This is a genomic window from Defluviitalea raffinosedens (assembly GCF_016908775.1).
Lineage (GTDB): Bacteria > Bacillota > Clostridia > Lachnospirales > Defluviitaleaceae > Defluviitalea > Defluviitalea raffinosedens.
On the sequence record NZ_JAFBEP010000003.1, the window covers coordinates 115344 to 173014 of the forward strand.

Annotated in this window: 52 protein-coding genes and 2 pseudogenes (2 of these 54 cut by a window edge); 6 read left to right on the top strand and 48 right to left on the bottom strand. The window is 38.1% G+C overall.

All coding sequences use genetic code 11. The features are described from left to right. The 6 genes from JOD07_RS03755 to trxA form a co-directional block, all read right to left on the bottom strand. Positions 1 to 1370 carry the 5' portion of a copper amine oxidase N-terminal domain-containing protein gene (locus JOD07_RS03755; protein ID WP_204612271.1) on the bottom strand. 838 nt of this gene lie to the left of the window's left edge, so the window shows 1370 of its 2208 coding nt (coding positions 1–1370); it begins with the start codon at positions 1368 to 1370; its stop codon lies off the left edge, out of view. Positions 1371 to 1635: 265 nt separating this feature from the next. Further along, on the bottom strand, positions 1636 to 1776 hold the full coding sequence (locus tag JOD07_RS03760; protein ID WP_158739393.1) for a YvrJ family protein: 141 nt from the start codon (positions 1774 to 1776) through the stop codon (positions 1636 to 1638). A gap of 99 nt (positions 1777 to 1875) precedes the next feature. Beyond that, positions 1876 to 2097 (bottom strand): DUF2922 domain-containing protein, encoded by a 222-nt coding sequence (locus JOD07_RS03765; RefSeq protein ID WP_158739392.1) that lies wholly within the window; start codon positions 2095 to 2097, stop codon positions 1876 to 1878. 77 nt (positions 2098 to 2174) lie between these two features. Next, positions 2175 to 2369, bottom strand: a complete 195-nt coding sequence (locus JOD07_RS03770) for a DUF1659 domain-containing protein (protein ID WP_158739391.1) — start codon at positions 2367 to 2369, stop codon at positions 2175 to 2177. A 92-nt stretch (positions 2370 to 2461) separates the two neighbouring features. Further along, positions 2462 to 2872, bottom strand: coding sequence for an MYG1 family protein (locus JOD07_RS03775; RefSeq protein WP_204612273.1), 411 nt, complete (start codon positions 2870 to 2872; stop codon positions 2462 to 2464). A 97-nt stretch (positions 2873 to 2969) separates the two neighbouring features. Further along, complete coding sequence (gene trxA / locus JOD07_RS03780) at positions 2970 to 3287, bottom strand: thioredoxin (protein ID WP_204612291.1); 318 nt, start codon at positions 3285 to 3287, stop codon at positions 2970 to 2972. 171 nt (positions 3288 to 3458) lie between these two features. Here trxA and JOD07_RS03785 point away from each other — a divergent pair, with 171 nt between their 5' ends. Then, positions 3459 to 3641, top strand: a complete 183-nt coding sequence (locus tag JOD07_RS03785) for a hypothetical protein (RefSeq protein ID WP_204612293.1) — start codon at positions 3459 to 3461, stop codon at positions 3639 to 3641. On the opposite strand, the gene JOD07_RS03790 is transcribed toward JOD07_RS03785, so the two are convergent. From JOD07_RS03790 to JOD07_RS03830, 9 genes are all read right to left on the bottom strand, one after another. After that, entirely contained in the window at positions 3638 to 4873 is a 1236-nt protein-coding gene (locus JOD07_RS03790; protein WP_158739388.1) for an MFS transporter, read from the bottom strand. The genes JOD07_RS03785 and JOD07_RS03790 overlap by 4 nt on opposite strands. A gap of 63 nt (positions 4874 to 4936) precedes the next feature. After that, positions 4937 to 5674: a peptidylprolyl isomerase gene (locus JOD07_RS03795; RefSeq protein WP_243144528.1), complete on the bottom strand. Its 738-nt coding sequence runs from the start codon at positions 5672 to 5674 to the stop codon at positions 4937 to 4939. Between the two features lie 94 nt (positions 5675 to 5768). Further along, positions 5769 to 7316, bottom strand: coding sequence for a UDP-glucose--hexose-1-phosphate uridylyltransferase (locus JOD07_RS03800; protein ID WP_204612295.1), 1548 nt, complete (start codon positions 7314 to 7316; stop codon positions 5769 to 5771). A gap of 13 nt (positions 7317 to 7329) precedes the next feature. Continuing rightward, positions 7330 to 8319, bottom strand: coding sequence for a UDP-glucose 4-epimerase GalE (gene galE, locus JOD07_RS03805; protein ID WP_158739386.1), 990 nt, complete (start codon positions 8317 to 8319; stop codon positions 7330 to 7332). A 10-nt stretch (positions 8320 to 8329) separates the two neighbouring features. Then, positions 8330 to 9493 (bottom strand): galactokinase, encoded by a 1164-nt coding sequence (locus JOD07_RS03810; protein WP_158739385.1) that lies wholly within the window; start codon positions 9491 to 9493, stop codon positions 8330 to 8332. A gap of 30 nt (positions 9494 to 9523) precedes the next feature. Further along, entirely contained in the window at positions 9524 to 10552 is a 1029-nt protein-coding gene (locus JOD07_RS03815) for a LacI family DNA-binding transcriptional regulator (protein WP_243144527.1), read from the bottom strand. Positions 10553 to 10662: 110 nt separating this feature from the next. Next, entirely contained in the window at positions 10663 to 10836 is a 174-nt protein-coding gene (locus JOD07_RS03820; RefSeq protein WP_204612297.1) for a hypothetical protein, read from the bottom strand. A 231-nt stretch (positions 10837 to 11067) separates the two neighbouring features. Further along, positions 11068 to 12135, bottom strand: a complete 1068-nt coding sequence (locus tag JOD07_RS03825) for an undecaprenyldiphospho-muramoylpentapeptide beta-N-acetylglucosaminyltransferase (protein ID WP_158739382.1) — start codon at positions 12133 to 12135, stop codon at positions 11068 to 11070. Between the two features lie 34 nt (positions 12136 to 12169). Then, entirely contained in the window at positions 12170 to 13324 is a 1155-nt protein-coding gene (locus tag JOD07_RS03830; protein ID WP_204612298.1) for an NAD(P)-dependent malic enzyme, read from the bottom strand. Between the two features lie 267 nt (positions 13325 to 13591). Here JOD07_RS03830 and asnB point away from each other — a divergent pair, with 267 nt between their 5' ends. Then, entirely contained in the window at positions 13592 to 15415 is a 1824-nt protein-coding gene (asnB, locus tag JOD07_RS03835; protein WP_204612308.1) for an asparagine synthase (glutamine-hydrolyzing), read from the top strand. Positions 15416 to 15463: 48 nt separating this feature from the next. Here asnB and JOD07_RS03840 read toward each other — a convergent pair. The 4 genes and pseudogenes from JOD07_RS03840 to JOD07_RS03855 all read right to left on the bottom strand — a co-directional run bounded on the left by JOD07_RS03840 (position 15464) and on the right by JOD07_RS03855 (position 18798). Then, positions 15464 to 16641: pseudogene (locus JOD07_RS03840) on the bottom strand (ROK family transcriptional regulator). A gap of 149 nt (positions 16642 to 16790) precedes the next feature. Beyond that, the gene (locus JOD07_RS03845) at positions 16791 to 17207 is read right to left on the bottom strand and encodes an HIT family protein (protein ID WP_158739607.1); all 417 of its coding nucleotides are present in this window, start codon (positions 17205 to 17207) and stop codon (positions 16791 to 16793) included. A 46-nt stretch (positions 17208 to 17253) separates the two neighbouring features. Further along, complete coding sequence (locus JOD07_RS03850; protein WP_204612311.1) at positions 17254 to 18108, bottom strand: formate/nitrite transporter family protein; 855 nt, start codon at positions 18106 to 18108, stop codon at positions 17254 to 17256. A gap of 141 nt (positions 18109 to 18249) precedes the next feature. Continuing rightward, on the bottom strand, positions 18250 to 18798 hold the full coding sequence (locus JOD07_RS03855) for a hypothetical protein (protein WP_204612315.1): 549 nt from the start codon (positions 18796 to 18798) through the stop codon (positions 18250 to 18252). Positions 18799 to 18980: 182 nt separating this feature from the next. On the opposite strand from JOD07_RS03855, the gene JOD07_RS03860 reads away from it, so the two are divergent. Further along, positions 18981 to 19733 (top strand): CAP domain-containing protein, encoded by a 753-nt coding sequence (locus JOD07_RS03860; RefSeq protein WP_158739376.1) that lies wholly within the window; start codon positions 18981 to 18983, stop codon positions 19731 to 19733. A gap of 23 nt (positions 19734 to 19756) precedes the next feature. On the opposite strand, the gene JOD07_RS03865 is transcribed toward JOD07_RS03860, so the two are convergent. The 3 genes from JOD07_RS03865 to JOD07_RS03875 all read right to left on the bottom strand — a co-directional run bounded on the left by JOD07_RS03865 (position 19757) and on the right by JOD07_RS03875 (position 23300). Continuing rightward, positions 19757 to 20938 (bottom strand): SCP2 sterol-binding domain-containing protein, encoded by a 1182-nt coding sequence (locus JOD07_RS03865; RefSeq protein ID WP_204612323.1) that lies wholly within the window; start codon positions 20936 to 20938, stop codon positions 19757 to 19759. A 21-nt stretch (positions 20939 to 20959) separates the two neighbouring features. Continuing rightward, the gene (locus JOD07_RS03870) at positions 20960 to 22513 is read right to left on the bottom strand and encodes a M1 family metallopeptidase (protein ID WP_204612324.1); all 1554 of its coding nucleotides are present in this window, start codon (positions 22511 to 22513) and stop codon (positions 20960 to 20962) included. 94 nt (positions 22514 to 22607) lie between these two features. Beyond that, entirely contained in the window at positions 22608 to 23300 is a 693-nt protein-coding gene (locus tag JOD07_RS03875) for a hypothetical protein (RefSeq protein WP_158739373.1), read from the bottom strand. A 352-nt stretch (positions 23301 to 23652) separates the two neighbouring features. Between JOD07_RS03875 and pepF the strand changes: the two genes are divergently transcribed. Next, the gene (pepF, locus tag JOD07_RS03880; protein WP_158739372.1) at positions 23653 to 25458 is read left to right on the top strand and encodes an oligoendopeptidase F; all 1806 of its coding nucleotides are present in this window, start codon (positions 23653 to 23655) and stop codon (positions 25456 to 25458) included. 29 nt (positions 25459 to 25487) lie between these two features. Here pepF and JOD07_RS03885 read toward each other — a convergent pair whose 3' ends face one another. After that, positions 25488 to 26723 (bottom strand): LysM peptidoglycan-binding domain-containing protein, encoded by a 1236-nt coding sequence (locus tag JOD07_RS03885; RefSeq protein ID WP_158739371.1) that lies wholly within the window; start codon positions 26721 to 26723, stop codon positions 25488 to 25490. 222 nt (positions 26724 to 26945) lie between these two features. Here JOD07_RS03885 and yyaC point away from each other — a divergent pair, with 222 nt between their 5' ends. Beyond that, positions 26946 to 27533, top strand: a complete 588-nt coding sequence (yyaC, locus tag JOD07_RS03890) for a spore protease YyaC (protein WP_243144526.1) — start codon at positions 26946 to 26948, stop codon at positions 27531 to 27533. A 1-nt stretch (position 27534) separates the two neighbouring features. Here the strand turns inward: yyaC and eam are convergent, their stop codons facing one another. From eam to JOD07_RS03995, 20 genes and pseudogenes are all read right to left on the bottom strand, one after another. After that, entirely contained in the window at positions 27535 to 28758 is a 1224-nt protein-coding gene (eam, locus tag JOD07_RS03895; protein WP_330636124.1) for a glutamate 2,3-aminomutase, read from the bottom strand. Between the two features lie 147 nt (positions 28759 to 28905). Further along, a complete protein-coding gene (locus tag JOD07_RS03900; RefSeq protein WP_204612338.1) occupies positions 28906 to 29421 on the bottom strand; it encodes a transcription repressor NadR in 516 nt (171 codons plus the stop codon). A gap of 48 nt (positions 29422 to 29469) precedes the next feature. Beyond that, the gene (locus JOD07_RS03905) at positions 29470 to 30813 is read right to left on the bottom strand and encodes a glucose-6-phosphate isomerase (RefSeq protein WP_204612340.1); all 1344 of its coding nucleotides are present in this window, start codon (positions 30811 to 30813) and stop codon (positions 29470 to 29472) included. 91 nt (positions 30814 to 30904) lie between these two features. Next, a complete protein-coding gene (pdaA, locus tag JOD07_RS03910) occupies positions 30905 to 31942 on the bottom strand; it encodes a delta-lactam-biosynthetic de-N-acetylase (RefSeq protein ID WP_204612349.1) in 1038 nt (345 codons plus the stop codon). Between the two features lie 129 nt (positions 31943 to 32071). Beyond that, on the bottom strand, positions 32072 to 34318 hold the full coding sequence (locus JOD07_RS03915) for a thiamine pyrophosphate-dependent enzyme (protein ID WP_204612351.1): 2247 nt from the start codon (positions 34316 to 34318) through the stop codon (positions 32072 to 32074). A gap of 11 nt (positions 34319 to 34329) precedes the next feature. Then, a complete protein-coding gene (locus JOD07_RS03920) occupies positions 34330 to 35412 on the bottom strand; it encodes a 2-oxoacid:acceptor oxidoreductase family protein (RefSeq protein ID WP_158739365.1) in 1083 nt (360 codons plus the stop codon). 89 nt (positions 35413 to 35501) lie between these two features. Beyond that, positions 35502 to 36209 (bottom strand): hypothetical protein, encoded by a 708-nt coding sequence (locus JOD07_RS03925; protein WP_158739364.1) that lies wholly within the window; start codon positions 36207 to 36209, stop codon positions 35502 to 35504. A gap of 173 nt (positions 36210 to 36382) precedes the next feature. Next, complete coding sequence (locus JOD07_RS03930; RefSeq protein WP_158739363.1) at positions 36383 to 37081, bottom strand: 5'-methylthioadenosine/adenosylhomocysteine nucleosidase; 699 nt, start codon at positions 37079 to 37081, stop codon at positions 36383 to 36385. Between the two features lie 83 nt (positions 37082 to 37164). Then, a complete protein-coding gene (locus JOD07_RS03935) occupies positions 37165 to 38115 on the bottom strand; it encodes a hypothetical protein (protein WP_204612353.1) in 951 nt (316 codons plus the stop codon). Positions 38116 to 38225: 110 nt separating this feature from the next. Next, positions 38226 to 40030, bottom strand: a pseudogene (locus JOD07_RS15920) (acetyl-CoA carboxylase carboxyltransferase subunit alpha). Positions 40031 to 40052: 22 nt separating this feature from the next. After that, positions 40053 to 41405, bottom strand: coding sequence for an acetyl-CoA carboxylase biotin carboxylase subunit (locus JOD07_RS03950; protein ID WP_204612363.1), 1353 nt, complete (start codon positions 41403 to 41405; stop codon positions 40053 to 40055). Positions 41406 to 41423: 18 nt separating this feature from the next. Then, positions 41424 to 41846 (bottom strand): 3-hydroxyacyl-ACP dehydratase FabZ, encoded by a 423-nt coding sequence (gene fabZ, locus JOD07_RS03955; RefSeq protein WP_158739358.1) that lies wholly within the window; start codon positions 41844 to 41846, stop codon positions 41424 to 41426. Between the two features lies 1 nt (position 41847). Next, complete coding sequence (gene accB / locus JOD07_RS03960; protein WP_204612372.1) at positions 41848 to 42312, bottom strand: acetyl-CoA carboxylase biotin carboxyl carrier protein; 465 nt, start codon at positions 42310 to 42312, stop codon at positions 41848 to 41850. 11 nt (positions 42313 to 42323) lie between these two features. Next, complete coding sequence (fabF, locus tag JOD07_RS03965) at positions 42324 to 43562, bottom strand: beta-ketoacyl-ACP synthase II (protein WP_204612382.1); 1239 nt, start codon at positions 43560 to 43562, stop codon at positions 42324 to 42326. A gap of 14 nt (positions 43563 to 43576) precedes the next feature. Next, positions 43577 to 44326: a 3-oxoacyl-[acyl-carrier-protein] reductase gene (fabG, locus tag JOD07_RS03970; RefSeq protein WP_158739355.1), complete on the bottom strand. Its 750-nt coding sequence runs from the start codon at positions 44324 to 44326 to the stop codon at positions 43577 to 43579. Between the two features lie 2 nt (positions 44327 to 44328). Continuing rightward, positions 44329 to 45252, bottom strand: coding sequence for an ACP S-malonyltransferase (gene fabD, locus JOD07_RS03975; protein WP_204612384.1), 924 nt, complete (start codon positions 45250 to 45252; stop codon positions 44329 to 44331). Between the two features lie 50 nt (positions 45253 to 45302). Further along, positions 45303 to 46241 (bottom strand): enoyl-[acyl-carrier-protein] reductase FabK, encoded by a 939-nt coding sequence (gene fabK, locus JOD07_RS03980; RefSeq protein WP_204612394.1) that lies wholly within the window; start codon positions 46239 to 46241, stop codon positions 45303 to 45305. A gap of 45 nt (positions 46242 to 46286) precedes the next feature. After that, entirely contained in the window at positions 46287 to 46526 is a 240-nt protein-coding gene (gene acpP, locus JOD07_RS03985; RefSeq protein WP_204612396.1) for an acyl carrier protein, read from the bottom strand. 20 nt (positions 46527 to 46546) lie between these two features. After that, entirely contained in the window at positions 46547 to 47524 is a 978-nt protein-coding gene (locus JOD07_RS03990; protein ID WP_204612397.1) for a beta-ketoacyl-ACP synthase III, read from the bottom strand. Continuing rightward, positions 47517 to 47990 (bottom strand): MarR family winged helix-turn-helix transcriptional regulator, encoded by a 474-nt coding sequence (locus JOD07_RS03995; RefSeq protein ID WP_158739350.1) that lies wholly within the window; start codon positions 47988 to 47990, stop codon positions 47517 to 47519. Before JOD07_RS03995 ends, JOD07_RS03990 begins: the two co-directional genes overlap by 8 nt. 195 nt (positions 47991 to 48185) lie before the next feature. Between JOD07_RS03995 and JOD07_RS04000 the strand changes: the two genes are divergently transcribed. Beyond that, the gene (locus tag JOD07_RS04000) at positions 48186 to 48590 is read left to right on the top strand and encodes a hypothetical protein (RefSeq protein ID WP_243429238.1); all 405 of its coding nucleotides are present in this window, start codon (positions 48186 to 48188) and stop codon (positions 48588 to 48590) included. A 61-nt stretch (positions 48591 to 48651) separates the two neighbouring features. Here the strand turns inward: JOD07_RS04000 and JOD07_RS04005 are convergent, their stop codons facing one another. The 5 genes from JOD07_RS04005 to JOD07_RS04025 all read right to left on the bottom strand — a co-directional run. Beyond that, positions 48652 to 50796 carry an O-antigen ligase family protein gene (locus JOD07_RS04005; protein WP_204612399.1) on the bottom strand — a complete coding sequence of 715 codons (2145 nt, stop codon included), beginning with the start codon at positions 50794 to 50796 and terminating at the stop codon, positions 48652 to 48654. A 112-nt stretch (positions 50797 to 50908) separates the two neighbouring features. Continuing rightward, positions 50909 to 52519 (bottom strand): CTP synthase, encoded by a 1611-nt coding sequence (locus JOD07_RS04010; protein ID WP_158739348.1) that lies wholly within the window; start codon positions 52517 to 52519, stop codon positions 50909 to 50911. 127 nt (positions 52520 to 52646) lie between these two features. After that, a complete protein-coding gene (locus JOD07_RS04015; RefSeq protein ID WP_158739347.1) occupies positions 52647 to 54134 on the bottom strand; it encodes an S-layer homology domain-containing protein in 1488 nt (495 codons plus the stop codon). A gap of 24 nt (positions 54135 to 54158) precedes the next feature. After that, entirely contained in the window at positions 54159 to 55838 is a 1680-nt protein-coding gene (locus JOD07_RS04020; RefSeq protein ID WP_158739346.1) for a hypothetical protein, read from the bottom strand. Between the two features lie 12 nt (positions 55839 to 55850). Beyond that, positions 55851 to 57671, bottom strand: partial view of an IPT/TIG domain-containing protein gene (locus JOD07_RS04025; protein ID WP_204612408.1) — the 3' end only. The gene runs 4344 nt beyond the window's last position; only the last 1821 of its 6165 coding nucleotides appear in the window; the start codon falls outside the window, past its right edge; its stop codon occupies positions 55851 to 55853.

The window sequence follows — 57671 nt, forward strand, 5'->3', positions numbered from 1 at the left end:
TCACCTTTTACAGTTGGTAATACTTTAGCCAATGTTACTTCGTATGATTCAGGTAAAGCTTGACCAGATACTTTTGCTACAAGATCACCTTCAGCACCTGCTTCGATAGATCCCCAGATTAAAAGAACTACTTTACCTTTTTTGTCCTTCTTAGTTCCTCTATCAACTTCGATATCACTTAATGTGATAACATTTTTATCTTTGCTGATGGTAATTCTTTCTGTATCATCTTCGTTAGTCTTACCTTTGAAGTTGTTTTTGATATTGCTTGCATCATCAACTTTAACTTTTGCTACTTTGAACCATTCTGGGAATTCAATATTGGTTTTTCTTTCAGAAGCCCAAGAATCTACAACTTCTTCTTCGATTACAAGCTTTGTAAGCTTATGAGCATCATCTTCCTTAACTGTTGAACCACTAGCATCGAGTTCCCATACTCCAGAGAATAATTCTCTTGGATCTCCATCTGCTTTTACAGTAATTCCATATTCAGTATACTTTCCAACTTTAATGGTTTCTTCAGTAATATCATCTCCAGATACAGTAACTTTTACATCGCCATAATCTGCATCTTTTGTAGATTTAAGTTTAAGACCAGTGATGAGAATTTTACCATTTCCTGTGCCTCTTTCTGCACTATATTTAATCACAAGAACTTCTTCATCTATTTTGTCTTTACCATAGGTTCCGTAACTAACGTCCTTCTCTTCATCAAAAGTAATAGAATTAAATCCACCAGCTGCTGTTAATTTTGCACCTTTTACCCATTCAAATCCTGCTGGTGCAGTTAATTTGATTTCTTTTACTTTTGTGTCTACATCTTCAATTGTGCCTGGTTTTAATTCTTCGATTACGATTGTTTCTAATTCCAAAGTGTTAGAGAAGTTTTTAGTATCAGTAATAGTTGTTTTGGTTGCGCCATCTCCAACATTTGCAATTACATAGGTACCTGCAGAAATATTTGATCCCATAGAATCAATAGTTACTTTTGCTTCTCCTGCATCTTTTACCTTAACAAACATAGGAATACTATATTTATCTTTTACAGAAACAATTCTAAATTCTAATAATTTCTTTGTAATAATTTTGTAAGCATAATCTCCAACAACATATTCTTTAGTTGGGTCAAGATCATCGTCATCGATTCTCCACTCTGCATTGTCGAATGACAAAGTGAATTTGTCATTTGCTGCTAAATCATCGCCATCTTTTAAATCAATAACTAAATTTGGAATAGGTGTTAAGTCTGTGTCTTTCTTAATTGTTGGTATTCTGTCTACACGGTTATCAGAAGCCGCGAAAGATACCATTGGCAATGAAGTAAGAATCATTGCGCCAGCTAATAAAGCTGCTAACTTTCTTCTAATCATTTCTTTTCCTCCCTTTATTATGTATTATTCTTTCAGAGACCTGCCAAATCTTGCTAATCTCTGCTCTACAAAGTAGATTATATCACTGCAATTTTTACCAGTCAACTCATTTGAACCAGTTGTAACAATACTGTAATATTGTCCACATCCTGTAACAAACTCGTAAACTGGCTAAGTAAGCTTGCGAAATTTATTATAATATGGAATTATTTGCTTTGCAAGTTTTTTTTAGTTTTGTAACAAGTTCGTAATATAATCTTCCTCTTTATTTTTGAGCTATGGCGCTGCTAAGTTCATGGATGCTTTTGGTAAGCTCGTCCAGTTTGGCCTCTACCCGTACCAGAAGATAGATGGATACGATGATGGGAAAGCCCAGATTGGCCACCTGGGAGAAAAGTTCTTCCATAGAATGCCTCCTTTCGCGTAGAGCAGAGCAGCAAGATGGAGGTAAAAAATAGTTTAAAATGGGACATACCTTGTCCATTCAGGTATGTCCCATTTCTGTTTAGGCCAGGCTAAGTTCCTGAGTAGTTTGAGTAATAATCTGGGCGGACTTTTTAGCGATGGGATCGCCGGTGGAGGAAGTGAATACCCCAAGGGTTATGAGTTCTTCCATAGCACTCTTTACTTCGTTGTCGGTAAGATTGGATTTTGGGTCATTTACGGAGATGGTCATAGTACTGCCTCCCTGGGTTGTGAAAACCATTTGCAGAGTTTTCTTTTCCATTTTTAGACCTCCTTTCTTTATTAGATTTCCTTTTGGAGACACACCTCACACAATAGGTAAGGAATGTCCAAAATATTTTAGATATCTGCCAGTTCGGATTCGGTAATCCTGATGATTTTTTCTGTCGGTATGCTCTGCAGGGATGAGATGAGAGCTGCCGCCTGATACATGTTTTGATCTGAAGCGTCCTCTTTGCAGTTGGAGAAGGTTTTGGAACCTTCTTCGTACTGAATTTTTAGCTTTGCTTTTAAAAGAGTGGCTGTAACTGCCATAGTCTTGCCTCCTTTCTTATAAGTTTTTTTGAAAGCTTTCACTTAGTACATAGAAAAAGGACAGGGATTTTACCCCTGTCCATAAAAATTTTTTATTTTGTTTTTAGAACCCCTTCTATTATAACAAACCGTTCATTGACTTCTTTCTTGATTTCGTCATGGTCTCGTTCGTTTTTTCCTTCGTTCGTTAATATCACTTCTGCTATAAGTTTAATATCTTTGTACATTTGTTCTTGGATTATTTCTACTCTATTGATGGCTTTTGTATTCTCTTCTATGGCTTTTGTATTTTCTAGTACTTGTGTTTCTAGTCTATCAAATCTCTCTTCTAAACCGTCAATTCTTTTTTCTAGCCCATCAATTCTTCCTTCTAAGCCATCGATTCTTTTTTCTAAACCATCAAACCTATCTTCGAGTTTATTAAATCTGTTGTCAATATGATCGAACTTTTTAATAAACTCTCCATACATCTTTTCCATCATTGCAAACATTTTGTCTTCCATATCCCGTCACCTCCATAAACCCATTATAGTATAATTCGCAGAAAAACTAAAGGCTAAAAATAAAAACCTATCTTCTTAAAGAAGACAGGTTCTTAAGTTAGATTAATGCATTGATTTTGTCTACCAAACGGTCCTTGGGTACTGCGCCCATGATTTGGTCCACTACTTCGCCGTTTTTAAAGAACATAAGCGTTGGAACGCTCATGATGCGGTATTTTGCAGCCAAATCTCTTGCCTCATCTACGTCTATTTTGAATATTTTAACTTTGCCATTCATTTCTTCTGCAAGCTGGTCAATCACGGGAGCCATCATTTTGCATGGGCCGCACCAAGTTGCAAAGAAGTCTACCAATACCAGGTCCTTAGAATCCAATACTTCACTTTGGAATTCCTGGGGTGTAAGTTGTTTTGCCATGATTATTCTCCTTTCGGTTGCAGGGTAAAATACCCCTTTGGATTAACATTAGTATTTGAAAAAATACTGCATTTCATACAACATTATAATTTTATAATAAAATGTTATACTATATATAGTATAATAACAATCCAATGAATATGCAAGTATAAGCACAGAAAGGAGATTCTTATGAAGCCTTACGAAGACTTGGTCGCAGACATTGCAACCAAAGGCATTCCCAACAAGCCCTTTTTTACAGTAGTTCAGTTAAACAACGGCCATGTATATACCATAGAGGCGGACTCAACAGAAGAACTGTACCAAACGGTATCCAGGCTAGAAGAAGAAGCCAAGCAAAAAGGACTGCTCTAGCAGTGTACTTTCTTATGCATTGTAAGGATCATGCCTGCCGTAAGAATTGCTGCTGCCAAAAATGCCGCCTGATAACTTATACCGTCAATCAGAAGTCCCATCAGTACAGGCCCTATAGCCGACAGAGGGGTGAATAAAATAGCAGCAAGTCCAAGATAAGTAGCTCTTTTGTCTTCTCCTCCAAGGGATATGATAAAGTTTGCCTGAATCGCTGAAACAACACTTTCTCCTGCTCCATGGAGTATAAATACAAAATAGAGCATGTTCATTCCGCTGATCAGATTCATGCACAGGTAGCTGATAAGATAAATAAAGTACCCTCCCATCATGGTGATCTTATAACCTTTCTTATCCGCAACGATTCCCCAAAATATAGAGAAAAGGCTTCTGCTGATCAGCCATAATGCAGTTAAAAAGGCTACATCCTTTGGAGTGATGGGCAGGATGGTTTTGGCATAGACTATTCTAAAATTTGCCGCCGCAGTGCCTATGGTCGCAAGCCCTATAGAACAAATTGCAAAGGTAAAATTCTTATCCTCTTTAAGAATCGTCAATAAATCCTTGGCATATTCTATAAAGGGCTGCCTGTTGGCATTGCGTACGAAATCCGGCTCTTTGGTCTGCATAAGGGCAATATAGGAGATCATCATAAAGCAACCTACCAAAATGAATATTGCCCCATAATTATAAGGAAAGTCAAAGAAAGAAAGCATCAAAACACAAAGAAGAGAACCTATAAATTCCGCGCCGCTGGTTATGGCTGTCCGTATCCCAAAAAATCTTCCCCTTAACCTAATGGGAATGATTTTTGCCATCATATCATTCCAGGTAACATTGGATAAACCTGTAAATAGGGAATAGAGCCCGTAGATGACATATATACTAAAAATCATCCATCGGGAATCTTTTATTAAAAACACGGACAAACCCATAAAAAACCATGGCACGCGCTGTAACAAGCTTATCTTGCTTAAAACTTTTAAATCATTAGGCTTTGATTCTATATAATTTGCCATAAATATTTGAGGAAAATTGATTAAAACAGTGGACATGGTAGTTAAAAGTCCAATTAAGATATTATTTTGAATATAATAGCTGATAAAGTATACGATGGTAGTAGCCAGGGGTACCATTCCAGACCCAAAACAAAAGGTCACTCCATCCAGCGTTGACAAGATCATATTTTTCTTTAGATGTTTTTCTACGAATTCTTGGTTTTCCCTAATATCCATAATATAATCCCCTGTTAAAGTTAAAGTTAAGGGCAAACCAAAAATGGTTTACCCTTTTAAGATTTACCCTTCATAAGGTACAATTTCAATTTTTTCAATGATCACTGCTTCTTTTGGTTTGCTGTGTTCGTCGGTTTCTACAGCTGCAATGGCGTCCACTACATCCATTCCTTCAAATACTTGCCCAAATACAGTATGTACACCATCAAGCCAAGGCGTTCCTCCCTTTTCCTCATAAAGTTTAACCACTGCTTCCGGATATCCGGACTTGCTTAAGTCTTTTAACATTTGTTCTTCTACAGTCTTTTTCTGCACGATGAAGAATTGGCTTCCATTGGTATTGGGACCGCTGTTTGCCATAGCAAGAGCACCTCTAAAATTAAGGGCATATGGATGGAATTCATCTTCAAAAGGTTTTCCCCATATGCTTTCTCCACCTTTTCCGGTTCCTTCAGGATCTCCTCCCTGGATCATAAAATCGTTGATCACCCTGTGGAAAGTGAGTCCGTCATAGTATCCGTTCTTTGCATGAGTGGTGAAGTTTTCCACCGCCTTTGGCGCATATTCCGGGAAAAGACGAATTTTGATTACACCTTTATTGGTAGTCATCACTGCGATTTCTTCTCCCGGTTCCGGCAGGTCAAACTGAGGGGTATCATATATAATCTCTTCTGGTTCATCCAAATCTTGTTGGGCAATTTCTGGTTCTTTTTTCAGGCTTTCCGCCATATTCTTTTGTGCAGCTGTACATCCTGTCAGGATTAAGCTTAAAGTACATACTAAAAATAGTATTTTTTTCAATGTAATTCTTCCCTTCTTTTTGTTTGTACTTTTTTGTCGTTTTATTACATCACATCATTATAGCACAAACAAAAAATTTGGGTAGTGTATTTTTTTAGAAAAAGTTCATATGATTCATGAACCTAAAGAAAGCTTCTATACCTTCTTTGGTTTGCTTATAAACCCCTGCATGTTCTAAAACCGTTTTAAATTTAACGCCTACTTCTTTTTGGATAACTTCTTTGGCTTTTTCTTCACTTAAAGTGATGCCGTAGGAAGATATGAGTTCGTTAATCCAATGAACATGCTGGCTAAGATCTGGATATATTTTAAGTTGTTCTTCCAAAGATCTTGTACCCTTTAAAATTTCTTTTATTTGTTCCAGTTGTTCATTAAGCCTTCCCGGCAGCACTGCCAGCCCCATTACTTCTATTAAACCTATATTTTCTTTTTTAATATGATGTACTTCTTCATGAGGATGGAATATGCCATAAGGATGTTCTTCACTGGTTCTGTTATTCCTTAAAACCAAGTCTATTTCCCACTCCCCTTCTTTGTTTTTGCGGACGATGGGGGTTACGGTATTGTGAGGAATTAGACCATCATCGGTTTTTGTAAAGGCCAAAATGCCAGCTTCTTCATCACTGTACTTTCTCCATTCTTCTAAAATAGCAAAGGACAGGCTTTCTAAGTCTTTCCTGTTTTGTCCTCTTAGTCGTATAGCGGACATAGGCCATTTGACGATGCCGATTTTTACATCTTTATAATCCTTATGGGTAAAGGAATAAAGCTCTTTGGCTTCTTCCATGGGGAATGTATGTCTTCCCCCCTGATAATGGTCGTGGCTTAAAATGGAACCTCCAACTATAGGAAGATCTGCATTGGAACCTACAAAATAGTGGGGGAACCGTTCTACAAAATCAAACATTCTTTCAAAGCTTTTTTGGGTTAATTTCATTGGGGTGTGCTGGCCATTCAGGACAATACAGTGTTCATTATAGTAAATATATGGAGAGTATTGGAAATACCATGCTTCTCCAGAAAGATTCAAAGGAATAATTCTATGGTTTTGCCTTGCCGGGTGATTGAGCCTTCCGGCGTACCCCACATTTTCTACACATAAAAGACATTTTGGATAGCCGCTTTGAGGCGCATTTTTAGCAGCTGCTATTTCTCTCGGGTCTTTTTCCGGCTTTGAGAGATTCACCGTAATCTCTAGATCACCATATTCCGTATGGGTTCTCCAGTATAGGTTTTTTTCTATTCTGTTCATACGAATATAAGTAGTATTCTGGGAGAAATCATAAAAATAATCTGTAGCTGCCTTGATTCCTTCTTTTTGCTCCAGCTCTTCAAAGGTTCTTACCACTTCTCCCTGTCTCGGAGTTAAAAGCCCCATGATTTTGGTGTCGAATAAATCTCTGTGGGTATTGGTATTTTCTTTTAAGATTCCTTTCTCATAAGCGTAATCTAAAAGGTGATCCAGTACATCATAAATATTGATATCTGCATCATCTATAGTGCCTTCATAGGGTTCCTGAACTTCCAGTAACTCCATTAAAGCATTTCTTGAAGGGATTACATCGTACTGTGTAATGAGTTTTTGATCCAGGGCGTAACGTATAAGACGCTCTATTTCTTTTTGAGGGCAGATTTTATCCATTGGTCTCTCCTTCCTAGTCCTGATATCCGTCCGGATGAGTTCTGTGCCAATCCCATGCACTTTGTATGATTTCTTCCAAAGAAGTATACTTAGGATTCCAGCCTAACTCTTTGATGATTTTATCTGAAGATGCGATGAGAACTGCCGGGTCTCCTGCACGTCTTGGAGCAACTTCGGCAGGAATTTCATGTCCTGTTACTTTCCTTGCTACTTCTATAACTTCTTTTACAGAAAATCCTTTTCCGTTACCCAGATTATAAATCGCTGACGTATTATCTTTTCTCAGCTTTTCCACGGCTAAAATATGGGCATCTGCAAGATCTGTTACGTGGATATAGTCTCTTATGCAGCTGCCGTCTTCTGTTGGATAATCATCACCAAAAATCATGATTTTATCTCTTTTTCCCAAAGCCACTTGAAGGATAATTGGAATAAGGTGGCTCTCAGGCTTGTGGTCTTCACCAATTTTTCCGCTTTTATGGGCTCCGGCAGCATTGAAATAACGAAGGACTACATACTTAATACCGTAGGCATTGTCACACCATTTCAGCATTTTCTCTACGGCGAGCTTAGTATCCCCGTAAGGGTTTGTTGGAAGCGTTTTGTCGCTTTCTAATATTGGAATATTTTCCGGCTCGCCGTAAGTTGCTGCAGTGGATGAAAATACAATTTTCTTCACGTTATATTCATGCATTTTCTTAAGCAAAGTAACTGTTCCATATACGTTATTATGGTAATACTTTAAGGGATCTATAACGCTCTCTCCAACTAAGGATTCTGCTGCAAAATCTATAACTGCTTCTATAGTATTTTCTTTAAATACCTGGTCTAAAAAGGCTTCGTCCCTGATGTCTCCCACATATAGTTTTGCCTTTGGGTTTACTGCCCCTTTATGTCCTTTTTGAAGATTATCTACTACGATCACTTCTTCTCCCTTTGCAATGAGTTCTTCTACAGTATGGCTTCCTATATAGCCTGCACCGCCACATATTAAAATTGGCATAATTTCCCTCCTAGTCTAATTTTCTAGCTCCGTCTCCTATATTGGCAATGTAAAAATCAGCTTTTAAGCCGGTTTTCTTTTCGTAATTTTCTCCTACCTGCCTCATAAATCTGTTCACTGCTTCTTCTTTTACAATAGAGATCGTACAGCCTCCAAATCCTGCTCCGGTCATACGGGCACCCAAAACACCGTCTATTTTCCATGCTTCTTCTACTAAAGTATCTAATTCAAAGCCAGTTACTTCATATAAATCTCTTAAGGATTTATGGGATTCATTCAAGAGTTTTCCGAAAGCTATAATATCTCCTTGTTTAAGCTTTGCAACTGCTTCTTTTACCCGGGCATTTTCATACACTGCATGTTCTGCTCTTTTTCTTACAGTTTCAAAGGTAATAAGGTGTTTGTTTTCTTCCCAAACTTCGGGAGTAAGATCTGCCAAATAATCGATATCCAGACGGGTTTGAAGGGCTGCAACCGCCATATCGCATTCTCTTCTTCTTTCGTTGTATTTTGAATCTTCTAATCCTCTTCTTTTATTGGTATTGGCGATGATTAATTTCATACCTTGAAGATTTACCGGAACATATTCATATTCTAAAGTATCGCAGTTTAAGTAAATGGCTCTGTCTTTTTTGCCCATGCCTACGGCAAATTGGTCCATGATGCCGCAATTAACGCCCACAAATTCATTTTCTACCTTTTGAGAAAGTTTTACCATTTCCAGTTGATCGATCTCACAATTAAAGAAATCTTTTAATAAAACACAAGTAACCAGTTCAATGGATGCTGAAGAGGAAAGCCCTGCTCCATTGGGAATAGCGCCATAGTATAAAACTTCAAAACCTCCCAGAGCAAAACCTTTTTTAAGAAACTGGTCCACAACGCCTTTCGGATAATTTGTCCAGCCGTCTTTTTTATCATATGCAATATTATTTACATCCACTTCTACAAGGATGTCAGGGAAATTAACTGATGCAAATTTTATTTTGCTGTCATTTCTTTTTCGTGCAGCAGCAGTGGTTCCAAAGTCCAGAGCGCAGGGAAAAACATTACCGCCGTTATAGTCAATATGTTCTCCTATCAAATTAATTCTTCCTGGTGCAAAGAAAAGACTTGGTTCTTCGCCCTGACCATAAAGTTCTGTAAAGCGACTTTTAAGTTCTTGATTATTCATTATGATTACCTCCTTTTATATTTTTTAAAATTATTTTTTAGGGCTTGTGCAGGATTCTCTGATCATCAGATTGGTGTCCAGGATGATTTTTTGAAAGCCATGCCCTGGGTGTTTTATGATGTCCAGCAAAAGTCTTGCTGATGTTTTTCCTAGAGCATACATATTCTGATCTACGGTTGTAAGTTTTGGTTCGCTGATTTCTGAAATGACTATGTTGTCATATCCTATCACGGATAAATCCTCTGGGATAGATATTCCCAACCTTTTGGCTGCCTGCATCACACCTACCCCCATCCAATCATTGCAGGCAAAAATTGCAGTTGGGGGTTCTTCTTGCTCCAGTCTTTTTTGAACTACCTGGATAGCAAGCTCCACGGTTTCTAATCCGTTCCCGTTTTCTATGACCAAAATGTTCTCTTTCCTTATAGGGATTTGATGCTTTTTTAAGGTTTCATAATAAACTTGTTCTTTTATGTCATAAGAGTAGCTGTTTTTGGCTCTTAAAAAGGCAATATCCCTATGCCCCAGCTTAATGAGATACTCCATTGCCTGCAGGGTACCCATTTCCTGGTCATTCAGGACAAAATTGCAGCGCACTCCTCTATGATAGCCATTGATCAGTACCAAAGGGATTTTCTTGGCACATTCTTCATAGAAACCGTTTTCTATATTTTCATACCTGGGGTCTATAACTAAAATGCCATCCACTTGCTTTTCCAAAAGATTTTGGATCTGAGTTCTTTCGGATTCTTCTTTTCCGTCGGTATCACATAAAAAAAGAGAAAAAGTTTTTTGACTGCACACTTTCTCTATGCCCTTTACCACAACAGGAAAGAATAGGTTGGTAATACTCGGGACAACCACTCCTATGGTGTGGGTACTTTTTCCGATTAGGCTTCTGGCAAGATAATTCGGTTTAAAATTTAATGCGTTTATGGCCTCTTCAACTTTTTGTCTGGTTTCTTCTTTTACGGGGTAATTATTATTGATCACTCTGGATACGGTGGTAATCGATACGCCTGCGTACTTTGCCACGTCTGCTATGGTCGGCTTTTCCAATGACCCACCTCCTTTATAGAAAAGGTTTTCTATAAATTGAGCATAGCACATTTGATTTATATTTTCAAGAGAAAATATCGTAAATCAAAAATACCATACGTATTTTCCATTTAAATAATATTATTTAAATAATGGGGTGGACGACTCTTTTCTTTTGCTTTGATTTCCATGGTTAATCCTAAGACTCTGATCCTTCTTAATTTAAAGTTAGATACAAATATGTCTTTTCTCGTTAAGTATATTCCTAAGCCTATGGCTATGGTAACCATTAACAAATCTATCATAGCACCTCCTTTCGGCTTATGATGCAGACTTCACTGTTTCATAGCCCTCCGGAGGATAACATACAACCCCCACGGACCTTATCCGTGGCTTTTTATTTTAATTAGGAATTATATCATAAAATTGATTTAAAAACATTACTTGCTTTTTATTGAATGAGAAAGTGATTCATTACTTTTGGATTAGTCGATGTCGTAAACTTCACAACACAAAAAAGTAAGGAAGCTAGTTCCTTACTTTTTTGCGTTGGTTCTGATTAAGTCCATGACTGTATCGATGCCATTAGCACCTTGGCTTTTTTGCATGGCTTCAATATAGATATGTCGATTCCGATAAGTATCTTTAACCATTTCTATTAAGGTTTCTTCTGTCAAGTTTTCTTCTTCCAGTACCTGACTAAAGCCCTGGTTCTTAAAAGAACGAGCATTTAAAATCTGATCCCCTCTGCTGGCCCTGGCTGACAGGGGGATTAATATATTGGGTTTTTTAAGGCTTAAGATTTCTGCTATGGAGTTGGCCCCTGCCCTGGAAATAAAAATGTCAGCCGCTGCAAACAGGTGGGGCAGTTCTTCTTTAACGTATTCGAATTGTTTATAGCCTTTAGTATTTTCTAAGGACTCGTCCTTATTGTTTTTTCCGCAGATATGGATCACATTAAAGAACGGAAGCAATGAAGGAAGAGCTTTTCTTAATACATTATTGATGGTAACAGAACCAAGACTTCCTCCCATCATCATCAGAATTGGTTTTGTATCGCTAAAGCCGCACAATTTTAGCCCTTTTGTTGCCTTCCCCTGAAAGAGTTCTTCCCTAATAGGTGTCCCTGTTAAAATACCTTTTTCCTTTGGGATATGATTTAGGGTTTCAGGGAAGTTGACACAAATCTTTTTTGCAAAGGGAAATGCCAATTTATTGGCAAGCCCCGGGGTGATATCGGATTCATGGATGATCACAGGAACTCGTCTAAGCCATCCTGCGGCAACCACAGGAACCGTTACATATCCCCCTTTTGAGAATATAATATTGGGTTTTAACTTTCCAATCAAAGCCAGGGCTTCAGCTCCCCCTGCCAACACTTTAAAAGGATCTGTTAAGTTTTTTATGTCCTTATATCTTCTAAGTTTTCCCGAGGAAATGCCGTAGTAAGGAATGTTCTGTTCTTCAATCAGTTCTTTTTCAATTCCGGTTTTGCTTCCTATGTATCTGACGTCCCAGCCTTCTTTCTGCAACTTTGGAATAAGGGCTAAATTGGGCGTTACATGCCCTGCAGTACCTCCCCCGGTGAGAATGATTCTTTTCAAGCGATCACCACCTCTATATTTAAAATATGCTTATTTATTTTTTATATACATCGATCACCGCCTGGGCAACTTTGTCAGCTACTCCTTCGTCAAAGGGTTTGGGAAGAATATTTTCTTCGTTTAATGCTTCCTTAGGAATCATGCCTGCAATAGCATGAGCCGCTGCCAGTTTCATTTCCTCTGTGATTTGGGTTGCTCTTGCCGCTAAAGCACCTTTAAAAATTCCGGGGAAAACCAATACATTATTAACCTGGTTGGGGAAATCAGAACGGCCTGTACCCACGATTCTGGCCCCTGCTTCTTTTGCAAGATCAGGCATAATTTCAGGAACTGGATTCGCCATGGCAAATATAATGGCATCTTTATTCATAGACGCAACCATTTCTTTTGTAACGATTCCAGGTGCTGAAACCCCTATAAAAAGATCTGCTCCCTTAAGGGCATCTTTTAAATCGCCTTTTAGATTTTCCTTATTGGTTACTTTAGTCATTTCTTTTTGTGCCCAGTTCATTCCTTCAGCATCTTTATGAAGTATACCGATTTTGTCGCAGAGTATAATGTTTTCGAAGCCATAATTTAAAAGCAGTTTAGTGATCGCTATTCCTGCAGAGCCCGCTCCGCTTACAACTACCTTCATGGTTTTTTTATCTTTTTTTACGATTTTTAGAGCATTAATCACTCCCGCTAAAACAACGATTGCTGTCCCGTGCTGGTCATCATGAAATACGGGAATATCCAGTTCATTCTTAAGTCTTTCTTCTATTTCAAAACAGCGGGGAGCCGCAATATCTTCCAGATTAATGCCCCCAAAGGAAGGTGCAAGACACTTTACTGTTTTTATAATTTCTTCTGTATCTTTGGTAGCCAGGCAAATAGGAATGGCATTTACTCCCCCAAATTCTTTAAATAATACTGCTTTCCCTTCCATAACCGGCATAGCTGCTTCCGGACCGATATCTCCCAATCCCAGTACAGCTGTTCCATCGGATATCACTGCAACAGTGTTGCCTTTCATGGTATAGGTATAGACATCTTCTTTGTTCTCATGTATTTTTCTGCAGGGCTCTGCAACCCCCGGAGTATATGCAATGGATAAATCTTCTTTGGATTTTACTTTTGCTTTTGCTGTGATCTCCAGTTTCCCCTGCCATTCTTTGTGCATCAAAAGGGCTTTTTCGTTTATATCCATGTTTTTCTCTCCTTTTTACTTTTGTAATCAGTATTCTTCAGGTGCATTATAGCACAAAAATTCTACCTTGGTCGATGAATTTCCTAATGAAGTATAAATTTTAACCCCAATTTTTGGGTATAATAAAAAAGAATGTATTGTTGATTTATAAAATAACTTATGCTAAAGTTTTCATATGATAAAAACGGCTGGTGCTGTTTACATTTGAAGAAAATCAGATGTTTTAATATATAATGCGATGTTAATGTCGTGAAAGGGGACAATAGGATGTGTGGTTTTTGTGGTTTTGTAGGTGAAACAAAAGATAGAGAACCTGTTTTAAAAGAAATGATGAATACTATTATTCACAGAGGTCCTGACAGTGACGGACAATACATAGATGACCAGGCTGCTCTTGGCTTTAGACGCCTTAGCATCATTGACCTGGCAGAAGGCTCCCAGCCTCTCTATAATGAAGAAGGCAATCTGGTTTTGGTTTTCAACGGTGAAATCTATAACTATCAGTCCATAAGAAAAATACTTGAAGAAAAAGGGCATATTTTTAAAACCCATACGGACTCGGAAGTTTTGATCCATGCCTATGAAGAATATCAAACGGACATGTTAAATCATCTTCGGGGCATGTTTGCATTTGTGATCTGGGACAATAAAAATAAAGTCTTATTCGGGGCGAGGGACTTTTTTGGCATTAAGCCCTTTTATTATTATAATGAGAATGGTGTTTTTGTATTCGGCTCAGAAATAAAAAGCATCCTAAAACATGATTTGGTAAAAAAAGAATTGAATCTGAATGCTCTTGAGACCTATCTGACATTCCAGTATTCTGCCATGGAAGAAACCTTTTTTAAGAATATTTTCAGGCTTCCTCCTGCTCATTTCTTTATTTATAAAAATGGAAAGATGGATATTAAAAGATACTGGGAACCAGTCTTTGATGCGGAAGATAAGTCTTTAGAAGAATATGTGGAAGAGATCGATCAAAGGATGAAAGAATCCATCAAGACTCATAAAATCAGTGATGTTGAAGTAGGCTCCTTCCTGTCCAGCGGAGTAGATTCCAGTTATGTTGCAGCATGCTTTAAGGGAGATAAGACTTTTACTGTAGGATTTGATTACGATCAATACAATGAAATCGATTATGCCAAGTCTCTTTCAGAAAAAGTGGGCATCGCCAATTACCACAAGTTGATTACAACTAAGGAATACTGGGAAGTACTTCCTAAGGTTCAATATTACATGGACGAGCCCCTGGCTGATCCATCTGCCGTTGCTCTTTATTTTGTAAGTCAGCTGGCCAGCCAGCATGTTAAAGTTGTGCTTTCCGGAGAAGGGGCTGATGAACTTTTTGGAGGATATAATATCTACAAAGAACCTCTGGATTTAAGGGTTCTAACGGTACTTCCAAAGCCTGTAAGAAAGCTCTTAGGAAAATTGGCTTCACTACTGCCTTTTGATATTAAAGGGAAAAACTTCTTCATCCGCGGAAGCAAATCGATTGAGGAGAGATTCATAGGCAATGCCTTTATGTTTACTGAAAAAGAAAGAAAGGAACTCCTAAAACACAAAACTAATGCACCTTCACCTTTTAGCCTGGTTAAACCTTATTATGATAAGGTTAAACTAAAAGATGATGTGACCAAGATGCAATATGTGGACATTCACATGTGGCTTTGGGGAGATATTCTTCTTAAAGCAGATAAAATGAGTATGGCCCATTCCCTGGAGCTTAGGGTGCCTTTCCTGGATAAAGAAGTGTTTAACCTTGCTTCAAGGATTCCTGTCAAATATAGGGTAAATAAGCATAATACCAAGTATGCCCTAAGGCTTGCTGCCAAAAAGAATATGCCTGAAGATGTAGCCAACAAAAAGAAATTGGGATTCCCTGTTCCAATCAGAATCTGGCTTAGGGAAGAGAAGTATTATAACATTGTCAAAGAAGCCTTCACCTCCAATGCTGCACAAACTTACTTTAATACCGATAAGCTTCTGACGATCTTAGATGACCATTATAAAGGTGTAAAGGATAACAGCAGAAAAATATGGACCATATTTATGTTTTTGGTTTGGTATAAGCAATATTTTGAAGTGTAAAAAAGAAGCATCGTACAAGCTTTTGCTCTTAAGCAGTACGATGCTTTTTTATATAATCTTTTCTCTGATGAAAAACAGTTTCTGCAATGGCAGTAAAGATGCTCCAAGCAAAGAGGCATTACCCTTTAAAGTGGAGGTCATGATTTTTATATCTTGTTTGCTATAAAAAGTATTTTCAATAAATACTTTTTCTTTTAGGGGCTCGAGGATTTCATCATACCGGCTGATCTCTCCCCCAATGACGATATAATGAGGATCTAAAATGAGGATAATATTTTGAATCCCCACCGCTAGATAGTTCAAATATTCTTCCCATACGGCTCTGGCCTCAGGCTGATTCCTTTTTAACGCTTCAAAAAATTCCTTTAAAGTAATATTATTCTTGCCTGTTTTCTCTTTGTACTGTTCTAATAAAGCTCTGTCAGATGCATATAATTCCCAGCAGCCTTTTTTCCACAATTACACTGTTTCCCGTCAGCGACGACTGTCATGTGTCCAAATTCTCCAGCCCTTTTATTTTTGCCTTTATAGAGATAATCCTGAATCACAATTCCTGTTCCAATACCCTTTGTAATGGATATATAGACTAAATTCCTCAGTTGTTTTGCAATGCCTACACTTAATTCAGCAAGGGCTGCGGCATTGGCCTCATTCTCAATATATACAGGAAACTCCAGTATATGATCGAATTCCTTAAAGGATATATTTTTAATCTTTAAGTTAGGCGCCATTTCAAGAAGCATTTTTTCTTCATTCACTGTACCAGGAAGAGAAAAACCAATACCCAAAACTTTTTCTGTAGGGATCTTCTTTTCTCTAAGAATATCTTTGGTAATTCTTTCAATCTTTCTGATCACTTCATTCATATTAGAAAAGCCTTCTATTTTGAATGTGGTCTCGTATATAATATCAGAATCCAGATTGGTTAAGGCAACCCGAACAAAATATAATGAAAAATCAACTCCAAAAGAATATCTGGAATTAGGCAAAAATCTTACAATAACTGGTTTTCTGCCTCCTGTAGATTCGGCTACTCCGGCTTCTTCCAGTATGCCTTCTTCAATTAAAGCGTTGATATTGGTTGTCACTGTGGGTATACTGATTTCCAATTCCTTTGCTATTTCTTGTTTGGTGGCTTCTCTTTTTTTGCTTAAGAGCTGAAGCATTCTTTTACGGTTAGAATCTTTTATAATCTCCTGGTCCACTGAATTGAGACTTAACATCATATCACCGTCCTGTTATTACCACATAAGCAAAATTGGATTGAGTTTTCCCTTAATCTTACCATATTATTCGTCCATTTTCAATTAACTTTTTTAAATGATTTTAAAAAGTTGTTGTAATAAAAGAAGAAGAATCTTCTTTTATTATGCGTTTATTGCAATGCTTTATAAAGCTTTTTAGCCAGAACATCCAATTCTTCTTCTGTAGGTTCCGTAGGCTTCCATGTAATGTTAATACGATCATCAGAATATCTTGGTATAAGATGAAGATGGAAATGAAATATCGTTTGTCCTGCTATTTTACCATTGTTTTGTACAATATTAAGGCCTTCTAAATCAAGCTCTTTCTTGAGTATTTTGGCTAACTGAACACTTAAAGCGAACAGTCTGCCCCCTTTTTCCGGATCAATTTCAAAAATATTTTCTATATGTTCTTTCGGAATAATGAGAAGATGCCCTTTACTTCCCGGGAACCTGTCCAAAATCACTCTAAATTCACTGTTTTCTAAAACCGTTGCTGAAGGAATTTCTCCGTTAGCAATTTTGCAAAATAAACACTCCAATTCTATTCCTCCTTTTGACCCTACATAATACCACAGTTCCTATTATAGCACATTATCCATTTTTTTGGATAGAGGTTTGAGGATTTATTTTTTTCTTAAAAATAAGCCAATATATTCCCCCCACGAATAAAGCTCCGCCTATAATATTTCCTATGGTAACGGGAAGCAGATTGGTTATGATAAAGCTTTTCCATGTAAGCCCCGCCAAAGCTTCTGAAGCGAATCCTCCAGCTTTTACATATAAAGGATTTGATTTGGCAAAAAGACCTGCCGGAATATAATACATATTCGCCACGCTATGCTCATATCCCGAAATGACAAAAGCAAATATAGGGAAAAATCCTGCCCATACTTTGCCTGATAAGTCTTTTGCACCATACATCATCCATACGGCAATACATACGATAACATTACACATTATCCCCAGGATCAATGCCTTCGAAAAAGATAATCCTGTTTTATAAATCGCAGTTTTTATATGCAGTGCTCCTAATTTCCCACTGTTTAAATCAAATAATCCACTGTTTGCTTCTAACCATGCAAATCCAAGGGATCCGATAAAATTGCCTGCATATACTATAAAAAGATTTTTAATCATTTGGTATAATGATATCTTTTCTTCAAACAAGGCTAAAGAAAGCAAACAATTTCCTGTAAATAACTCAGCCCCTGCAATAACTACCATTAAAAGTCCTACGGGGAAGATCGCTCCTGCTACTAATTTTGAAATTCCAGGGTTGGATATATCATGAATGGCAGTATTGCTGGCTATGGCTCCCATAGCGATGAATGCTCCTGCCAAAATTGACAGCATGAGTTGTTGGAATACCGTTCTGTTAGCCTTTTTTACTCCTGCCCCAATGGTATAATCTGTTATTTCTTCCGGTGTTAAGTAATTTCTGTCCATAGATAAGCCCCCTTGATGTTTACACAATGTTACAATTATAATTCAATTGAAATAGTTTTTCAATTAGGAATTAATTACAAAAAATCGCATAGGAAATTCAGAGAAATTTCTTATACAATAAAAAAGGACGAAATATTCGCCCTACAAAGCATTGATTTTACTACAGTAATATATGTATTTTAATAAATCGTTTTGCTCATCACCAATGATTTCAAAGAGCATCATTTTCCACTCTGGTGGTACTACAGAAAAATAAATCTTTCTATAAATTTCAATACTTTCAAAGCCCTGAAAAATTCTTTGATCCAGATTTTCTTTTAAATCTTCCGGAAGACCGGGTTCTTTTATATCGCAGGATAATTTCCTTCCGGTCATTCCATAATAAATCTCTCCGAGCATTTTTTCATGTCTTCTTTGATTCAGCAAAATCTGGTAGATCCTTTTCCTGTCCAATTCGTTGTCATAGCACCCCATAATCTTTTCATCATAATAAGCCATCCTTCTTTCTCTTTTGGCTGCTTCCTCAATAAGTTCCGCACCTTTATATTCGTGTTTTATATATGTATTGGGCATAGACACAGGCATAACCGGTGGAGGAATTGGCATAAAGCTGCTCTGGTAGGGCGTTTGGGAAGAAATTTCTCCCATCATCGGCTGCTCATAGTAACTATATGGCTGCTGAAAATACATATATTCTCCCCCTATCTTTTGATCTTCATGGTTACTTCTTTTTTATATATGTATTCTCAATTTCAAATTTCATTACTAAATTTTATAATCAGTTATTGGCATCATTTTTTAGCATAAAACGATAACAAAATACAAATAATGAGAATAGTGCTGAATATATGAACGAAAAAGGATGTGACAGAATGAAAAAGCGCCTTTGTCTTTTTTTTCCTCTTTTTCTCTTAAGTATGGGCTGTATCATTTCCATCTCTTCAACTACAGCCAATGCTAAAAAAAATGTTAGTTTTAAATGGACATCGATTAAACAGGCAGAAGTAACCGCTTACTTACTCAATGTGCGAACAGGGCCGGACACCTCATACCCTGTCATCAATCACTTAAAAAAGGGGCAAATTGTAAATGTCCTGGGGGAATTAAACGACTGGTATATCGTACAGTTGCCCAATGATTCCATAGGGGTAATTACAAGTAAATTCACCAAACCCTATACCTATCATACTGCTTCTAATAAAGAAACAACAGAATCTGAGGCTGTTCCTACCTGGTCAAACAATATGAGAGAAAAAGAAGACATTATGTTGGAATACATTAATAACGAAAGAAAAAAGGCGGGCCTTCAGCCCTATGTGATGAATGAAGAGCTCCAAAACATTGCCTCTCTTAAAGCAAAAGATATGGCTGAAAACAATTACTTTGGACATGTTTCTCCGACCTACGGAAGTCCTTTTGATATGTTGAAAAACTTCGGCATATCTTATCGTATCGCCGGAGAAAATATTGCCGGCAACAGCTCCGTTAAAAATGCCCATGATGCTTTTATGAACAGCCCCGGGCATAAAGCCAATATTTTAAGCAAAAACTATGATCAAATAGGGATTGGAATTGCCCCCAGCAAAAAATATGGATATATCTATGTTCAAATATTTAAAAAATAGTGAGGTACAAACTACCTCACTATTTACATTTTCTTAAATAATTGATCTAATTTGTTTAATATCATAAAATTGCCTCTTACTTTGAGCTGTCCTGTCATAAAACCTTTTTGTGCAGTAAATTTTCCCTTTAAGATATCCATCCATACATCTTCATTCATAATGAGAACAATATCAGCCTGATCGCTAACCCCGTCGTAATAATTGCATTCTCCATTTTCAATGCTAATATACGCTTCAAAGGGTTCCTTACCGCTGACATGAAACTGAAAAGTTCCTTTAAAATTCGATGCCAGATGGGGCTGAAAATAATGTGGCAGATTCTTGGTCATCTGTTTGCAGGTTTTACTACTTTGAGTAACTGGCTGCATGGATGCAGGCTTTCCATAAATACCATAAGGATTTAAGTTGGCCTCTGGCTGCTTGCCTGAAAGCTGTTGCTTAAAAAACTCTGTCAATTCTTGTATATCTTTTTCCTGTTGTTCTGAAAAAGCCTCAAATCGAACAGGCTTAACTTCTACAGGTTCCATAGAAGGAGGTGCTTTGACTGCTGGGACTTCAACCGCTGCTGGCGCTGTAACGACAGGAGGGGTCCAGGCCACTATCTTCTTTTCAGGAGTTTTTTGTACTTCTTCTTTCAAGCCTTGAATTTGGAATGGTTCTGGTTTTGCTTCCAAAGCTTTGTCACTGGTAGGAAGCTTTTGCCTTGCTTGTCTAAAGACGCGATAAAAATCTTCTACTCTTTTCTCTATAGATTCTTTGATCTCTTCAATTTCTTTAGGGCTTGAAGCATAAAGAGCCATTCGCCCTCCCTCTATGCCTCCGAGTAATTCCCATATCCTTAAGGCATACTCTACAGTTTCTCTTTCCCCTGTGGTATTCGTTAAACCAATGCAAAAACCATATTTATCTTTTAATAGATTCTTATAGGAAGGATGAGTTAAATGCTCAAAAAATACTTTAAATAATCCGGAAGGCCCCATCAAGACAACCTTTAATCCAAAAACAACTGCGTCCGCTTCCTTAATTTTAGTAACAATCTGTTGTACATCTTTATGAATATCTTCGCCATAATAGGGTATATTATATTCATCCAGTAAAATCTCTTCTACTTCTACTTGAAGTTCTTTTAAAGTATTGGATACTATTTTTATAATACGCTGCAGTGTTTTTTGCTTTTCACCTTCATAGATAATCAGTGTTTTCATTTTTTCACCCCTCTTAAACAATTAAAATTCAGGTAATTCGGTAGCGTTCATCCACTGAGAAAAGAAGCCCTTTAAGGAAGAGCCGTATATCTCTTCGGCAGTAGAAATAAACCCTTCTGTATCTACTATTCTAAAAGCATATTTTTCGTAGTAAGTCTTAAGAAACTTATCAAAATTTTCACTGCCCATTTTTTCTTTTAAAGCATGAACCATCAATTGACCTCTCAGATAATGGATATTATAATAGGTTTCCCAGCTGGAAAAAGTGCTTAAATCGCTGTTTAAACTGACCACCCGCATAGGCTTCATACTCGCAATAAGCCTGTCCCTTTGCTTCTCCATCAGGCTTTCGATATCTTCTTCCACAAAGAATAGATTTTTCTGAAGATACATAACCATCGCTTCATCCAGCCAAGGTTCTTTTATTTGGTTGCTTCCTATGATGTTATAAAACCACTGATGGCCTATTTCATGGGCAACATCCAGTATTACTGTCGGATCATTTTGCAGCTTCTTTGAATCCATTAAAACTAAAGTAGAATATCCCATACTATCTGGAGCATATAACGCCCCCTCTACAATATCCAATTCTGAATAAGGGTACGAACCCAGCCTTTTACTATAATACTCCAAAGACCTTTTGGCTATGTTTAGGATCTTTTCACTATTGGAAAGTTCATGGGTGGAATAAAGATGAATATCCACACCCGTTTCTGTTTCTAAAGATACTTCTCTAAATTTATTGCTTATAGCAAGGGCAAAATCCCTCACCATTTGGGCATTGATCGTAGTGATTTTTTCTCCATCTTCTTCTGTTTCTTCTTCGCTACCAGTTGCAACCACAACATATTCCTTAGGAGTCGTCACTTTTACAGTATAATTGGCGATATCGGTAAAGAAAGGATCTCCTACAGGATAATAAGGATATTTATTCCATCCATTTTTATCATATACAGCTAAAACAGGGAGAAAATTTCCCATCCAGAGCGCGTCGTCATCGGATCCGATACGATGGGAAATGATAGGTACTTTTCCAACAAACTGAATAGTAATTTCGATAGATTCTTCAACTTCTGCAGGGGTTTTTAATGAAATTTCCAAAAGCGTATCGCTTTGATTAAAGGATACTTCTTCGTTATTCACCAGGACCGATTGAATATCAATAAATCCCTCCTTAAACCCTTTGCTTGTAATTTTATCTTCTACGCCTGAAAAGTAAGGCTTTATGGCGCTATTTTCTCTAAAAGCATTCAAGTGTAAATTAAGATATATTAAATTTAAAGGATTTCCTGTCTGATTGGTATATTGTATTTTCTGAATTCCTGTAAAAGTTTTTTCTCGGGGATTGATTTTAAGATCTACATTATATTGAGTATAAACTGTTGGATTTTTATTGGCTTTTAAAGAATCGGACATGATTTTAATATTTTCATTGCTTGAATGTTCATCCAAAATAACGATAACTGGCTCTTCCTCTTTATGCGGTTTAGAACTTAGAGTTTGGAAGCAGCCAATTTGAACAAGCACACAGAAGGCAATGATCGCAATGATTTTTAATTTGCTTTTGGCCGACATAGATTCTCTCCCCTCAAATGAGCTTCGTTTGTTCTAAGCCTATTATCATATATTTTCGGGGAAATGTAAAGTAAGATACAATCTGGAATCATATTTAGCTAAGATATTCTTGGGCTTCCTTCAAATAACAGGTCTTGATATCTTCTATTTCCCAATAAGCAAAAAATAGCTTTCGCGTCATTCTTAAATGAAGGATATCCCCTTTTCTCAGATAAGGAATCAAATTCTCATCCAAAAGCACTTTGGCGTATCTTCCCGCTGGCTTTTTCTTTATGGTAACAGAGCAATCAGGAGCAATATCCAATACTTCAAAATATCCCTGTTCAAATATTCCACTTTTGTCTTTTGTGTATTTCTTGATTTTATTTTCTTTATAACATCTTAAATCGATAACCAAAGGATCCGTACTGATAACCGGATTGCCCACAAACCTTGAAAACGCCTGCGATAAATGAATAATACGCACAAAGTCTTCTACAAACTGATCAAGGGGTTTAAAAAGACTGACTTCTTTTTTATATTTTATTTTTAAATATGTAAGATACCTTTGAATAGCAGGAAAAAGACGATATATTTTATCATCGGACAGTGTTTTACTTTTCTTTGGAAGCCAATATAAGAAAAATTCATCCAAAGTTCTTTGATCCAGATCTTCAAGCTCTAACGTCGGCTCTTTCTGTCTGAAATATTCATATAACAGTGAAATACATTTGATATCCTGGGAATTCTGAATAAAAGAAGTATTCACGTAAGCTATGTAGTCTTCTATTGTCTGCAAAACCGTCATGTATATTTCACCATCCTAATTATTTCTACTTCTTTATTCTTTACCTTAGATGGCGAATTATACATGTAATTAGTTATCCACAAAAAAACACCGGATTAAACATCCGGTGGACATCAATAAGAAACGGGGATTTCTTATAAATAAGGTGAAATAATATGCGGATAATATTTTTTTATTCACATGTTATTCACATGTTATTCACATATTATCCACACACTTATCCACAAGATTATGATAACATTTCTTTTATGCTTCGTCAACTGGTTTTTGGCTTTGTACATTATTACTTCTCTAATTTTTAGTATATAATAAAATATGTATCAGATACTAAATACATGAAAGGAGTTTTATCATGTCAAATCCATCCAATAGCCTTCCTCTAAGGGAGGAAATAGATCCAAAATACAAGTGGAATCTTAAAGATTTGTATCCTTCCGATGAAGCGTGCCAAGAGGACATGAAAAAATTAGAAGCTTCCCTTGGGGATTTGTCTAAATTTCAAAACCAACTTTCCAATTCATCAAAGGTACTTCTGGATTGCTTGGTGCTGAATGACAAATTGTCTCTGATGGCAGAAAAAATCTATGTGTATTCCCATATGAAATTTCATGAAGATACTTCCAATGGTTTTTATCAAGGCTTGGCCGATCGTGCCAAATCCCTGTCCATTAAACTTGCTTCTGCTTCTTCATTTATTATTCCTGAAATTTTATCTCTGTCAGAAGTGACATTAAAAAATTATTTAAAGGAAAATGAAGAACTGAATCTATACGCTCACTTAATAGAAAACCTACTTAGACAAAAGGATCACATTCTTTCCAAGGAAAGCGAACAGCTTTTGGCAGAAGCTTCAGAACTTGGTCAAGCGCCTTCCAATATTTTCTCAATGATCAATGACGCCGACATGACCTTCCCATCCATCGAAGGAGAAAATGGAGAAAAAATCGAAGTGACTAAAGGGCGTTTCATCCAGCTCATGGAAAACCCTAACAGAAAAATAAGAAAAGCAGCCTTTAAGTCTCTATATTCCAGTTATATTAAGCAAAAGAACACCATTGCTGCCACTTACCATGGAAGCATCAAAAAAGACGTGTTTTTTGCAAGAATGAGAAAGTATGCTTCTTCTCTTGAATATGCTCTTTTTGACGATAATATCCCTGTAGAAGTGTATACGAATTTGATTGACAGCGTTCATGAAGCTCTCCCTCTGATGCACAGATATGTAGCCTTAAGAAAACGATTATTAGGCGTAGACGAGCTTCATATGTATGATTTATATACTCCTATCGTTGCTGATGTGGATATGAAGGTTCCCTATGAAGAAGCCAAAGAAATCGTAAAAGAAGGCCTTGCACCTTTGGGAGAAGAGTATATTAAAATTCTTGAGAAGGGCTTTAAGGAAGGCTGGATTGATGTATACGAAAATAAAGGAAAAAGGAGTGGGGCATATTCCTGGGGTGCTTATGGAACCCATCCTTATGTACTTCTTAACTATCAGGATAATATTAATAATGTATTTACTTTAGCCCATGAAATGGGGCATGCCCTCCATTCCTATTATTCTGATTCAACTCAGCCCTATGTATATGCACAGTATCCTATTTTCTTAGCAGAAGTTGCTTCTACCGTTAATGAAGCACTCCTTATGCAGCATCTTCTAAAAACAACGGAAGATAAAAAGAAAAGGGCATATCTTATGAATCATTTTATGGAACAGTTTAGAGCGACTCTGTTCCGTCAAACAATGTTTGCAGAGTTTGAAAAATTAACTCATGAAATGTTGGAAAAAGGCGAAGCCATAACGGCAGATTCTCTTGCAGCCCTCTATCGAGATCTAAATATTAAGTATTATGGTCCTCATATTGTTGTGGATTCTGAAATTGATTTTGAATGGGCAAGAATTCCTCATTTCTATAATGCCTTCTATGTGTATAAATATGCTACAGGATATTCTGCTGCCATTGCCCTTTCAGAAAGAATCTTAAATAACGAGCCAGATGCCCTTGAAGATTATATGGCCTTCTTAAAAAGCGGAGGTTCAGACTATCCTATCAACATTCTAAAAAAAGCCGGTGTGGATATGAGTACAACTGAACCTGTTAAGAAAGCACTGAAAGTGTTTGAAGATTTGCTGATTGAAATGGAAAAATTACAATAACAATGGGCGGCCCTTGGCCGCCCACAGTATTATAAACGAGGGAGCTTTAAAACCTGCCCCTCATAAATTTTATCCGGACTTTCGAGTTTATTCACTTTTACAATTTCGTCTACGAAAGCCGTTGATTTGTAATACTGATAGCATATTCTGTTGAGATTATCGCCCTTTTTTACTGTGTATGTCTCATAGCTTGATTCCTGAATCTGGGGTGTTTGTTCTGTTTCTTTTGCTTCTTCTTTTACCGTTTCTTTTTCACTTTCTTTTTTTACTTCTTCTTTGGGTTCTTCTTTTGCTTGCTCTTCCACAATAATGGCATCTTCTGTTTCTTTCACTGCAATTTCTGGAGTTTCTTTTGTTTCATTAAGAGCAGCTTCTTCTGTTTCAGCAAAAACCACCTGAAGATCTTTTTCCTGGAGTTGACTTAATAAATTATTATAATTAGCATCCATGTGGCTTAGCTCAGTTTCAAGTCTTGCCAGGCGTTCCCTATTCTGAATGAGGCCCACTGCCATGGAAACACACATTAAAAACAGCACGACGCTTAAGGAAGCAGCCAGACGGATAATTTTTTTGTGCTGTATCTCCTGCTTTTTTGCCCTGTCTTTCTTTCTAAAATGCAGCACTACATCTTCTCTTTCCTGTAGTTCCTCGTTGGAGACTCCTACCTTATGATTTACCATGTAATTTTGCATCTGTTCATTTTTATCATAGTAAATATAATATCCTTCTGCCGATCGTACTTCTTCTTTATCCCACAGGAAAAAAGCTTCCATATTTTCGATAGGATCAATGATCATCAGAGTCTGATAGGGCTTTCCAAAAAACTGTTTTTGCAGGCGAATATCCTGGGTGGTGAGGAATATGCCATATCCTGGCTGGGTGTGCATCCATCCCATAAGTTCACGATCAGGAAAGTATTTATTAAGTTTTGCTTTTACTTCATTGAGAACTTCATCTGTAAGCAGTACCTTGTCTTCGGCCAGGGAGCTCTTAAACTGAATGGCTCCGTTAATAATTGCCATCTTCTCTCCGAATTCCTCTGTGTAATACCCAACAAGCGCCGCCCCTTTTTCTTCCCCCCGGTTCAGCTTAGAGTACTGGTAAAGGTAAGTATATACATAATCCTCCAGATAAATATGGATTCCTGTCGGCACCTCTCCTACGAGCTTTGCATTATCTAAAAAAGAGCGTTTCGTTTCTTCTATTTCTTCTAATTCTTCGATTTCGTCGGAAGAATCCGTTGGCCCATAAAAAAACTCACTCATATTTCATCCCCCTCGTGCATATAATTCCTATTTGAAGATATATTATCACAGTCAATTTACATTTTTTAGAAATTCATGTCGAGGGTCTTAATTTTTTTATCTTGCTTTTTCACCAAAAAAACCCAATTATCTATTTGTAATATTTACCACCGATAAACTGAAATAAATGTTTACAAAAGTGGAAAACTAAAAAATGACTATTCCCATAAAGGTGGTAATTATGTGCTGTTTCAACAAAAACAGAATCCTTCTCCAACTTACATAAATATTAATTCTCCATATCCGTTTAAGGAGTTCAGCGATGCCTTTTATCAATATTTTGCAAAAAAAATACCCCTTTATAATGGGGCTGTCATTTTATGCATCGGAACAGACCGGGCAACTGGTGACAGTTTAGGTCCTCTGATAGGATATAAATTAAGGCATCTGTCCTACCCTAATATATATGTATACGGTACATTGGAACATCCGGTTCATGCTAAGAATTTGGGTGAAACCGTTGAAATGATTCATGAAAAACATCCTAACGCTCTGGTTATTGCAATTGATGCCTGTCTTGGGAAAATGGATCATATAGGATATATTACACTGGGGGAAGGCTCAATTAAGCCGGGAGCAGGGGTTCAAAAGAATCTTCCTCCAGTCGGGGACATATTCATTACGGGAATTGTTAATTTCAGCGGATTTATGGAGATGCTCATTCTTCAAAACACCCGTTTATCTTTAGTGATGCAAATGGCAGATATCATTTCTTCCGGCATCAAATACAGCCTATGGAGATACTATCAACTGGGGAAAAAACTTTCCTAGCTTAATTAGGATAATCAATGATTTCGCCTTCCCAGGTACGGAGTTTAACACTGTTTTCTCCCCAGGAAACAATATAGTTAGGCAGTATAGGGGTTTTTCCTTTTCCTTTTGGTGCATTGACAATATAGGTAGGTACAGCTAAACCTGAAGTATAACCTCTAAGGTATTCCATGATTTCCATTCCTTTTTGAATTTTCACACTAAAATGCCCGGTGCCTACGACTGCTTTGGGATGGAAAATATAATAGGGTTTTACTCTGATTTTAAGCAATTCATGGTTTAGTTTTTTCATGATATGAATGTCGTCGTTGATTCCTCTAAGCAGTACGGCCTGGTTACCCAACACGACTCCTGCACGGCAAAGTTTGTCAGCTGCTTTTTTGGACTGCTCTGTAACTTCTAATGGATGATTGAAATGGGTATTCAGATAAATAGGTGGGAATTTGCTAAGAAGTTCGCAAAGATCATCTGTTATTCTTTGAGGCATGGTTACGGGAGTTCTGCTTCCTAAACGGACGATTTCGACATGCGGAATTTCTGAAAGCTCTGATAAAATCCAATAAAGCCTTTCATCGGAAAGAAGAAGAGCATCTCCCCCGGTGATTAAAACATCTCTTATTTCTTTATGTTCTTTTACGTATTGTATGCATTTTGCTAAATCATCTTTTGGAAGGGCTAAATCTTGCTGCCCTATGCATCGCCGCCTTTGACAATGCCTGCAATACATGGCACATTGATTGGTTACTTTTATAATCAGCCTGTCAGGATATCTTCTCGTCATCCCTTCTACTGGAGAAGTGAGCTCCTCGTTCATGGGGTCTTCTTCTCCCCCTTCTGCTAACTCTTTTATAGAAGGAATGGCTTGTTTTCTAATGGGACAAGAAGGATCGTCAGGATCCATTAAACTGGCATAATAGGGTGAAACCGCCCAGCGGTATTTTTTCCCAACCAATTCTATTTGACTTTTTTCTTCCTCTGAAAGGTTTAAGATTTTCGACAAGGTATGAATATCTGTAATTCTATTGGCAATCTGCCAGGTCCAGTCATCCCATTGTTCATCTGTCGCATTAAGAATCTTCATAATACGCTTTTTATTTTCTTGTATGTATTCTTCATTCTTAAAACCCGTCGGAATAGATTCTTGCTTGATTAAGTAATCCTCTATTCTCTCTTTTAATTCTTGAGCTCTTTCTAAAGAAATCATTCTCTTGTCTTTCTGATCCAAAGTCATTCCCCCTTCTAGTAAGTCTTATACATTCATTATATCATTTTAAAAGTAACAACTCAATATTAAATTCGAAATGTCTGTATAAAAATGTAAAATAAAAAGAACGGTTTTACCGTTCTCGTCTAAAATAATCTTTATCCATCCTTATTCAAAGAATAGATAACCTTTTTGCTTTAACTTATCTTCAATTTCATCCAATATTTTTTCACTCTTAGCCTCTATGGTATGCATATGAATTTTGTTTGTAAGGCGAAGCAAGGGAACAGTATTATTCTTTTGCATAATTTCCATGAATTCTTTTACATCTCTTCTGGATTCAATCATGAGATTCCCTGTAATTTGTCCATAGATGGGATGTTCAATAATCACATCGATGACTCTTCCTCCAAGGTCTACAATGGTAGTTAGTTCATCTTCAATTTCTTCCTTGCCGTGGCATACAGTCACAGCCCTTTTATGGGCAGGACTTTCTTCCCCATAAAAAATATATCCTCTGGCAGTAGCCATGATATTGATATTTTCCGCCCGCAAAAGCGCAATATCCTGAACAATGACTTGTCGTGTTACATTGAGCTTTTCTGCCAGATAACCTCCACTGACAGGCTTATTGGAAGACTTTAAAATTTTTATTATTTCCTGTTTTCTTTCCTCTTTGCTCATATGGACACCTTCTTTTATAAAAAAATAGGGTAAAACTACCCTACTTTTTTATTTTATACGCTTTGTCAATTCGTTTCTTAACTCTTCATAACCCGGTTTCCCAAGGAGTGCAAACATATTTTTCTTATAAGCTTCTACTCCCGGTTGGTCAAAAGGATTCACTCCCAGGATATATCCACTTATACCGCAAGCTTTTTCAAAGAAGTAGAGAAGTTTTCCAACATAATATTCATTTAATTCCGGAACATTAATTACAAGATTTGGAACTCCTCCGTCTACATGGGCAAAAAGGGTTCCTTCAAAAGCTTTCTTATTAACGAAGTCCATGGTCTTGCCAGCTAAATAGTTTAATCCGTCTAAGTCATCTTCTTCGGCTTCTAAGGTAATATCACATTTTGGCTTTTCAACATTGATTACAGTTTCAAACAGATTTCTTCTTCCGTCCTGGATATATTGTCCCATGGAGTGAAGATCTGTTGAGAAGTCCACAGATGCAGGGAAAATTCCTTTATTGTCTTTACCTTCACTTTCTCCATAAAGTTGCTTCCACCACTCAGAAATATAATGAAGGGCAGGTTCATAGTTTACCAGGATTTCGGTCTGCTTTCCTCTTTTATATAAAATATTGCGGATCAGAGCATATTGGTAAGCAGGGTTATTTTCAAAATCTTCTTGCTTGTATTCTTCCCTTGCGTCCTTTGCTCCTTCCATCAATTTATCAATATCTATTCCGCTAACTGCAATAGGCAGTAATCCTACAGGAGTTAAAACTGTAAAACGTCCTCCCACATCGTCAGGGATGATAAAAGTTTCATAGCCTTCTTCATCAGCTAATTTACGAAGGGCGCCTTTTGCTTTGTCAGTAGTTGCAAAGATTCTTTCTTTTGCACCTTCTTTACCATACTTTTCTTCTAAATATTTTTTGAAAATTCTAAATGCAATTCCAGGTTCTGTCGTAGTCCCTGACTTGGAAATCACATTAACACTGACATCTTTGCCTTCAATGAGGTCTAAAAGGTGTGTTACGTATGTACCGCTAATGTTGTTTCCAACAAAATAGATTTCTGGGGCTTGTCTTTTTTCCTTTGGAAGCATATTGTAGAAAGAATGGCTTAAGCTTTCAATCACTGCTCTGGCTCCTAAATAAGAACCACCTATACCAATTACGATAAATACATCTGAATTTTCTCTGATTTTTTGAGCAGCTTTTTTTACCCTTTCAAATTCATCTTTATCATAGTCAACCGGAAGATCGATCCATCCTAAAAAGTCATTTCCTGCTCCCGCTTTTGCATGAAGCAACTTATGAGCGCCTTCAAGCTGCCATTTTGAATACTGGATTTCCTCATTAGAAATACCTGAATTTGAATAGTCAAAAACGATATTTTTCATCTTTATCCTCCTTAAATTAAATTTAAAAAATAGATCCTCTATCACCAAATGAAATTATACCATGAGATAAAAAAACGAACCATACTAATGATTATAATTCATCTAAAGAAGCAAATATATATCCCTGATCTTTTAAATATTTAAGCATATCTCCCAAAGCTTCCGTATTGGATGAAGATACGGCATGGAGAAGAATAATAGCTCCCGGATGATGATTTTGTACGATATGCTCATAGGCAGCTTGTTTACCTGGTTGATTATTTACATCCCAGTCCTTGTATGCCATGCTCCAAAAGATGGTCTTATATCCTAAATCTTTTGTGATCTGAAGGGTTCTCTCACTATATTCTCCTGCCGGAGGTCTAAAGTATAAGGGCATAGAAGTACCGGTTATTTCTTCAAAATATCTGGCCGTTTCAAGGATTTCATATTCTACTTCTTCATCTGTTTTATCTGGAAGACTGGGATGGGTGACAGAATGATTTCCAACGATATGGCCTTCATTCACCATCCTTTTAATCAAATCCGGCTGACTTTTGATATATGGCTTTGTTACAAAAAAAGCTGCCTGTACATTATGTTCTTTCAGGATATCCAATATCTTGGAGGTGTAGCCGTTCTCATAACCTTCATCAAAGGTAAGGTAAACCCTTTTTTCATTCGTATTACCTAAATAATAAGCATCATATTTTGTAAGATCTATTTCGCTTTGAGCTCCTGGAGGAAGGTGGTCTGAGTTTCTCTTAAACCACCAGGCCTTTTTGGCATTGGGAAGAGAAGCGCTACGCTGGTCTGATTTCGGCTTTGTTTTTTGCTCCACCTTTTGCTCCGCTTGCTGTTCTTTAGAAGTATCTTTGGCTTCATCTTTTTGCTCTTCTTTTGCATTTTCTTTTGGTTCTTCTGTTATTTGGGCTTGTACTACTTCTTTTTGGTCTTCTTGTTCTTCCTTCCTTTCTTCTTCATTGACTGACTCGTCTTCATCCCTTGTGACAGCTTCTTCTAAACGCTGTTCTACAGCCGCTTCAACTTCAGGAGTTTCATTGGAATTTGAAATAGAAGAAGAATCAGAAGCACATCCTGCTAAAATCGTACCAATAAGAATAAGCGTTAAAACACTTTTTATATTCATTGTATCTTCCTCTCGATTTTATCTTTAGATCCGTTATCCAAACAGATTCCTATATATAATAACATAACTAATGAATTTGATACATCATTTGTTGAAAATTATTGAAAAAACCAACTCTTTCGAGTTGGTTTACAATATTGGACTCTCATGGCGAGCCTTCAGTCTTTCCCATCTTCTATCCACTTCATCTTGTATGCTTTGCACGATGTCCGCATATTCTGGTTTTGCCAGATGTTTGGTACGTCCCATCATTTTAAGCCAATCAATCACTGGGATTTTCTTATTGCGTTCTTCTGGATTGTAAGTGATGGTTGTAATGCCTTCTTCTATTTCATAGAGTGGATGATAACAGCAGTTTACTGCTGCATCAATTACACTTCTTTCGTATCTTGGATTATCATTCCAGTTCAGAGGGCAAGCAGAAAGGGCTTTTATGAAGGCTAAGCCGTATTCATTGGCATATTTTTGAGCCTTTGCCGCTTTTTTAATAAAGTCTGTCGGATTGCTTTCTGCAACCGTTGCAACATATGGAATGTTGGTCGCAGCAAAAATCTGCGGCGTATCTTTATGGAAAGTCGCTTTTCCTGCCTGCGCTTTTCCTACATGGGATGTAGAACTTCTTGCACCTAATGGAGTGGTATAGGATAATTGATATCCTGTGTTCATATATCCGCCATTGTCATATTCCATAATGATCATTCTGTGATTTCTAAGGGCTGCACCAATAGCAGGACCAATACCGATATCAAGGCCCCCGTCTCCACTGATCATGATGAACGTGAAGTTATCGCCCTTAGGCAATTCTCCTCTTCTTTGTCTTTCATGGAACATTTCTACCAAGCCGGAAAGAGTCGCTGCACCATTTTGGAACAGGTTGTGAATAAAGGTCACTCTAAAGGAAGACTTAGGATATGGAGAAGTTACAACAAATCCACAGCCTGTTTGGAATAACAGTACAACTTCTCCTTCGATTCCTCTAAGCAGCATATTCACGTTAACAGGTATACCACATCCAGGGCAAGCGCCATGACCTGCTACCCATCGTTTGGGCATTCTGGTGGAATCTTTTACGATTCCTCCTTTAGCAATCATTTTACCAGTCGCTTCGTCCACAGTAACACTTGTTACTCCAGGACGTACCTTATCTCCTACAAGGGGTTCAAAGTATTTTGGCGGCTCATAACCTTCTTTACCTTTATAGTGTCCAAAATAATCAAAACGCTTTTCAACTTTTCCTTTTTGAGCGATGTCGTATGCACGGTTTAACATATCTATGCCGTCTTCCATATAGAAGTCTCTTCCGCTTAATCCATAGACCAAGCTTGCTACTTCGATATTGGCTTTATAATCCTGAAGGGTTGCTTTTAATTCAAGACTCATATTGCCCCCTTCTGCCCCGTAACTGTCTTGCCTGTCAGCTACGACAATCGCTTTTACATTTTTGCATAAATCATAGAGTTCTTTTTTGGGGAAGGGGCGAAGTACGCTGCTTGTAAATACCCCTACCTTTTTACCTTCTTCTCTTAGCTTGTCCACTGCCAGCCTTGCAGTATCATAGCTGGAGCCCAGAACGAAAAGGGCGGCTTCTGCATCTTCCATCATATATCCCTCAACCATACTGTATGTACGGCCGGTAAATTCTCCATATTCTTTAAATACCTCAGGAATGACCTTTCTTGCTTCTTCCATCGCCAAATGAAGCTGATACTTATTGTTCAATAAGTCCGGTTCATTCATATAACAACCGATGCTGACAGGATGCTCTTTATCCAAAGCATGGTACTCAAGCTCCAGTTTCCCGACAAAATCCTGAACATCTTTGTCATGAGCTACAATTTGCACTTTTCGTTTTTGGTGGCTTGTGAAAAATCCATCAAACGCTACAATAATAGGTAATTTAACTTTTTCCGCAATTTTAAGGGCACAGATGTTAAAATCATATACTCTTTGAGGATCCTTTGCAAAAAGAATAATCCAACCTGTATTTAAAGCATACATAATATCGCTGTGGTCTCCCTTAATGGAAAGAGGACCGGATACAGTTCTGCAGCCCACATTTAAAACCATGGGAAAACGGGTTCCCGATTGAACCGGAAGTTGCTCTAATGAATACAAGAGTCCATTGGCAGAAGTCGCATTAAATACTCTTCCACCACCTGTTGATGCTCCATAGCAAATACCTGCCGCTCCATGTTCTCCATCAGCAGGAATCATGACAACATCATGTTCTCCTTCTGCTTTTAAGAGGTCTAAGTGCTCTGGGATCTGGGTTGAAGGAGTGATTGGATAATACCCCATGACATGATAGTTGATTTGCTTTGCTGCATAGGCCGCCAATTCGTTTCCACTTTCAAATACAACTTTTTGTTCTACCATATGATCGCCTCCTATCTCAGTTCATTGGTTGTATAAGATTCGGAACGCATCCAGGAGTTTGGTCCTACATCTTCAAATTCCATTTTATCTACTAATAGTTCTTGGTTACGCACATGATTCTTCCAAATGTCTACTTCTCTTTCCAGACCTGCTGTTAAGGCGTCTGTAGGACACGCTTCTACACAGCGCAGGCAGCCTTTGCAATGATGATAATCTGGGCCTAAATTAATCATGGAAGGTTTGCCTTTATATTCTCCCGGGACAAATTGATACACCATATCAGGGCAAGTGGAATCGCACATGCCGCAGTTAATGCATGCTTCTTTTTTAAATACCGGGATATAGCCCTCACGGCTTCCTGACAAGTCATTGTTAATCGTACTGCCATAATGAGGATTGATCCCTCCGATGGGCGCATTGTCGTAACCCCATTCTCTTTTTACTTCACTGTATTCCTGATAAGGATATTTCCCATCGTCTTCATACTTTTTCACAACAATATTGTTATATCCCTTATCAATTCCCTCTAAGTTTGCCTGCAGGGCTGCAGGATATTTTTTACCCAGGGTATCTTTTACAAGCTCTTTCAGATCTTCTACTGGTATAAATCCCGATGCTTTGGCCATAGCACCCAGCATGATCATATTCACCCTTGTCTTTGCTTCTATGGCAAGTCTTAAGGCATCTACACACACCAGAGTGCCGGCATGCATTTTAAGCCTATCGCGAATTACATCAGGATCTTCATCAGTATTCACCACAACAATTGTGTCAGGGCCTACCCCCTGCATCACAGGAATTTTCCCTGCCAGTCTTTCATGGAAAAGTCCCAGTAGATGGGGAGTTTCTACCGGACTGTTGATTCTAATCTCCTGGCTTGGGTCTGCCCAACGAACAAATGCTTTAACAGGTGTTCCCCTTTTTTCTGAACCGTAGCTTGCAAAGCTGGAACTGTTAAGTCCTAAGTAAATGGCCCCCAGCTCTCCTAAAATCTTTCCGCTAAGATTCGCCCCTAAACCTCCAATGCTTTCTAGCCTTATTTCATAAAAGCCATGTTCATTCGTTATGGGTAATTTCACCTTCGCAGTCTCCATAAGCTTCCTCCTTGAGATTCGACGTATTTCAACTAGTCATTGGTTAATAAGGTTTACTGCATTCTTTTGCTTCTATTATGATCATTGATTTATAAATTTATACTCTTTTTTTCTTCTCTGGAAAACTGCCTGATAATCCATTCAATTTCCTTGTCATTAAGTTCATTCCCTGCAGAATCTTTTGTCCCTTTTTGATCAGATAATGGATCATGCATATACAACGGTTCTGTCTTTTCTTCCTTAAGAATCTCTGAGGCAAGCGGAATCTTATGCAAGCCCGGAATGTATGAATTGTCAAGATATTCCTCTAATTGAGCAAAAAGAATGCGTTTTCTTTCTTGCAGTGAAAAGAGTGTTTCGAGCAAAACTAAAATAATAAAAGCTCCGGTACTTAATATGAGGGGGTAAAAAGCATTGTCCATCTGGCCATTGACTAAAATAAAAGTCCCCAATAAACCTAAAAACAGAGAAAGAATTTCTGATTTTGATATAAACTGTTCCCAATAATATATAGGAATGAAGAATATTTTTTGCTTGTAATAGTTTGCTTTAATCACTGCTTCTGTATTAATTTCTCCCTGCCCTTTTTCATTGTAAAACTTACATGTTTTAATGATATGGTCCAGTACAGGGTCTTTTGACAGTCTCCTGTTTTCTTTCATCCATTTTTTCAGGGCTTTTTGAAAATAGCGTATACGAATCCCAAGAAATAATAAACTGAGCAGTCCAATGCCAAAAAATATTACTACAGCGGTTTGCAGGATCCATGTGATTTGTTCATAATTTGAAAACTTCATACAAACACTCCTTCCATTTTTTTACATATATAATTTATTATACATGGGCAATTGTAATTGTCAAATACTTACAATCAATGTAATAAAAAAACCTGCAAAAGCTTGCAGGCATCTCATTATAAACAACAAATAAATAAAAAAGGACAACTATGTAGTTTGTCCTTTACAAAAGTTTATATGCTTTTTAATATTTCTAAAATCATTTCATTGGAGTTTTTTGCGGCTTCTTTAACAAATTCCTGAAAGTTCACATCTGCGCTATGATCCGCTTTATCAGAAATAGAACGTATAATGACAAAGGGAATTTTGTTAAGATAGCAAGCATGAGCAATAGCTGCTCCTTCCATCTCTGCACAGTAGGCATTAAAATTGTCCCATATGGTCTGCTTTTGCTTTAAACTGGAAATAAACTGATCCCCACTGGCAACCCGGCCTACATATACATTGGGCTTTGAAGGAAGATTCTTGGCACATTGACTGGCTAATTCTATAAGCTTACTATCTCCCTTAAAAAAGCTCTCGTCCATTCTTGGAATTGTTCCCAGTGGATCTCCAAAAACAGAGGTATCAAAATCATGCTGTACGCAGTCGCTGGAGATAACAATATCCCCTATATCTAATTTCTCATAGATTGCTCCGGCTACACCTGTGTTGATGATGTATTGAGCATGAAAATGATCGATCAAAGCCTGGGTACAGATGGCTGCATTGACCTTGCCTATGCCGCATCTTACTAATATGACTTCCTTTCCTTCCAATGTCCCCTGATAAAAATCCATTCCTGCTATTTGCTTTAATTCTTTGTTTTGCATTTGGTTTCTAAGAATCGTAACTTCTTCTTCCATCGCACCGATAATTCCTATTTTACTCATTGCTTCTCTCCTTTGTTTTTTATCTCATTTTATCATATTTTTTAGTACTCAACACAAGAAACTAAAGAGACCTCTTCTGCTTTTTAACGAATAAGAGGACTAAGCCCCACAGGAATGGGGATGCCTCCTGCCCCATCCTTTCCTAAAGGCACATTAAAACCTAACGTATGAAATGTGCTGTTTACCGTAATGGTTCCGGGACCTCCTGGTGCTTTAACATAGCTTAAATATTCTCTCATAGTTAAATTACCTTCGGGAGTAATATTAACGGATACAATGACTTCATAAATACCAGACTCAAAGGAATCGAAAATAATCAAAATGGATTCATTTGCAATATCGGCATTTTTACTTAGGATACACTCATTTAAAGGCGTTTTTTCTCCCGATGGATCTATTTTAAGAAGTGTAATGTCCTTGATAGCCGGGTTATTATAAGTCAGATTTATCCCGTTAAAATCAGCATCCATGGTAAGTTCTGCTCCTGGAAGAGCTTTCCTCCTCGGAGTCTCAATCCTAAATCTAAGTCTTATTAAAGCACTTTCTGGATAAAGGTGTCCATAGTAGTCCATGGGCTCAAATGAAAGATCATAGACATACACTGGACATTCTTTTGTTAATATATCCTCTTCAACCTCAACCAATTGGTCGTTTACCCTTTTTTGAACCTTTTTATACACTCTTAGCCTCAACTTGGTTTCTCCTGCTGCCACACCTTTTATATCCCTATTGGACAGGACTTGTGCAATATCAAGATCAGCTGATGTGTATTCTACATTGACCCCTTCTGGTACTTCTACGAGATTCAACAAAGAAAGAGGCTTTTGCTTATCTTTTAAAAGATAGATCCCTTCTAAGGTATGGGATATGGTATATTCTTGATGAATCAATTTAACATCTGAAGAGAATGGCCTATTTTCTTTTGCAATTAAACTTGAATGCTTAATCGTTTGGGCAGATGCATGAGAAACGCATATCCATTGAAGCAATACAATGAAGGTGAAAAAAAGGCTCTTTGGCCGTCTTATCTTCATTTATATCCCTTCCATTAATTTCTATTTGCTTTGTCTTAGTATATATCCTTTTTTTAAAAAACTCAATGATTTCTTAATAACAGGCAAAAAAATATAGGGCAATATCTACCCTATGACTGGTATTCACCTATTTTTCTAAATTTATCATATCTGTTTTGGATTAAATCTTCTATGGATTGGTTTTTTACTTCTTTTAAGCCTTTTATAATGTATTTCTTAATTTCCTTGCTCATTTTTTCCATATCTTTATGGGCGCCTCCCAAGGGTTCAGGAACGACCTCATCAATGATTTTAAAGCTCATTAAATCCTGTGCGGTAATCTTCATAATTTCTGCTGCCTCTTTGGCTTTGGAACTGTCCTTCCATAAAATTGCCGCAAAGCCTTCCGGAGATAACACAGAATAAACAGCATACTCAAGCATATATATTTTATCTCCTACACCAAGAGCCAGGGCCCCGCCGCTTCCCCCTTCGCCTATGACAATCGAAATAATAGGGGTTTTTAATCTCGACATCTCCAATAAATTCCGTGCAATGGCTTCCCCTTGTCCCCGCTCTTCTGCTCCAATGCCACAGAAGGCCCCAGCAGTATCAATAAAGCAAATAACGGGACGATGGAACTTTTCTGCCTGCTTCATGAGTCTTAAGGCTTTTCTGTACCCTTCCGGATGGGGCATTCCAAAATTTCTTTTGATATTTTCTTTCGTGTCCCTTCCTTTTTGATGGCCAATGACGGTGACAGGATGGCCTTCTAAGGTGGCAATTCCTCCTACAATAGCAAAGTCTTCCCGAAAACTTCTGTCTCCATGAAGTTCTATAAAGTCTTCAAATATTCTTCCTATATAATCAAGGCTTGTAGGTCTTCCAGAATGTCTGGCTAAATTCACTTTATCCCAGGGAGAAAGATTGCTGTAGGCTTCTTTTCTGAGTTCAGTGATTTTATCCTCAATGCTTTTGATTTCTTTTGATAAGTCCACACCGTGCAGATTAGAAAATTCCTTTAAAGCTTCCAGTTGCTTTTCTAATTCCTCAAGGTTTTTTTCTATGTCTGTCATTAGCCTACCTCCTTATGAAGGCGCAAAAGTTTGCCCAGGGTTTCTTTTAAATGATCTCTTGGTATAATTTCATCAATAAGTCCATGCTCTAATAAAAATTCCGATTTTTGAAATCCCTCAGGCAGTTTTTGCTTGATGGTCTGCTCTATAACTCTGGGGCCTGCAAACCCAATCAGTGCTCCCGGTTCTGCCAAAATAATATCCCCTAACATTGCAAAGCTTGCTGTTACACCTCCTGTTGTGGGATCCGTCAATACAGAAATGTATAAAAGTCCCTCTTCGTCATGCTTTGCAATGGCTGCGCTGGTCTTTGCCATCTGCATCAGAGAAAAAATCCCCTCTTGCATTCTGGCGCCTCCGGAAGTGGAAAAAATGACTACCGGCAATTTTCTTTTAGTCGCTTCTTCTACTGCTCTTGTGATTTTTTCTCCTACAACAGAACCCATACTCCCCATTAAAAAATGACTGTCCATCACTGCAATAACCGTTTCCTCACCGCAGATTTTTCCTGTTCCTGTAACCACTGCTTCACTAAGCTTAGCTTTTTCCTGCTGTTCTGAAATCTTTTTTTCATAATTAGGAAAGCTAAGGGGATTTAAGGTAGATAAATTCTGATTAAATTCCCTGAATGTGCCTTCATCTATAATCAAATCCATTCTTTCTCTTGCAGTCATTCTGAAATGATATCCACAATGAGGGCATACTTTCTTATTGGATTCGAGATCTTTTTTATACACAATTTGCTCGCAGGCAGTACACTTAATCCACATTCCATCGGGGATATTGGGAGTGGGCGGCTTTTCATAAAGAGGGGAGGATGTGGTTACATATTTGGTTTTCTTAAAAAATCCTTTCAGCACTGTATTCACCACCTTCTAGCAATTACGCTCTGCCTAAACTAAAGTGCTTTTCAATAAAACTGGTGTCAATATTGCCTTTTTCAAAATCCTCTGTATGAAGAATCTGAAAAAGAAAGTCAATATTGGTATCCATGCCTTCAATGATGAATTCTCCTAAAGCACATTTCATCTTAGTAATTGCCTCTTCTCTGTCTTTGCCGTGTGCAATGAGTTTCGCAATCATGGAATCATAGGTTGGAGGAACCCTGTATCCTTCATAAAGGGCGCTTTCTACCCGAATGCCAAAACCTCCGGGAAAGTGAAGACCTTTGACTGTGCCGGGAGAAGGCATAAAGCCCTTACCTGGGCTTTCTGCATTGATTCTGCACTCTATGGCATGCCCTCGTATTGAAATATCTTCCTGAGTAAAAGAAAGAGGAAGTCCTCCGGCAATTCTGATCTGTTCCTTTACAATATCAATCCCGGTGATCATTTCTGTTACAGGATGTTCTACCTGAATTCTTGTATTCATTTCTATGAAGTAATAATTCCCGTTCTTATCCAGCAGAAATTCTATGGTGCCTGCATTTTTATACCCAATGGATTTGGCTGCTAAAACGGCATCTCTTCCCATTCTTCCTCTGAGTTCCGGGCTAAGAGCTATAGAGGGGGCTTCTTCTATGACTTTTTGGTGCCTTCGCTGAATGGAGCAGTCTCTCTCTCCCAAATGGACCACATTACCAAAGGAATCTCCCAAAATCTGAAATTCTATATGTCTTGGATTTTCTATGAATTTCTCTATATACATGGTATCATCCCCAAAGGATGCCTTGGCTTCAGATTTTGCAGTATTAAAGGCTTTTATAAATTCTTCTTTGGTATAGGCGAGTCTCATACCTTTACCTCCGCCGCCAGCGGAAGCCTTGATCATAACAGGATATCCTATTTTTTCAGCAATCTTAAGGGCTTCTTCTAAATCTCCTACGGCTCCACTTGATCCCGGAACAACGGGTACTCCTGCTTTTAACATAGTTTCCCTTGCCTTTGACTTATTGCCCATAAGATCAATCATGTGCGCATCAGGTCCGATAAAAACGATATTGCACTGCTCGCACATTTCTGCAAATTTACTGTTTTCCGATAAAAAACCAAAACCCGGGTGAATGGCCTGAGCCCCTGTAAGAATGGTGGCACTTATGATATTCTCCATGTTAAGATAACTGTCTTTTCCCTTAGGCGGTCCAACACAGACCGCTTCGTCCGCCATCTGAACATGGAGGGCATCTTGATCCATTGTTGAATAAATTGCCACCGTTTCTATGCCCATTTCTCTGCAGGCTCTGATAATCCTTACAGCGATTTCTCCTCTGTTGGCAATTAAAATTCTGTTAAACATACGCTCCCCCTTTCGGGTTTACCCAATGGCGAAGGTAAGCTCGGCTTCGCAGACTTTTTTATCTCCTACGAAAGCTTTTGCACTACCGATTCCAATGGGTCCTCTTCTTTTTATGATTTCTACTTCTAACCTTAGGGTATCTCCTGGAACTACCTTTTCTCTAAAACGAGCTTTTTCAATCCCTCCAAAGTACGCAATCTTTCCCTTCAACTCCTCAAGGGAAAGAAGGCATACGGCGCCCACCTGTGCCAGTGCCTCTATAATAAGAACTCCTGGCATGACAGGCTCTAAAGGGAAATGGCCCGCAAAAAAATATTCATTCATCGTCACGTTCTTATATCCCACAGCTTTAATTCCTGGTTCCAGGTCTTCAATTTTGTCAATCAGTAAAAAAGGGTATCTGTGGGGAATAATCTCCTGTATCTGTTTAATGTTTAACATATTAACACCCACCCTTTATTCTAAATAGGGGTTGATTGTACTCTACCATTTCTTCATTTTGTACAAAGATTTCTACGATTTCTCCGTCCACATCTGACTCAATTTCATTCATCAGTTTCATAGCTTCAATAATGCAGAGCACATCTCCTTTTTTGACCTTGTCTCCAAGGCTTACAAAGGGTTTCGCTCCCGGAGCTGGTGCACTATAGAAAGTTCCAACGATCGGAGAACATACTAAGGTACCTTCTTTTTCTTCTGTTTTAGAAGAAGGCTCTTCGGTCTTTTCTGCTGTTTTAGGCGCTGCTGCTTCTGTCACTGGCTGAACTTTTGGCTCGGCGGCAGCAACAGCCACGACTTCTTTTTCTTTCTTCATCTTGATTTTTATGCCTTCTTCTTCTATTTCAAGATGGGTTAAATTGGTTTCATCCATTGCTTTCATTAATTGTTCAATTGCTTTGTAATCCATAGGAACCTCCTTTAATCCACATATTTTTTAAACAACAAGGAGGCATTGTGTCCTCCAAATCCAAGGGAATTCGACAGAGCATATTGGATCTCTTGCTTTCTTCCTATATTGGGTACATAGTCCAGATCGCATTCCGGATCAGGCTTTTTGTATCCAATGGTTGGAGGAATAAATCCTTCTTCTATAGCTTTCACACAGACAATGCCTTCAATAGCCCCCGCTGCACCAAGCAAATGGCCAGTCATGGATTTGGTTGAACTGATGGCTACATTTTGGGCAGCTTCTTTAAAGGCAAGTTTAATGGCTGCAGTTTCAAATTTATCATTAAGGGGTGTGCTGGTGCCGTGAGCATTAATATAGGCAACTTCTTCTGGCTTTACGCCCCCTTCATCCATGGCTTCTATCATGGCTCTTGCTGCTCCATCGCCTTCAGGATCCGGAGATGTAATATGGTAAGCATCACAGGTTGCACCATAGCCTACGATTTCGGCATAAATCTTAGCCCCTCTTTTTAAAGCATGTTCTAAGGATTCTAAAATCAAAATTCCTGCCCCTTCTCCCATAACAAAACCGTTTCTTTCTGCATCAAAGGGGATAGAAGCACGCTTTTTATCATGAGTTGTATTAAGGGCCTGCAGGGTTGAAAATCCAGCAACGGATAGGGGGGTTATGCTGGCTTCTGCGCCTCCGGCAATGATTACATCTGCTCTTCCCTTTTGAATGGTATTAAAAGCTTCTCCAATGGCATGACTTCCTGTGGCACAGGCAGTAACCACCGTTGAGCAAATTCCTTTTGCACCAAATTGAATGGCAATATTTCCTGCTGCCATATTTCCTATAATCATGGGAATTAAAAGAGGAGAAACTCTTTTTGGACCTTTTGCAAGCAGTTTTTCATGTTCTTTTTCGATGGTACCAATGCCGCCAATGCCAGAACCTACGATCACGCCAAATCTTTCTTTATCAAGAGATTCCAGATCAAGTTTCGAATCGTTAAGCGCCATCTTAGCTGAGGCAACGGCATACTGACTGTATAAATCCATTCTTCTTGCTTCTTTTTTGTCCATGTATAAAGCAGGATCAAAATTCTTTACTTCTGCCGCCAGCTTTACTTCGAAATTTTCAGTATCAAAACGGGTAATTTCATCTATGCCACACTGACCGTTTTTTATATTTTCCCAAAAAGTATTCAAATCATTTCCCAGGGGGGTCACACATCCCATTCCTGTAATAACTACTCTTTTCCCCATAATTTACCTCCATTCTAAAGGCTGCCCATTGCCAAGCCGCCATCTACACAAATGATCTGTCCTGTAATATAGCCTGCTTCCTCAGAGGATAGAAATCCTACGATACTGGCTACGTCTTTGCTGCTTCCTATTCTGCCTAAGGGGATGGCTTTAAGGATCGCTTCCTTGTGTTTGTCTGAAAGGCTACTGGTCATTTCGGTTTCTATAAAGCCCGGCGCAATGGCGTTTACCGTAATGCCTCTTAGAGCCAGTTCCTTGGCTGCTGATTTTGTGATTCCGAAAATTCCTGCCTTAGAAGCCGCATAATTGGTTTGACCGATATTCCCCATAAGGCCTATGATGGAGGATATGTTGATGATTTTGCCACTTTTTTGCTTGATCATGATTTTGGAAGCATGTTTTATGCAGTTAAATACCCCTTTTAAATTGATTCTGATCACTTCATCAAACTCTTCTTCTTTCATCCGAAGCATGAGGTTGTCTCGGATGATTCCTGCATTGTTTACAAGTACATCTATGGAACCCATTGCTTCCACAGTTTTATTGATGAGTTTTTCGGACTCTTCAAAGGAACCTACATCGGCTTTAACCGCCAAGGCTTTTACTCCTTTTTCTTCTATTTCCTCTACAGTTTTTTGAGCTGCCTCATCATTGCTTAGATAACTGAATACAATATTCATGCCCTTTTGTGCCAGGTATAAGGCGATTTCTCTGCCAATTCCTCTGCTGCCGCCGGTGATTAAAGCGGTTTTTCTTTTTCCCATAATTACCTCCTGATGGTTTCTAACGTTTTCTCTAAAGATTTCATATCTTCCACATTACATACGGTAACAGAACGGTTGATTTTCTTCACAAAACCACTTAATACTTTTCCTGGTCCCAGTTCTATAAATGTATCCACTCCATCTTCTATCATCCTGTAAATGCTCTGTTCCCAAAGAACAGAACTCATAACCTGCTTCTTTAGGAGGATCTTTACGTCCTCTTTTGTTACATAATCTCCATGAACATTGCTGATGACAGGAATCTTTGGTTCCTTAAATGCTATATTTTCTAATTCTTTTTCTAATTTTTCAGCCGCTGGCAGAAGCATTGAAGTATGGAAAGGGCCGCTCACAGAAAGGGGCAAAACCTTTTTGGCTCCTGCAGCTTTTAACCTTTCTTCGGCAAGCTTTAAGGCTTCTACTTCTCCTCCTATAACAATTTGTCCAGGGCAGTTAAAATTAGCTGCTTCCACAATCCCTTCAGAAATAGTCTTAAGGACTGCTTCCACTTCTTTTTTGCCAAGTCCTAAAACGGCACACATTCCTCCAACTCCAACAGGTACGGCTTCTTCCATGTATTGTCCTCTTTTTCGAACGAGTCTTACAGCATCTTTAAAATCTAACATACCTCCTGCCACCAGGGCTGAATATTCTCCTAAACTAAGGCCTGCTACAACAGAAGGTGTTATTTCTTTTTCAATTGCCTTTAGGGCTGCTATATTAACCGTTAATATTGCTGGCTGGGTATATTGTGTCTGATTGATTTTGCCTTGCGAATCTTTAAAGCAAAGTTCTTTTATATCAAAGTCCAGGACTTCTCTGGCCATTTCAAAGACTTCATTGCATTCTTTGATATTCTCTGCCAGGTCTTTCCCCATACCAATGTATTGGGAACCTTGACCGGCAAATATAAATGCAGCTTTCATGGTATTCCTCCTAGTAAACATTTATAAAATGAGCAGTAACCTTAAAAGTTTTATGAAAGAATATCCTGGGCATTGCGGATAATTTCCCTGGCTTCTTTAAACATTTCCTGAATGATTTCAGAACAGGTCTGTTCTTTTGTAATCATGCCTGAAATTTGGCCTGCCATAACAGAGCCCCAATCTATATCCCCTTCTTTTGCCGCCCGCGGGAGGGCTCCTTTACCCAATTCTTCGTATTGCTCCAAAGGAGCAGCCATCTTTTCTAATTTCAGAAGTTCTCTGGCCAATTGGTTTCTTAAAATTCTCACGGGATGTCCTGTTGGCCTTCCTGTTACTACCGTATCGATATCGCTGGCTTTTAGAACTCTTTCTTTATAAGCTGGATGCACCCTACATTCCTTTGCTACTAAAAATCTTGTACCTACCTGTACTCCCACTGCTCCAAGCATCAGTGCTGCAGCAAGTCCTCTGCCGTCCCCTATACCCCCTGCTCCGATCACAGGGATACTTACTGCATCCACCACTTGGGGAAGCAGTGCCATAGTAGTGAGTTCCCCTATATGACCTCCCGATTCACAGCCTTCTGCAATCACTGCATCGGCGCCACAGCGCTCCATTCTTTTGGCTAAAGCCACAGAAGGCACCACAGGAATGACCTTTATACCGTTTTCTTTCCACATATCCATGTACTTGCCGGGATTTCCTGCTCCTGTTGTGACAACCCTTACCCCTTCTTCACAAACCAGATACGCCACTTCCTCTGCATTATCACTAAGAAGCATCACATTGACACCAAAAGGTTTATCTGTTAATGCTTTAGTTTTTCTAATTTCCTCTCTTACATAAGATGTTGGCGCATTGGCTGCAGCAATAATCCCAAGTCCTCCTGCATTTGAAACCGCAGAAGCTAAACTATGGTCTGCAATCCAGGCCATTCCCCCTTGAATAATAGGATATTCGACCCCTATCTCTTTCCAAAAATTATGCATGATTAAACCTCCTAGAAGAAAAGTCAGATGTATTCATCTGACCTTTTATTCTTGTTTATCTTGTTTGGACTCAATGTAATTTACCGCATCCTGCACTGTTTTGATGTTTTCCATATCTTCAGTGGGGATTTCTAAATCAAATGCTTCTTCTAAAGCCATAACAATCTGGAATAAGTCCAGGGAATCTGCATCTAAGTCTTCCTGGAAATTAGATTCTAATTTAATTTCATTTTTATCTATACCTAATTGCTCTACGATGATTTCTTGGATTTTTTCAAAAATCATGATAATTCCTCCTTGTTTTTTCATTTATTCCATTGAAGAAGTGCCGACCCCCAGGTCAGGCCCCCTCCAAATCCTACTAAAACCAATAAGTCACCTTTTTTTAGAAGCCCATTTTGATTCATTTCATCCAGGGCAAGAGGCACGCTTCCGGCGCAGGTATTGCCATAACGTTCTATGTTTTTATAAAACTTTTCAATGTCGATATTCATTTTTTTAGAAATGACTTCCATCATTCGTGCATTGGCCTGATGAAGTACATAATATTTAATATGATCTTTTGTATAAGAAGAATGTTTGAGTGCTTCTTCTATACATTTTGGAGCAATGGTTGTTGCAAAACGAAAGACTTCTTTTCCATTCATAGACACTACTGACTTAGGTAAGTTAACTTCCGAGCTAAAAGGATTGCTATTCCCCACAGCAGGACAAGTTAAAAGCGTATCTCCTCTGCCGTCAGAACCTGTATAAACAGACAGGATCCCTTTGTTTTGGCTTTTTTGCAGTATGGCAGCTCCTGCCCCGTCTCCAAATAAAACACAAGTACTCCTGTCAGACCAATCCAATATTTTTGAATAAACATCTGCTCCAATGATTAAGGCTGTATTGCTTTGTCCTGTTCGAATAAATTGAAAGCCTATATTAAGGGCATATATAAATCCCGCACAAGCTGCCGATACATCAAAGCAAGTAGCATTATGGGCTTTTATTTCTTTTTGAACAAGACAAGCTGTAGAGGGCATAAAGTAGTCTGGGGTCATGGTTGCCACTACGATTAAATCTATGTCTTCTGGAGATATCCCTGCATCTTCAATAGCCCTTTTGGCGGCACTGGAAGCCAGGTTGGCTGTAGTTTCTCCCTTTACGATTCTTCTTTCTTTTATGCCGGTTCGGCTGGAAATCCATTCATCACTGGTGTCTACGATATTGGATAAATGATCATTGGTTATAATCTGGTCCGGAACAGAACTCCCTGTTCCAATGATTTGGACTTCATTCATTTTGGGACTCCTTTATTTCATTAAGATGATAATGCCGTTTTAAAAACTCACTTAATTGTTCAAGAGATTTTACTAATATCTCTTCATCTTCCAAATCTAACCCTTCTACCATGGCATGAATCATATCCATATGAAACTTTTCATGAACTCTATAAGCCAATTTTCCCTTTTTCGTCAGGCTGATTTGGACAATCCTCCTGTCATCCTCAACCCGTTGTCTTTCTACATACCCTTTTTTTACTAGTCTGTTGATTGCAGTGGTCAAAGTGCCTACAGTAATTTTTAAATCCTGGGCAACTTCCGACATAGTTCTTGGATGATACATTCCGATGGCTTCTATGGTATGCATTTCTGTAACCGATAAATCGTTGAAAGCTCCTTTTTTTAAAGCAGTTTGTTCGATGGTTAATATATCGTTAAATATATCTACCATCAGATGGTTTAGGACTTCTCTTAGTTTTTCCATACTGTAGCACCTCAAGTTTTTTGATACTCAAATATTTTGATAATCAAAGTATATATAAAAAAATTATTTTTGTCAATAAAAAAATTTCCATTTTGATCCTGATTCACATTCCAATCTTTGATTGTATGATAAGACATGAGTTGTGAAATGCTAATTAAAGAAAGGACTATTATTTTTTAAAAGGAGGCTTAATACATGTTTCATAGTAATCCAGAAGAAAATGAAGCTCTAAAAAATAGAAGCGGTGCTGATCAGACTTCCGATGAAAACAAAAGAAGAATCGAGCAATTGGAAAACCTTGTTGAAGCTCATACAAGAACTGAACGCCATTTAGAACAACATGCAGACATTGCATCAGAAGAACAAATTCGCCGTGCAAAAGAATTACAGGAAATCAGAGAAAAAGAAATTGAGAAATTAGAAGATATTATTGCTTACGGAGAAAATGCCAATAATGATGAACTGGAAAATCTAAAAAAGAATTATGAGTATACAGAAGGATACCTTCGTCATAATGCGGACCATATGGACCCGGAAACCTTAAAGAATACTAAAGAAAAACAGGAACACAGAAGAGAACAGATTGATTTCTTAGAATAACATTCAAAAAATAAGTACCAGCTTTTTCGCATTTTTTCCATGCAAAAAAGCTGGTACCTTTTTATAGCAATTCTTTTGCTTTTTCAATATATTCCTTTGTCTTTTCCGTCATATTGACTTTCTCAAGAGCAATCTTATTAATTTCTTCTAACTCTTTTTCTACTTCTATTACTCTTTCAAGGTAAGGCTTTGCTGCTTCTTGGTCCCCCTGGCCGATATAATACTCTGCTACTGCAAAATAGGCTTGAGCGAGTTCCTGATATCTTCCTTCATACATAGGATTGAGGTTCTTTGCATTTTCTACTACAGCTAATCCTTGTTCTATTTCCCCTTTTTGAAACAGAGTCTGGGCATACTGCATGGATATATAAGGGTTATAGGGTTCCAGTTTATAAACCTTTTCATAGAGTGCTGTCTGTTTTTGCTCTACAAGCCCAATTTGCTCAGGATCATTTTGCTCTACTATATCGTAAAGATACCCATATAAGGTGCTTAAATCATATAATAAGTCGCCATCCTGAGGATCTCCTTCCCGCAGCATATAATCTGCATTCCATCCATTAAGATCCACAGCTTTTTCCATATATTCAACAGCGTCCAATACATCATTGGCATTAGCATCTTCTTTTCTTATGATCGCAGTTGCCTTTACAGCATAATTTCTGCTGATCTGCCAAGAAATCGGAAAAGCAATAAAAATCACTCCAAGTGCTAATGGGATCCAGGAACTAATCGTAAAATTAAGATCTCCTCTTTTCTTTAATCCTGCCATAGCCCCAATAAGTGCAAAACTCATAAGAGGAAGAGAAACATAGGAAAAGTTAAAATCTATAATACTATGGCTTAAAAGCATTAAAACAGGGATAAGCAGGACTGTTAATTCTACTCCGTCTTCACTTTTTCTGTTTTTAAAATATACAATGAATAGAGAAACGATAAAAAATGCAAGAACCATCATCCCAAGTATTCCTGTTTCAAGCCAAAGTTGAAGCGGAAGGCTGTGGGCTTCTGATGAACCATAAAAATAGGACTGATACTTCCTGTACATGGCAGCCCAGGCATTCCCTCCTCCTCCGAGAAGCCATTTATCTTTCAGCATACGAAGGCCATCCCGGTAGAAATTGCTTCTGCCAGATGTGAGTTCTGCGGCAGAACCCATCTGACTGAAACGTTGAAGCAAAAACTCCGGAAGCAGCTTCCTATAAAGCCCGGAGGTAAATAATACTATCCCGCCAAGGACTGCTATAACCCCTGCAAAAGCAATACCAATCTGGTAGACTTTGGTTGAAACTCTGGAAAACATCCCTAAAGCTCCTGTTAAAATGAAAGAAAGAATATAAGCAGCCACAATAGCAATAAAAGCAATCATCCATCCTCTTTGAACCAGCCCTTCTCCTTCCCCTTTAAGAATGGGATGTACCATTTCAGTCAGCATTTTCCCTGCAAAAAGAGCAATAATGATTGGTGCTATGGTAGAAAGGATCACTTCCAATTTCTTTTCTTTCGTTGGAACAAAAAGAATCAATAATAAATAGATTAAAGGAACAAATACAATCGCACCCCTGGATACTGTCATCAAAAGGGCCATCAATGGCAACACCTGGCATGCAGAGTAAAAAGCTTTTAAATACTTTTTCTCTGTAAGCAGGCTAAGACCTACTAGAATAAAGAAAATAATGCCCATATATGCACCAAAGCTGTTAGAATACTGCAAGACCCCCCGTACCCGGCCGTATTCATCTATTACACCATTAAACCTAAAATAGTTGTTAAGTCCTGAGCCAAGGCCTGCATCAATACCTAAAATGGCAGCCAAAATACCACTGATCCCCAAAATATTCAGCCAAAGAAAAGCCTCTTTTTTCGTCTTAGTAAGATCGGATAATATAAGAAAAATCACCATGTAAGTGAGATATCTGAATATATACGTTAATGCTCCATAATAGCTTGCAGCCACTCCGAACAACAGAGGCAATGTATAAACAACCGGCAGTAAAATAACTGAAGTCATAAGGAAAGAATCGATTTCTATTTTCTCTTTCTTTACTATTTTAAGACCAGACCATAAAATAAACAGCAAAAAGCATGCAATCTGAACCAGTACAATTTCCTTTGCAAAAAAAAGGCCCCTGGGATAAGGAAGTATAAAAAGAATAATTCCCAAGCCTGTATATAAAATCCACTGTAGTATCTTTGGTTGCTTCATAATTTTTCTCCTCTTACTTTTTTATTTTTATCTATATTTTATTTTATAATAACTTTTTATTCAAGTAAAAAAGTGCCTGTCAGCTTAAACCGACAGACACCACTATTTATTACTAACGATTTTTTCTCTGCTCTATAGCTGCTCCGATAAAGTCACGGAACAAAGGATGAGGTCTATTGGGTCGTGACAGGAATTCAGGATGGAATTGAACCCCTACAAACCAAGGATGCTCTTTTAATTCAACCATTTCAACCAATCTGTCATCAGGGGATACACCTGTTATGCAAAGACCTTTTTCTTCTAACATTTTTCTGTATTCATTGTTCACTTCATATCTATGACGATGTCTTTCATAGATTAAATCTTCATTATATGCGTTGTATGCAAAAGAGTCTTTAGCCACTTTACAAGGGTAGGCTCCAAGTCTCATGGTTCCTCCCATCTCATCAATGTCCTTTTGCTCCGGCATTAAATCAATCACAGGATAAGGGGTATTGGGGTTTAATTCAGAACTGTGGGCACCCTTTAATCCAGCTACATTACGGGCAAATTCAATAACTGCACATTGCATTCCAAGACAAATCCCAAAGAAAGGTACTTTATTTTCCCTGACATAGGTGATCGCTGCAATTTTGCCTTCTATTCCTCGGTCTCCAAAACCTCCCGGTACTAAAACGGCATCGGCTCCATCTAAAATTTCTCCTACATTATTTGCATTGACAGCTTCTGCATTGATCCAGTCAATTTCGATTTCTGTTTGGTGATGAATCCCTGCATGCTTTAAGGATTCTACAATGGAGATATATGCATCATGAAGTTCTACATATTTTCCAACCAGAGCTACTTTTACGGAACCATTAGGGTTTTTCTCCCTTTCAACCATCTGTTTCCATTCTTCTAAATCAGGGCTTGTACATTCTATTTGAAGTTTCCTGCAAACAATTTTTGCCAAACCTTCTTGCTCAAGCATCAAAGGAACTTCATAAAGGGTTTCTGCATCCAGATTTTGAACCACGCAGTCCTTCTCCACGTTGCAGAATAAAGAAATCTTTTCTTTCATATCTGCGGATAAAGGTTGCTCTGTTCTGCAAACGATAATATCCGGCTGAATACCTATGGAGCGAAGCTCTTTTACAGAGTGTTGAGTAGGCTTTGTTTTCATTTCCCCTGATTTGCTTAAATAAGGAATAAGGGTAACATGAATGTATAATACATTTTCTCTTCCCACTTCAGTGGCTACTTGTCTTATAGCTTCCAAAAACGGAAGACTTTCTATATCTCCTACAGTTCCTCCGATTTCAGTAATGACGATATCTGTCTGTCCAGATTTTCCAACTCGATATATACGGTCTTTGATAGCATTGGTGATATGAGGAATGACTTGAACAGTTGCTCCTAAAAACTCGCCTTTTCTTTCTTTATTGAGTACCGACCAGTAAATTTTCCCCGTTGTAATATTATTGTATCGGGTTAAACTTTCGTCAATAAATCTTTCATAATGACCTAAGTCTAAATCCGTTTCAGCGCCATCATTGGTGACAAATACTTCTCCATGTTGATAAGGACTCATGGTTCCAGGATCTATATTAATATAGGGATCAAACTTTTGAATCGTTACATGTTTCCCTCTGGATTTTAATAATCTTCCAAGGGAAGCTGCAGTAATCCCTTTACCTAGTCCCGATACAACACCGCCCGTAACAAAAATATATTTCGTTGACATTCTTTTCACCTCAACCGTTTTTTTTACCATTTTACCATTCACTTTTCATTAACCTATTCATTTTATTATCTATACAAGGTAATGTCAAGGATTAGCTTTAACAAAAAAAAGGGGGAAAAGTTCCCCTTTAATTATAATAAATGATATTTTCTCTATAATCCTTTTGAAGATCTTTTTCCAGGAAGTTTAAGAATCTTACAAGCATTGAAGAAGCTTCTGCCCTTGTCAGTTTCTTGTTTGCATTAATATTATTATTCCCGTCTCCCCCGACAATACCTACTTCAGCTGCCATATAAACAGCATCCCTTGCCCAGTTTGGTATTCTGCTGTCATCAGCAAAGTAAGTTTTATAGCCTGGAGCTGGAGCTTTACTCTCAAAGCCCAGGGCACGCATAAGAATCGTAATGGCTTCGCCTTTTGTTAAACTGTCATTGGGTCTGAACTTATAATCTTCACTGCCTGTTATAATATTTTTATTATAAGCTTCCTTAATATATTGGAAATTAGGATCTGAAGATTTGACATCTACAAAGATGATCTCTTCTACCTGATTCTTTTTCTTTCTCGTTGTGGATTTCTTGGTTGCTTCTTCTTCCACACGAATATTGCAAGCTTTAACTACTGCTTTAACAAATTCCATTCTGGTCATTGGCGCATCAGGAACAAAGAAAGTAGTACTTCCTTCAAATACATCCAGAGAATACAGCTTTTCGATATCCTGCTGTGCCCAGTGACCTCCTGTATCCCTGAATTTAGGAACAATCAGTCTTTCCACCTTTGGAACCATAGCAGCGCGAAGGGATATTGTATCTTCATCTCTTCTTTTGGTGTCAAACCCTTTATCGGTTTTTCTAGGAAGATTATAAGTATATTGAGATACCATCTCCTGATTGGTAGTTTTCATGTACCCTCCGTTAAAACTGGAAAGACTCGCTTCATTTGCAGAGTATTTCAGTGATTTCGTCGTACTGTCAGAAACTTGAACTTTAACAGTACCTTCCCAGGACAAATTATTCTCTTCTTCTCCCTGAGTCTTTCGGTTAATGGTGTAGACATAGTCTATGATCTGGGTTTCCGTACTTCCCCAAAAGTTCTCATAGCCTACATCTCCTCCGGTGATGTCGACATAAGCAGTTCCCTGATTTCCATTGATGGTGTAGTATTTTCTTGCTTTAATATTTCCGGAATAGAAATCTGACGCCGGACGGTTATCTATAATATCTGACTGAGAAAACTGAATGTCTTCCAGTTCAAAAGTATCCTGTCCGATCGTTACCGTTTCTGTATATTTTGTAATCTTTGTATCGGCAATAGTCTGCCCCTTGGCGCTGTTTGGGGTATAGGTGGTTGTAATGCTTACATTTCTGGTTAATTTGCCGCTGATGCTGGAATCCTCGGGAGTTAATGTGAATTTATAGGTAATTTTCTTTTCTTCATCATCTTCTTTTTTCGTTACCTTAAGTTCACCCTTAAACACCACAGGTTCCCCGGATAAAAATACAACTTCCTTATATTCAAATTCATCATTTACCCCTCCTGAAAACTCGGGAGGCGCTGCCCACAGGATCTGAGTGAAAAGAAGGGTAAATACAAGTACCAATGTCCATTTTTTCATGCGATCTTCCCCTATTATAGATTTTTATTTTACAATCACTACTTTTGCATTCAGACCGTCCCTTACAATATACAGCCTGTCATTTTGCTTTAATTCTTCCGGCTGAATAATCTTTCCATCTTTGATAATCATCGCTTCTTCCAAGGTTAAATAGAAGGAATCTTTCCTTGGCATCCACTGAGTATTTTTGGGGCTCCAGTCCGAAGCATTAATAATATTGATTCTCCATCCGGTCCATTTATGATTTTCAGGTACTGCTCCTGCAACGCCATTCGTAATTCTTTGTTTCAGGAGAGAGTCCCTGTTCTTTTGAACCATTATAGCCTGAATTCTGTCTCCATCGGCATAAACATATGCATACCAGTCTTCCAGGCCTTTTTGCTTAGCATAATCACTGTCTTCGTCCACTGCATAATCTCCATAATAGAAGTCTTCATGCGCAACTATTTTTCCTGCTTCTAAATCATAGATCATGGTATCTTCATCATAATAGAGTTCCTTGGTATCATTAAAGCCTTCCCATTCGTGTCTGTTTAAAAGAGCAAATTTCTTTAAAATGATACTGTCTCTGAATACAACATCCAGTCTTCCTTCATACAGATAATCCTGACCAATATTGGAATTATTGATATCTTCATTATAGACATAAATTACATTGGCGTTCATGCCATCTATTCTGCCATCTCCTACAATAAAGGCATCCACTCCTGGTTCCAGAGCATAAATATCCACCAGTCTTCCGTTCTTTATGACGATCGTTCCATCATTAAAGGTGATATTCTTATGGTTTTTAGCTAATTCAAAGGACTGCGAATACCAGTTCATTTCTTCTATAGTATCTGTATAATTGGCTTCATATTGATTCTTAAGCACCATGGCTTCTACTCTGTCAGAACTAAAAAAGTCCTTAACCACCATATATGCCGTATTTCCAACATAATATTTTAATTTGGAAGGGGATACTTCCTGGCCTCCTATATAGATCGGAGAATCTCCGGAATAGGAAATAGTTTTTGCACTACTTACATCTTCCCATTGTCCATTTTTAAATACCTTTAAATCCGTTAAGGTCAAATCTTCATCCAGAATATCTGTTGCTGCAATCTTTCCTTTATAAAGTCCTTTGACCTGTACAGATTTACCTTGTACAGCAATTCTGCTGACCATCATTGTATCTATTTCATCAAAATAGAGTTTTACCCTGTCCCCTACATAAAGGGTATTTAAAGATCCCTTTTTACCATCTTTTAAAAGGATGGTTGCCGGAGATGTAAAATAAGTTTCTTCTTTGCCAATATCCAGTTTTACAATCAATTGGTTCCTGTCGATTCCTTTAATGGTACCAACTCTTACTTTGCTTCCTTCTGGAATATAGCCTGGCGCTGCTGTTGAAAACCCTTCCATGTAAGAAATCTTTCGGTTTTTAAGGGTAGCGTATACTTCCATACCCGCCTTAAAATCCTTTGAGGAAGCATTAAGGGTATCTATTGAAAAAATAACACTTCTGTCAAAAGAAAGGGTGTGAAGTGTTCCATCATACTCTTCGATGGACACTTCATTTTCCCCTATTTCCACAAGAAAACCTTCTATATACCCCTGGCGATAAGGAGTAGTAAGGTCGGCAAAAACCCCTGTGGTATTAAAGATCATGCTGAGTGCTATGATCGCAGCTACCAAGCCTTTTTTAAATAATTGATTTTTCATCTCTCCAACCTCCTATCTCCTGCTTCCGATAACCATGTATTTTCCTAGTCTGTCAATATAAGTTCCTATTGCTGCCTGGTCCGTATGGTTTGATCTTTTAACGGGAACCCATGTCTTGCTGGAAGTATTGTACCTGCCGAATGAAATGTTGGTTAATCTTCTTAGATCAGCCATATTTCCATCATAGTCAAGATTAAATAAGATACTTGAATTTAAGTATTCCATATTGCTCTGGTTCTTTCCTACATATTGAGTTGCTTCTAAGACATACAGATTGGAAAGTCCCACGGTTCCAGCTTCCAGTTCAGGATTGCCGTTGTTTTGAGTGATTTTGAACCTTACTCCTGCATCGGAATTGCTTCTGTTGTTTAACATGTTATCATTCATAAATGCATTCGGATTAAAGACTAAGGTGAAATCCTGCCCTATAACCGTAATATCTGCTGCATACCTTGAAGCAATAGTCTCTGCAGGGATACTGATCACAGCTGATTTAGAACCGGCAAGGGTTCCCCTTGTTAAATCAATCGTCAGTGCTCTATTGGCATCATTTCTGCCGATAGAGATTTCTGCAAGAGTTCCATTTTTCTTAAGGATGGTTTCTTCATTCAATTCTCCGTCTGTATCAGGAATTCCTACAGTTTTTCCAGTTCTTACTTCATTACTTTCCCGAGAAGCCTTGGATATATTAAATTCACCAATGGCTTTTACGATAAATTTATACGTTGTTCGAGGCTCTAAATCTTCGTAAACGAAACTGGTGGTTTTGCTCGTTCCAATCAGTTCGATATTGCTGCTGTTAATAACCACATAAATTTCATATTCCTTAGCTCCAGGTACTTCTGACCAGGTAATTTTGATATATCTGTCATAAATTAAATCAGCTCTCACACCCTGAGGTGCTTCCACTTCTGGCAGCGAATAACCCAGTGGGTAAATATTGGTTGCCCCACCATCTTCGTTAACAAGAATAACACCAAGGCTATCCTTATTGCCTTCAGGAGTAGTTACTTTAACGGTTTCTGAATCGATAAATTCCACAGCAGCTGCTTCGATACCGGATTCTAAAGTATAGGCCACTCCTTCAATGTAAAATACTTTATCCTTAGTTGACCCATCGGCTTTTTTAATCACAGGATTAAAGTACACTTTTGCCCCATCTTTAAAGCCAAATCCTTTTAATTTTATTTCCTGTCCTCCTTCAACGGAGATCGTTTTTATTTCTGTCAGTTCACTCAAGTCTGTAACCTTAGTAATTTTAGGATTGCTTATAAAGGTAAAGGGCTCTGGCGCCGTTACAATGGTTCCATCAGGATTTTGAACCTTTACGGTTACTTCTCCCGGTTCATGGGCCGGTGTGGTTACATAGATGAACTTGCCGTCTCTGGAGACAGTAATGTCTTTAGCAGGAATTTCTCCAAAGTATACATGGATGGTGTCTGTAAAACCTTCCATAGTGCTTCTGAAATCTTTTCCTTCGATAGTCACTTTAGTGCCTCCGGCAGCAGGACCCTTGTTTGGTGTAATTTTGGTCACGCTCGGATCACTTTCACCTTTCACAAAAGTGATATATATAGGAGGCGTTAATTCATCAGACGCCGCACTACCTCCGTCTTCATTCACCACGATCAGTCTGTAGTACTTACCAACATTATTTTCGGATGCCGCAGGCATTTCAAAGCTTAACAAACGGGGCAATCCGTCATAATTAATGCTGCTTGGCCCCAAATCCATTATTTCTCCAATGAGAATATGGGCATTATCTCTAAAATCATCCCCTATTACTTTAATGGTGTTTCCGCCTTTATAATTTACTCGGATGATTCTTGCCAT

Bases quoted from the DNA above. Each gene is read 5' to 3' on its own strand.
- JOD07_RS03760 (WP_158739393.1), bottom strand. From the start codon at position 1,776: ATGGAAGAACTTTTCTCCCAGGTGGCCAATCTGGGCTTTCCCATCATC.
- JOD07_RS03765 (WP_158739392.1), bottom strand. From the start codon at position 2,097: ATGGAAAAGAAAACTCTGCAAATGGTTTTCACAACCCAGGGAGGCAGT.
- JOD07_RS03770 (WP_158739391.1), bottom strand. From the start codon at position 2,369: ATGGCAGTTACAGCCACTCTTTTAAAAGCAAAGCTAAAAATTCAGTAC.
- JOD07_RS03775 (WP_204612273.1), bottom strand. From the start codon at position 2,872: ATGGAAGACAAAATGTTTGCAATGATGGAAAAGATGTATGGAGAGTTT.
- trxA (WP_204612291.1), bottom strand. From the start codon at position 3,287: ATGGCAAAACAACTTACACCCCAGGAATTCCAAAGTGAAGTATTGGAT.
- JOD07_RS03785 (WP_204612293.1), top strand. From the start codon at position 3,459: ATGAAGCCTTACGAAGACTTGGTCGCAGACATTGCAACCAAAGGCATT.
- JOD07_RS03790 (WP_158739388.1), bottom strand. From the start codon at position 4,873: ATGGATATTAGGGAAAACCAAGAATTCGTAGAAAAACATCTAAAGAAA.
- JOD07_RS03800 (WP_204612295.1), bottom strand. From the start codon at position 7,316: ATGGATAAAATCTGCCCTCAAAAAGAAATAGAGCGTCTTATACGTTAC.
- galE (WP_158739386.1), bottom strand. From the start codon at position 8,319: ATGCCAATTTTAATATGTGGCGGTGCAGGCTATATAGGAAGCCATACT.
- JOD07_RS03810 (WP_158739385.1), bottom strand. From the start codon at position 9,493: ATGAATAATCAAGAACTTAAAAGTCGCTTTACAGAACTTTATGGTCAG.
- JOD07_RS03820 (WP_204612297.1), bottom strand. From the start codon at position 10,836: ATGATAGATTTGTTAATGGTTACCATAGCCATAGGCTTAGGAATATAC.
- JOD07_RS03830 (WP_204612298.1), bottom strand. From the start codon at position 13,324: ATGGATATAAACGAAAAAGCCCTTTTGATGCACAAAGAATGGCAGGGG.
- asnB (WP_204612308.1), top strand. From the start codon at position 13,592: ATGTGTGGTTTTTGTGGTTTTGTAGGTGAAACAAAAGATAGAGAACCT.
- JOD07_RS03850 (WP_204612311.1), bottom strand. From the start codon at position 18,108: ATGGACAGAAATTACTTAACACCGGAAGAAATAACAGATTATACCATT.
- JOD07_RS03855 (WP_204612315.1), bottom strand. From the start codon at position 18,798: ATGTATTTTCAGCAGCCATATAGTTACTATGAGCAGCCGATGATGGGA.
- JOD07_RS03860 (WP_158739376.1), top strand. From the start codon at position 18,981: ATGAAAAAGCGCCTTTGTCTTTTTTTTCCTCTTTTTCTCTTAAGTATG.
- JOD07_RS03865 (WP_204612323.1), bottom strand. From the start codon at position 20,938: ATGAAAACACTGATTATCTATGAAGGTGAAAAGCAAAAAACACTGCAG.
- JOD07_RS03870 (WP_204612324.1), bottom strand. From the start codon at position 22,513: ATGTCGGCCAAAAGCAAATTAAAAATCATTGCGATCATTGCCTTCTGT.
- JOD07_RS03875 (WP_158739373.1), bottom strand. From the start codon at position 23,300: ATGACGGTTTTGCAGACAATAGAAGACTACATAGCTTACGTGAATACT.
- pepF (WP_158739372.1), top strand. From the start codon at position 23,653: ATGTCAAATCCATCCAATAGCCTTCCTCTAAGGGAGGAAATAGATCCA.
- JOD07_RS03885 (WP_158739371.1), bottom strand. From the start codon at position 26,723: ATGAGTGAGTTTTTTTATGGGCCAACGGATTCTTCCGACGAAATCGAA.
- JOD07_RS03900 (WP_204612338.1), bottom strand. From the start codon at position 29,421: ATGAGCAAAGAGGAAAGAAAACAGGAAATAATAAAAATTTTAAAGTCT.
- JOD07_RS03905 (WP_204612340.1), bottom strand. From the start codon at position 30,813: ATGAAAAATATCGTTTTTGACTATTCAAATTCAGGTATTTCTAATGAG.
- pdaA (WP_204612349.1), bottom strand. From the start codon at position 31,942: ATGAATATAAAAAGTGTTTTAACGCTTATTCTTATTGGTACGATTTTA.
- JOD07_RS03915 (WP_204612351.1), bottom strand. From the start codon at position 34,318: ATGGTAGAACAAAAAGTTGTATTTGAAAGTGGAAACGAATTGGCGGCC.
- JOD07_RS03920 (WP_158739365.1), bottom strand. From the start codon at position 35,412: ATGGAGACTGCGAAGGTGAAATTACCCATAACGAATGAACATGGCTTT.
- JOD07_RS03925 (WP_158739364.1), bottom strand. From the start codon at position 36,209: ATGAAGTTTTCAAATTATGAACAAATCACATGGATCCTGCAAACCGCT.
- JOD07_RS03930 (WP_158739363.1), bottom strand. From the start codon at position 37,081: ATGAGTAAAATAGGAATTATCGGTGCGATGGAAGAAGAAGTTACGATT.
- JOD07_RS03935 (WP_204612353.1), bottom strand. From the start codon at position 38,115: ATGAAGATAAGACGGCCAAAGAGCCTTTTTTTCACCTTCATTGTATTG.
- JOD07_RS03950 (WP_204612363.1), bottom strand. From the start codon at position 41,405: ATGTTTAACAGAATTTTAATTGCCAACAGAGGAGAAATCGCTGTAAGG.
- fabZ (WP_158739358.1), bottom strand. From the start codon at position 41,846: ATGTTAAACATTAAACAGATACAGGAGATTATTCCCCACAGATACCCT.
- accB (WP_204612372.1), bottom strand. From the start codon at position 42,312: ATGGATTACAAAGCAATTGAACAATTAATGAAAGCAATGGATGAAACC.
- fabF (WP_204612382.1), bottom strand. From the start codon at position 43,562: ATGGGGAAAAGAGTAGTTATTACAGGAATGGGATGTGTGACCCCCCTG.
- fabG (WP_158739355.1), bottom strand. From the start codon at position 44,326: ATGGGAAAAAGAAAAACCGCTTTAATCACCGGCGGCAGCAGAGGAATT.
- fabD (WP_204612384.1), bottom strand. From the start codon at position 45,252: ATGAAAGCTGCATTTATATTTGCCGGTCAAGGTTCCCAATACATTGGT.
- fabK (WP_204612394.1), bottom strand. From the start codon at position 46,241: ATGCATAATTTTTGGAAAGAGATAGGGGTCGAATATCCTATTATTCAA.
- acpP (WP_204612396.1), bottom strand. From the start codon at position 46,526: ATGATTTTTGAAAAAATCCAAGAAATCATCGTAGAGCAATTAGGTATA.
- JOD07_RS03990 (WP_204612397.1), bottom strand. From the start codon at position 47,524: ATGAATGAAGTCCAAATCATTGGAACAGGGAGTTCTGTTCCGGACCAG.
- JOD07_RS03995 (WP_158739350.1), bottom strand. From the start codon at position 47,990: ATGGAAAAACTAAGAGAAGTCCTAAACCATCTGATGGTAGATATATTT.
- JOD07_RS04000 (WP_243429238.1), top strand. From the start codon at position 48,186: ATGTTTCATAGTAATCCAGAAGAAAATGAAGCTCTAAAAAATAGAAGC.
- JOD07_RS04005 (WP_204612399.1), bottom strand. From the start codon at position 50,796: ATGAAGCAACCAAAGATACTACAGTGGATTTTATATACAGGCTTGGGA.
- JOD07_RS04010 (WP_158739348.1), bottom strand. From the start codon at position 52,519: ATGTCAACGAAATATATTTTTGTTACGGGCGGTGTTGTATCGGGACTA.
- JOD07_RS04015 (WP_158739347.1), bottom strand. From the start codon at position 54,134: ATGAAAAAATGGACATTGGTACTTGTATTTACCCTTCTTTTCACTCAG.
- JOD07_RS04020 (WP_158739346.1), bottom strand. From the start codon at position 55,838: ATGAAAAATCAATTATTTAAAAAAGGCTTGGTAGCTGCGATCATAGCA.